At 61.3% G+C, this 57671-nt stretch carries 51 protein-coding genes and 1 pseudogene (1 of these 52 running past the window's edge); 30 read left to right on the top strand and 22 right to left on the bottom strand.

The features are described from left to right. Positions 1-543, top strand: partial view of a carnitinyl-CoA dehydratase gene (locus tag ACFQ3C_RS18230; protein WP_380794939.1) — the 3' portion only. It extends 255 nt beyond the left edge of the window; only the last 543 of its 798 coding nucleotides appear in the window; the start codon falls outside the window, past its left edge; it ends in the stop codon at positions 541-543. A gap of 39 nt (positions 544-582) precedes the next feature. Here ACFQ3C_RS18230 and ACFQ3C_RS18225 read toward each other — a convergent pair whose 3' ends face one another. Next, positions 583-1269 carry a DnaA N-terminal domain-containing protein gene (locus ACFQ3C_RS18225; protein WP_380794936.1) on the bottom strand — a complete coding sequence of 229 codons (687 nt, stop codon included), beginning with the start codon at positions 1267-1269 and terminating at the stop codon, positions 583-585. Between the two features lie 500 nt (positions 1270-1769). Here ACFQ3C_RS18225 and ACFQ3C_RS18220 point away from each other — a divergent pair, with 500 nt between their 5' ends. Both ACFQ3C_RS18220 and ACFQ3C_RS18215 read left to right on the top strand, forming a co-directional pair. Further along, the gene (locus tag ACFQ3C_RS18220; RefSeq protein ID WP_380794934.1) at positions 1770-3074 is read left to right on the top strand and encodes an AAA family ATPase; all 1305 of its coding nucleotides are present in this window, start codon (positions 1770-1772) and stop codon (positions 3072-3074) included. Continuing rightward, complete coding sequence (locus tag ACFQ3C_RS18215) at positions 3071-4177, top strand: ParB/RepB/Spo0J family partition protein (RefSeq protein ID WP_380794932.1); 1107 nt, start codon at positions 3071-3073, stop codon at positions 4175-4177. Before ACFQ3C_RS18220 ends, ACFQ3C_RS18215 begins: the two co-directional genes overlap by 4 nt. Here ACFQ3C_RS18215 and bchO read toward each other — a convergent pair whose 3' ends face one another. The 4 genes from bchO to crtA are packed head-to-tail and all read right to left on the bottom strand — an operon-like array spanning position 4178 to position 8463. Next, positions 4178-5071 carry an alpha/beta fold hydrolase BchO gene (gene bchO / locus ACFQ3C_RS18210; RefSeq protein ID WP_380794929.1) on the bottom strand — a complete coding sequence of 298 codons (894 nt, stop codon included), beginning with the start codon at positions 5069-5071 and terminating at the stop codon, positions 4178-4180. A 4-nt stretch (positions 5072-5075) separates the two neighbouring features. Next, positions 5076-6758 (bottom strand): magnesium chelatase subunit D, encoded by a 1683-nt coding sequence (locus tag ACFQ3C_RS18205; protein WP_380794926.1) that lies wholly within the window; start codon positions 6756-6758, stop codon positions 5076-5078. After that, positions 6755-7759, bottom strand: coding sequence for a magnesium chelatase ATPase subunit I (gene bchI / locus ACFQ3C_RS18200; protein WP_380794923.1), 1005 nt, complete (start codon positions 7757-7759; stop codon positions 6755-6757). The genes ACFQ3C_RS18205 and bchI overlap by 4 nt, the downstream gene beginning before the upstream one ends. Next, positions 7756-8463, bottom strand: a complete 708-nt coding sequence (gene crtA, locus ACFQ3C_RS18195) for a spheroidene monooxygenase (protein ID WP_380794920.1) — start codon at positions 8461-8463, stop codon at positions 7756-7758. Before crtA ends, bchI begins: the two co-directional genes overlap by 4 nt. A 108-nt stretch (positions 8464-8571) precedes the next feature. Here crtA and ACFQ3C_RS18190 point away from each other — a divergent pair, with 108 nt between their 5' ends. Genes ACFQ3C_RS18190 through tspO form a run of 3 tightly spaced genes read left to right on the top strand, consistent with a single transcriptional unit; the run spans position 8572 to position 11641 of the window. Beyond that, a complete protein-coding gene (locus ACFQ3C_RS18190; RefSeq protein WP_380794918.1) occupies positions 8572-10131 on the top strand; it encodes a phytoene desaturase in 1560 nt (519 codons plus the stop codon). Beyond that, positions 10128-11168, top strand: coding sequence for a 15-cis-phytoene synthase (gene crtB / locus ACFQ3C_RS18185; protein WP_380794916.1), 1041 nt, complete (start codon positions 10128-10130; stop codon positions 11166-11168). The genes ACFQ3C_RS18190 and crtB overlap by 4 nt, the downstream gene beginning before the upstream one ends. 5 nt (positions 11169-11173) lie before the next feature. Further along, positions 11174-11641 (top strand): tryptophan-rich sensory protein TspO, encoded by a 468-nt coding sequence (tspO, locus tag ACFQ3C_RS18180; protein ID WP_380794913.1) that lies wholly within the window; start codon positions 11174-11176, stop codon positions 11639-11641. Here tspO and crtC read toward each other — a convergent pair whose 3' ends face one another. Further along, positions 11642-12517: a carotenoid 1,2-hydratase gene (gene crtC, locus ACFQ3C_RS18175; protein WP_380794974.1), complete on the bottom strand. Its 876-nt coding sequence runs from the start codon at positions 12515-12517 to the stop codon at positions 11642-11644. Beyond that, positions 12514-14070 (bottom strand): 1-hydroxycarotenoid 3,4-desaturase CrtD, encoded by a 1557-nt coding sequence (gene crtD / locus ACFQ3C_RS18170; protein ID WP_380794911.1) that lies wholly within the window; start codon positions 14068-14070, stop codon positions 12514-12516. The genes crtC and crtD overlap by 4 nt, the downstream gene beginning before the upstream one ends. Positions 14071-14176: 106 nt before the next feature. On the opposite strand from crtD, the gene ACFQ3C_RS18165 reads away from it, so the two are divergent. The 13 genes from ACFQ3C_RS18165 to dxs all read left to right on the top strand — a co-directional run bounded on the left by ACFQ3C_RS18165 (position 14177) and on the right by dxs (position 27391). Beyond that, positions 14177-15046 carry a polyprenyl synthetase family protein gene (locus ACFQ3C_RS18165; protein WP_380794908.1) on the top strand — a complete coding sequence of 290 codons (870 nt, stop codon included), beginning with the start codon at positions 14177-14179 and terminating at the stop codon, positions 15044-15046. A gap of 4 nt (positions 15047-15050) precedes the next feature. After that, complete coding sequence (locus ACFQ3C_RS18160) at positions 15051-16193, top strand: methyltransferase (protein WP_380794906.1); 1143 nt, start codon at positions 15051-15053, stop codon at positions 16191-16193. 123 nt (positions 16194-16316) lie between these two features. Then, positions 16317-17258 (top strand): chlorophyll synthesis pathway protein BchC, encoded by a 942-nt coding sequence (bchC, locus tag ACFQ3C_RS18155; RefSeq protein ID WP_380794903.1) that lies wholly within the window; start codon positions 16317-16319, stop codon positions 17256-17258. Continuing rightward, entirely contained in the window at positions 17255-18259 is a 1005-nt protein-coding gene (locus ACFQ3C_RS18150; protein ID WP_380794900.1) for a chlorophyllide a reductase iron protein subunit X, read from the top strand. Before bchC ends, ACFQ3C_RS18150 begins: the two co-directional genes overlap by 4 nt. 87 nt (positions 18260-18346) lie before the next feature. Next, on the top strand, positions 18347-19921 hold the full coding sequence (gene bchY, locus ACFQ3C_RS18145; protein ID WP_380794897.1) for a chlorophyllide a reductase subunit Y: 1575 nt from the start codon (positions 18347-18349) through the stop codon (positions 19919-19921). 58 nt (positions 19922-19979) lie between these two features. Next, positions 19980-21470, top strand: a complete 1491-nt coding sequence (gene bchZ, locus ACFQ3C_RS18140) for a chlorophyllide a reductase subunit Z (protein ID WP_380794894.1) — start codon at positions 19980-19982, stop codon at positions 21468-21470. Further along, a complete protein-coding gene (gene pufQ / locus ACFQ3C_RS18135) occupies positions 21467-21688 on the top strand; it encodes a cytochrome PufQ (RefSeq protein ID WP_380794892.1) in 222 nt (73 codons plus the stop codon). The genes bchZ and pufQ overlap by 4 nt, the downstream gene beginning before the upstream one ends. 165 nt (positions 21689-21853) lie before the next feature. Further along, positions 21854-22003, top strand: coding sequence for a light-harvesting antenna LH1, beta subunit (pufB, locus tag ACFQ3C_RS18130; protein ID WP_068289574.1), 150 nt, complete (start codon positions 21854-21856; stop codon positions 22001-22003). A gap of 14 nt (positions 22004-22017) precedes the next feature. Next, positions 22018-22179, top strand: a complete 162-nt coding sequence (gene pufA, locus ACFQ3C_RS18125) for a light-harvesting antenna LH1, alpha subunit (protein ID WP_068289567.1) — start codon at positions 22018-22020, stop codon at positions 22177-22179. A gap of 150 nt (positions 22180-22329) precedes the next feature. Continuing rightward, positions 22330-23169, top strand: coding sequence for a photosynthetic reaction center subunit L (pufL, locus tag ACFQ3C_RS18120; RefSeq protein WP_380794887.1), 840 nt, complete (start codon positions 22330-22332; stop codon positions 23167-23169). Between the two features lie 2 nt (positions 23170-23171). Next, positions 23172-24158: a photosynthetic reaction center subunit M gene (pufM, locus tag ACFQ3C_RS18115; protein ID WP_380794885.1), complete on the top strand. Its 987-nt coding sequence runs from the start codon at positions 23172-23174 to the stop codon at positions 24156-24158. 1 nt (position 24159) lies between these two features. Next, entirely contained in the window at positions 24160-25269 is a 1110-nt protein-coding gene (gene pufC / locus ACFQ3C_RS18110; protein ID WP_380794882.1) for a photosynthetic reaction center cytochrome PufC, read from the top strand. 178 nt (positions 25270-25447) lie between these two features. Then, a complete protein-coding gene (gene dxs / locus ACFQ3C_RS18105; protein WP_380794880.1) occupies positions 25448-27391 on the top strand; it encodes a 1-deoxy-D-xylulose-5-phosphate synthase in 1944 nt (647 codons plus the stop codon). Positions 27392-27433: 42 nt separating this feature from the next. On the opposite strand, the gene ACFQ3C_RS18100 is transcribed toward dxs, so the two are convergent. After that, complete coding sequence (locus ACFQ3C_RS18100) at positions 27434-27877, bottom strand: Lrp/AsnC family transcriptional regulator (RefSeq protein ID WP_380794877.1); 444 nt, start codon at positions 27875-27877, stop codon at positions 27434-27436. Between the two features lie 122 nt (positions 27878-27999). Between ACFQ3C_RS18100 and ACFQ3C_RS18095 the strand changes: the two genes are divergently transcribed. Beyond that, complete coding sequence (locus ACFQ3C_RS18095) at positions 28000-31419, top strand: indolepyruvate ferredoxin oxidoreductase family protein (protein WP_380794874.1); 3420 nt, start codon at positions 28000-28002, stop codon at positions 31417-31419. 2 nt (positions 31420-31421) lie between these two features. Here ACFQ3C_RS18095 and ACFQ3C_RS18090 read toward each other — a convergent pair whose 3' ends face one another. The 8 genes from ACFQ3C_RS18090 to denD form a co-directional block, all read right to left on the bottom strand. Next, the gene (locus tag ACFQ3C_RS18090) at positions 31422-32201 is read right to left on the bottom strand and encodes a hydroxypyruvate isomerase family protein (RefSeq protein WP_380794871.1); all 780 of its coding nucleotides are present in this window, start codon (positions 32199-32201) and stop codon (positions 31422-31424) included. Further along, positions 32201-32845: a 3-oxo-tetronate 4-phosphate decarboxylase gene (otnC, locus tag ACFQ3C_RS18085; RefSeq protein ID WP_380794869.1), complete on the bottom strand. Its 645-nt coding sequence runs from the start codon at positions 32843-32845 to the stop codon at positions 32201-32203. The genes ACFQ3C_RS18090 and otnC overlap by 1 nt, the downstream gene beginning before the upstream one ends. Continuing rightward, positions 32842-34095, bottom strand: coding sequence for a 3-oxo-tetronate kinase (gene otnK, locus ACFQ3C_RS18080; RefSeq protein ID WP_380794867.1), 1254 nt, complete (start codon positions 34093-34095; stop codon positions 32842-32844). Before otnK ends, otnC begins: the two co-directional genes overlap by 4 nt. Next, positions 34095-34982, bottom strand: a complete 888-nt coding sequence (gene ltnD / locus ACFQ3C_RS18075; protein ID WP_380794864.1) for an L-threonate dehydrogenase — start codon at positions 34980-34982, stop codon at positions 34095-34097. Before ltnD ends, otnK begins: the two co-directional genes overlap by 1 nt. Before the next feature lies 1 nt (position 34983). Then, entirely contained in the window at positions 34984-36264 is a 1281-nt protein-coding gene (locus ACFQ3C_RS18070) for a TRAP transporter large permease (RefSeq protein WP_380794861.1), read from the bottom strand. Beyond that, entirely contained in the window at positions 36261-36770 is a 510-nt protein-coding gene (locus ACFQ3C_RS18065) for a TRAP transporter small permease (protein WP_380794858.1), read from the bottom strand. The genes ACFQ3C_RS18070 and ACFQ3C_RS18065 overlap by 4 nt, the downstream gene beginning before the upstream one ends. 72 nt (positions 36771-36842) lie before the next feature. Beyond that, positions 36843-37808 carry a TRAP transporter substrate-binding protein gene (locus ACFQ3C_RS18060; RefSeq protein ID WP_380794855.1) on the bottom strand — a complete coding sequence of 322 codons (966 nt, stop codon included), beginning with the start codon at positions 37806-37808 and terminating at the stop codon, positions 36843-36845. Positions 37809-37846: 38 nt separating this feature from the next. Next, complete coding sequence (gene denD, locus ACFQ3C_RS18055) at positions 37847-38830, bottom strand: D-erythronate dehydrogenase (RefSeq protein WP_380794853.1); 984 nt, start codon at positions 38828-38830, stop codon at positions 37847-37849. Positions 38831-38978: 148 nt separating this feature from the next. Between denD and ACFQ3C_RS18050 the strand changes: the two genes are divergently transcribed. After that, a complete protein-coding gene (locus ACFQ3C_RS18050) occupies positions 38979-39995 on the top strand; it encodes a LacI family DNA-binding transcriptional regulator (protein WP_380794850.1) in 1017 nt (338 codons plus the stop codon). Positions 39996-40052: 57 nt separating this feature from the next. On the opposite strand, the gene idi is transcribed toward ACFQ3C_RS18050, so the two are convergent. From idi to ACFQ3C_RS18020, 6 genes are all read right to left on the bottom strand, one after another. Continuing rightward, complete coding sequence (gene idi, locus ACFQ3C_RS18045; RefSeq protein WP_380794847.1) at positions 40053-40604, bottom strand: isopentenyl-diphosphate Delta-isomerase; 552 nt, start codon at positions 40602-40604, stop codon at positions 40053-40055. Next, positions 40601-41779: a geranylgeranyl diphosphate reductase gene (locus ACFQ3C_RS18040; RefSeq protein ID WP_380794845.1), complete on the bottom strand. Its 1179-nt coding sequence runs from the start codon at positions 41777-41779 to the stop codon at positions 40601-40603. Before ACFQ3C_RS18040 ends, idi begins: the two co-directional genes overlap by 4 nt. Positions 41780-41781: 2 nt before the next feature. Next, complete coding sequence (locus ACFQ3C_RS18035) at positions 41782-43065, bottom strand: BCD family MFS transporter (protein WP_380794842.1); 1284 nt, start codon at positions 43063-43065, stop codon at positions 41782-41784. After that, positions 43062-43970, bottom strand: a complete 909-nt coding sequence (chlG, locus tag ACFQ3C_RS18030; RefSeq protein WP_380794840.1) for a chlorophyll synthase ChlG — start codon at positions 43968-43970, stop codon at positions 43062-43064. Before chlG ends, ACFQ3C_RS18035 begins: the two co-directional genes overlap by 4 nt. A 105-nt stretch (positions 43971-44075) precedes the next feature. Next, the gene (gene ppsR, locus ACFQ3C_RS18025; RefSeq protein ID WP_380794838.1) at positions 44076-45494 is read right to left on the bottom strand and encodes a transcriptional regulator PpsR; all 1419 of its coding nucleotides are present in this window, start codon (positions 45492-45494) and stop codon (positions 44076-44078) included. Next, a complete protein-coding gene (locus tag ACFQ3C_RS18020; RefSeq protein ID WP_380794835.1) occupies positions 45495-46211 on the bottom strand; it encodes a cobalamin B12-binding domain-containing protein in 717 nt (238 codons plus the stop codon). Between the two features lie 402 nt (positions 46212-46613). Here ACFQ3C_RS18020 and bchF point away from each other — a divergent pair, with 402 nt between their 5' ends. The 9 genes and pseudogenes from bchF to ACFQ3C_RS17975 all read left to right on the top strand — a co-directional run. After that, a complete protein-coding gene (bchF, locus tag ACFQ3C_RS18015) occupies positions 46614-47102 on the top strand; it encodes a 2-vinyl bacteriochlorophyllide hydratase (protein WP_380794832.1) in 489 nt (162 codons plus the stop codon). Beyond that, positions 47099-48385 (top strand): ferredoxin:protochlorophyllide reductase (ATP-dependent) subunit N, encoded by a 1287-nt coding sequence (locus ACFQ3C_RS18010; protein WP_380794830.1) that lies wholly within the window; start codon positions 47099-47101, stop codon positions 48383-48385. Before bchF ends, ACFQ3C_RS18010 begins: the two co-directional genes overlap by 4 nt. Next, a complete protein-coding gene (gene bchB / locus ACFQ3C_RS18005; protein WP_380794828.1) occupies positions 48382-49926 on the top strand; it encodes a ferredoxin:protochlorophyllide reductase (ATP-dependent) subunit B in 1545 nt (514 codons plus the stop codon). The genes ACFQ3C_RS18010 and bchB overlap by 4 nt, the downstream gene beginning before the upstream one ends. Continuing rightward, positions 49916-53488: a magnesium chelatase subunit H gene (locus tag ACFQ3C_RS18000; protein ID WP_380794825.1), complete on the top strand. Its 3573-nt coding sequence runs from the start codon at positions 49916-49918 to the stop codon at positions 53486-53488. The genes bchB and ACFQ3C_RS18000 overlap by 11 nt, the downstream gene beginning before the upstream one ends. Before the next feature lie 112 nt (positions 53489-53600). Beyond that, a complete protein-coding gene (bchL, locus tag ACFQ3C_RS17995) occupies positions 53601-54497 on the top strand; it encodes a ferredoxin:protochlorophyllide reductase (ATP-dependent) iron-sulfur ATP-binding protein (RefSeq protein ID WP_380794823.1) in 897 nt (298 codons plus the stop codon). Continuing rightward, on the top strand, positions 54497-55168 hold the full coding sequence (gene bchM, locus ACFQ3C_RS17990) for a magnesium protoporphyrin IX methyltransferase (protein ID WP_380794820.1): 672 nt from the start codon (positions 54497-54499) through the stop codon (positions 55166-55168). The genes bchL and bchM overlap by 1 nt, the downstream gene beginning before the upstream one ends. 41 nt (positions 55169-55209) lie before the next feature. Continuing rightward, entirely contained in the window at positions 55210-56610 is a 1401-nt protein-coding gene (locus ACFQ3C_RS17985; RefSeq protein ID WP_380794971.1) for a PucC family protein, read from the top strand. 29 nt (positions 56611-56639) lie between these two features. Then, a complete protein-coding gene (puhA, locus tag ACFQ3C_RS17980; RefSeq protein WP_380794817.1) occupies positions 56640-57410 on the top strand; it encodes a photosynthetic reaction center subunit H in 771 nt (256 codons plus the stop codon). Positions 57411-57431: 21 nt separating this feature from the next. Beyond that, positions 57432-57671, top strand: a pseudogene (locus ACFQ3C_RS17975) (photosynthetic complex putative assembly protein PuhB); the annotation flags it as partial.

Genomic DNA, 57671 nt, shown 5'->3' with positions numbered 1-57671 from the left:
GTCGGAGGCTTTGGCGGGCTTCAGGAACTGCCCAACCTGAACAAGCCGGTGATCGCCGCGGTCAACGGGATTTGCTGCGGCGGCGGTCTTGAACTCGCACTGAGCTGCGATCTGATTCTTGCGGCTGACACCGCAACCTTTGCCCTGCCCGAGATACGGTCGGGTACTGTAGCCGATGCCGCGTCGATCAAGTTGCCCAAGCGTATCCCCTATCACGTGGCCATGGATCTGCTGCTGACCGGCCGCTGGTTCGACGCCGAGGAAGCCTTGCGCTGGGGGCTGCTCAAGGAAGTCACATCGTCTGATGACCTGTTGTCGAAAGCGTGGGACCTTGCTCGTCTTCTGGAAAGTGGGCCGCCCCTTGTCTATGCGGCGATAAAGGAAGTGGTCCGCGAGGCCGAGGACATGCGGTTCCAGGACGCTCTCAACAGGATCACGAAACGCCAGTTCGTGACCGTGGACAGACTCTATTCAAGCGAGGATCAGCTTGAGGGGGCGCGCGCCTTCGCCGAAAAACGCGCCCCGGTCTGGAAGGGCCGTTGATCTGTTGAAAAACGCGATTTCTGCAGGAACAGAGTCGCTTCAGCAGTCAATCACAACGTCCGAAACCTCGGGATCAACCGCGCGACAGGCTGCAAGGATACGACTGGTCAGATGCGTCTGGACATAGGCTGCATGAAACCGGCTTGGCGCTTTCAGCGTCAGACGCCCGCCTGCCCTGCCCGTCCGTGTCAGCGCGCGCAACCATGATCCATAAAGCGCCGCATCGGCACGATGCAGCATTCCTTGCGCCAGGGCCCATTCGGTTCCGGGCGACATATCTGGCGCGGGCACCTCGGCGCCCCTGAGCGGCAAGGGAATAACGCGATCATCCTGCTCTGGCGTACCCGCCATCCTTTGGGCGAAATCCGGTCCGACCTCATTCCAGACCGGACGGGTATCGGCCTCGATCTGGCTGATATCGAGCCTGTACTCGGTGACATGTCCGCGCGCGCCCTGGCGGCGCACCACAAGCCATCCCATAGCCCGCAACTGAGCCATCTCGCGTTTGACGGTACGCTCATCGACGAACCACATCCGCGCGATCTCGCGTTGGCCCACGGCAAGTTCGTCGCGCTGCCAGTTGTAGCGCGCAGTGATCAGGGTCATCAATCGCAGGATTCGCCGTTGCAGCGCTTTGTCCTGCGACAAGGCATGCACACCCATTGCCGTCAGCACGTCATACTTGCGCACGGCCGCTGATCGGCCGACAGGCTTGATCGAAACCATCGGGAAACCTCGCTCGTGATCCGGCATTGCCGGTGACTGCCTCTGTCAGAATCTGTGTCCCGATCTTGTATTCTTGGGGCTGAGATTAGCCGAACACATCGCTTTTCACCAGCCTTAACTGATTTGCGTCCTGTGATCCGATTCTGTCAAGCGTTGACTGTGCCAGGATCCTCTTTCCATGATCCGAAGGTGAATAAAATGGTATTGTTTGGTATTGGGTGACGCCTTGGCTGTCCCCTAATATCCCGAAAATGTCCCCCAATCTGTGGTGTAGCGCTTTTCGATGTCCCCCTACAGACTGTGGTTTCAACAAGACGACGGGCCAGGATATCGAATCATCGCCGTTTGTGTCCGGCGCCTTTTTCAACTGGCCTGACGCAGCTTTCCGCCCAGTGATGCTTTGACGTGTTTTCCATGATATTCGGTTTTGCCTTTTTGGCAAATCCAGCGTAAATCTGAGTTCGAGAAAAATTAGCGTCCCCGCAGGGACAGGAGCATAAATGTTTACCCATGCCGACCTTGCGCGCCTTCAGGCCCAATCCCTCAAGATGCAGGGTTTCATACGGCAGCAGACCTATTCGCCGCAGCGCGAAAAGACACTGCGCCGCTTTTCCAGCTGGGAAGTGGCGGAGCTGATCTTCAAGGTCAATCAGTCAACGCTGCGTGGCAGGTTGGCCAGCGACCCCTCCCTGCCTCAGGGGTTGGTCGAGGAAGACGGGCGCCAGCGTTGGTACTCTCTCGACGAGATCAACGAGATGCGGCGCAAGCTCAAGGTCAACCGCAAATCGCTCATGCCGCGTCGTCCCATGGGCAAGCGGGCCTTTCGCGCGGCCATTGCCAACTTCAAGGGTGGCGCGGGCAAATCGACGGTTGCGTTGCATTTCGCGCATGCGGCGGCTCTGGATGGTTACCGGGTGCTTTGCGTCGATTTCGATCCGCAGGCTACCCTGTCGCATTCGATGGGCCTGACCGACGTGACCGAGGAATACACCGTCTGGGGCATCATGGCCCGTGACCTTGCCCGTGAAACGGCGCGGATGAATTCGGCGGCACGGGGTGCGGAAAGCGGCGCGACACTGCCCCAACGCCGCCTGCCCGCTTCCATAACCGAGCTTGGGCTGGCCGATCTGCGCGTGACCGATTTCATCAAGCAAACCAACTGGTCGACCATCGATATCGTTCCGAGCTGTGCAAATGCGGCCTTCGTGGAATTCGCAAGCGCGCAGTATCGGCACATGAACCCGGAATGGTCGTTCTTCGCGGCGGTGTCGCGGTTCCTGGATCAATTGCCCGCGGATGCCTATGACCTTGTATTGTTCGACTGCCCGCCCGCCATCGGGTACCAGTCGATGAATGCGGTCTTTGCTGCTGACATGCTCTATATCCCATCCGGTCCGGGTTACTGGGAGTATGACAGCACCACCTCTTTCATCGGGCAGCTTGCCGAGGCGCTGGAGGATCTGTCGCGCTTTGCCGGCCTTGTCCCCGCGGGGACGATGACCTTGCCCAAGGCGTTTTATGATGTGCGGTTTCTGCTGACCCGGTTCGAACCCAACAACGAGTTGCACCGCGCCATGCAGCAGGCGTTCGGGAAGGTTTTCGGCGAACGGCTGTGTTCGAACACGATCGAGATGACGCGCGCGGTCGAGCAATCCGGGCGGTTCCTGTCGTCAATCTATGAAACCGATTATCGTGACATGACCCGGGAAACCTGGCGGCGCGCGCGCGGGTCCTTCGACACCGCTTATGAAGAGTTCAAGGGCAACGTCCTTGCGGCATGGGATCAGATGGAGACTTTGGGATGAGCAAGAAAAGACGCGTCTTCGATATCGAGTTTGACGCCGCCGCCCTGGAGCCGGAGACGGCCGCGCCTGTCCCCGCGGGGACAGAGACCGAGGCGCGGCGCGGCCCCATGGCCACCGCGATCGGCGAGAATGCAGCCGCATTGGCCGATCGGCAAGCGGCGGAGGCCGCAATCCGGGCAGAGAATGACCGCCTGGCGCATGCTTTCGTGGCCTTGAAGAAAAGTGGCCTGATCGTCGATCTGATTCCGCTGGAACAGGTCCGCATGACCAAGCTTACGCGAGATCGGGTGGCAAAGCGCGATCCGGAACTGGACGAGTTGAAAGCCTCGATTCAGGCCGTGGGTCTTTCGAACCCGATCCGCGTCGAAGAGGTGGATGATGGCGTCTATGAACTGGTGCAGGGCTTTCGCCGCCTGTCCGCTTTCAGGGAGCTTCATGCGGAAACCGGGGATCCAGCCTATGCCAGGATACCAGCCGGCCTGATGGCGAGGGGCGCGCGCCTTGCCAAGTTATATCAGCGCATGGTGGACGAGAACCTGATCCGCCGGGATATTTCCTTTGCCGAGATGGCGCAGCTTGCCTGGGCCTACAAACGCGAGGAAACGCAGGAAGAGCTTGATGTAGGCGAGGCCATAGATCTGCTTTATGCGTCTGCGGGTCGGCAGAAACGCAGCTACATCAAGCATTTTGCCCAATTGATGCGCCTTCTGGGGAATGACCTTGCCCATGCCGAGGCGATCCCGCGGGCATTGGGGTTGCAACTGGTAAAAATGATGGAGGAGGATGCGGGCCTTGCCGGCCGTATCCGTGCGGTTCTGGCGAATATGCCGGACCGCGATGCAGATGCAGAATTGGCCCTGTTGCGGGACGTGACGAAACCGGCCAAGCCCGGTGCGGTTCACGAAACTGGCAAGCCCGCGACAAAGCCACCCGCTGCCACAACGGCAAAGACCACGATCAGATTGGCCCGGCCTGACGGGCTGGCGAAATGCGTGGCGTCTGATGGCCGGGTTGAGGTGCAGTTCGCGCGCGATTTCTCGGCGCTTGACCGGCGCAAGCTTGAACAGGCGCTGCGGGCTTTCCTCGATAGTCTCGAGGTGTGATCAGTCTCTGTTCCGCCTCAGAACACCCTCTTTTTGGAGAAGGTCCTTGATCAGGTCGCAGATCATGCCAGGGCTTTCCTCATGGGCCAGGTGTCCCAGTCCCGGCAGCGCGATATGCTGCGCATTGGGCAAGCGTCGGGCGGCCTGTTCTGATGTTTCGACCGGAACGGCCTTGTCGCCGGTTCCCGCGATCAGGATCGTCCTTGCGGCGATTTTGGGAAGGTCTTCCAGAAGGCGGTCCAGCTTCCATTGTGACATCATCAGAAGCGTTGCTTCCACATGTCCACGGTCGCGGATCAGGCGCTCGTAAAGGGCCATACCTTTTTCGTCCAGATCAGAGCCTGTCGAACGTATCAGAGCCTGAATCCGTCCGGGTGCCGCAACGCTTCTGACGAACAGGCTGGCTGTCAGCGGGTTCAGGGCCAGGACTTTTGCGAGCGCGGGAAACAACCATCCCGCCACACCTTTGAAATGCCCAAGTGCTGCGTTCAGGCCGATGACGATCGGGCGTTGTCCCCGTGGGGACAAAAGGGTTTCTGACAGCCGCAGAGCTATGGCGGCCCCCGCTGAATGGCCGATAATGGCATCGGGGTGCCAGCTTTGCGATGTGCACAGGCTGGCGATATCGCTGCTCATATGATCAAGGCCGCAACGCTGGCGCGCGCCCAGCTGTGTGAAACCCTGACCCGGAAGATCCAGCGCAATCACATGCATATCGGTTGCAAGTTCCGGAAGAACGTCCCGCCAACTATGGGTCGCCCCACCGGCCCCGTGGATCAGCAGAACGGTCGGCCCCGCGCCAGTCTCCTGGATATGCCAGCGATGCGGGCGATGCGCCACGCGGCGCGATAGGGCCGCGTTGGGCCATGTCTGCAGATCCCGGTCCCAGTCCATGGGCCTAGCCTTCCAGCGCGGAAGAAATCGCGCCGCTCAGCCGTTTTGCGTCAGCTCGGGGCAAGGGCAGGTAGGGCGCGCCCATTTGGGCCGCAAGCGCGCGCAGCGTGTCTTGAGGGCGGGCCGACATGTCCAGCACAAGACCGGGGATGCCCTGTGCCCGGATAAGTCTTGCCAGCGTTTCGGCATCGGTCGCGGCCCGCAGGCGGTCCGCCGTGCCGTCAAGCGCGATATTGGCCCGCCCATCCGTCAGCATTGCCAGCGTTGGGCTAAGGCCGCGGCTGCGGGCTTGCATGGCCAGTTCGCCGGCAGCCTTGAGCCCTGCTGCCAAAGGCGTACCGCCGCCGCCCGGAAGGCTGGCAAGGCGCCGTTTCGTCTGTACCAGCGAACGGGTCGGCGGCAAAAGTACATCCGCCGCGATACCGCGAAAGGTGATCAAGGCCACATGGTCACGGCGGGCATAGGCTTCGGCCAACAAAAGCTCGACCGCGCCCTTGGCTTCGCCCAGTCGCGACATGGCCGCTGATCCGGATGCGTCGACCACGAATATCAGCAATCGGTCCGATTTTTCCTCATACCGTTTCAGCCTTATATCCGAGGGGCGGATCAGCAACCCTTTCGCCCAGGGGGTCGCCTTGCGTCGCAGCGGTTGCCAGGGTGCTGCGGCCCGCAGCGTGGCGACCAGATCAATCCGTGATGTGCCATCAAGTCGCCCGGCGCGCGAGGGCAGGGGGCGACCGCGTCGGTTGCCCTTGTGCCGTGCGCCAGCCCCGCCTGATCCACTGGCGCCGCGCGTTGTCCCCGCGGGGACAAGCTGATCCAGCAGGTGGGCCGGCAGGACCGCGCGGACGGCATCAATAAGCATTTCGTCAGGAATGCCGTCAGAGGGTTCGTTGTTGTCACCATCCTGCGATTGGTCCTGCGGGGCAGGCGGTTCGGTATCGGGTGGGGGCTGGTCTTCGTCTTCGGGCAGCATCGTTGCGCGTGACGGGTAGATAAGGCGCGCGGCCTGCGCCAGGTCATCGAAAGTGATCCGATCACGTCCGTTCAAGGCCACAAGTGCCCGCGCTGCCCGCAAGGCCAGGAGGGGCGCGCGCAGGCTGTCTATGCCAAACCGCGCCGCAAGCATGACAAGCGCGCTGATGTCCTCTGTCCCCGCAGGGACAGATGCAAGACGCGCCCGCGCCCGTATCAGCGCGTTGGGGTCCATCGCTGCGGCTGTCACATCAGCCAGGCCAAGACTGTCCAGGTCTATATGAAAGGCCAGACGTTCGGTAAGGGCAGGGGGGGCGTGCTCACTGGCTTCGGCACCTTCGTCCAGCATGATCAGGCAATGACCCTTGTCGCTATCCAGAACCTGTGCCAGCTTTGCCGCCAGGTCCGACCCTGCGCGTTCTGCCATGGTCAGAACAAGCATGCTTGGCGATGAAGTAAGCCCTTGATTAAAAACCATTTTTTCACCAGCAAGCGTAGCGGCAAGATCAATGCCGCCAAAAAGCTGTTCGTCCGTGATCGTCGGGTGCAGTCTGGAACGGGGCAAGGACATGCCGTCAAGCATGGTCAGGAACGCCTGTCGTGCTGGCCCGGACCGTGCGCGCAGGCACAGCCCCTTCAACCCGGTGGGATCAATTGCCAGCAGGCGCAGGGCCAGGCAAGCGGCCTCCCATCTGTCGCCCGCCTCGCTCACCCCAGTACGTCCGCGACAGTCCGGGCAACCCGTGTGGCCGATCCAGCCTCATCCAGCGGATCGCGCCGCAGGCGGTGGCTCAGTGCCGAAGGGGCAATGGCGCGCAGATGATCGCGGCGCAGGGTCGCGTCATCCTCGAAAGCCGCCAGTGCCCTTGCGGTACGGAGCAGCGTCAACTCGCCACGCAATCCGTCAGACCCAAGGGCCACGCATAATTCGGCACAATCACGCAGGATAGACTCTGGTGTGGTGATCCTGGGCAAGGCTTCCCGGGCTGCCAGAATGCGGTTGCGGATCTTGGTATCGGCACTACGCCAGCGTTTCATGAAGGCGGCATTGTCTGTCTCGAAGGCATCGCGACGGCGAATGACCTCGATCCGCTCCTCGATATCGGTGGGGGATCGCACCTCGACCGACAGGCCGAAACGATCCAGCAGCTGGGGTCGCAACTCTCCTTCTTCCGGGTTTCCTGACCCGACCAGAACGAACCGGGCGGGATGACGGATCGACAGACCCTCGCGCTCGACCACGTTCTCGCCGGACTGGGCCACATCCAGAAGCAGATCGACGATGTGATCCTCCAGCAGGTTGACCTCGTCTATGTAGAGATATCCCCGGTTGGCCCGCGCCAGCAGACCCGGTTCGAACGCCTTCTCGCCGCGTGTCAGGGCGCGTTCGATATCCAGTGCGCCCACCACCCGATCTTCGGTGGCGCCAAGCGGCAAGTCGATGACTGGCGTCGGTCGCGATGTAACCTTTTTCGACCCTATTTCAGCCCATTCCGGGCAATCCTCGATCCTGGCCGAGTTGACGGGACACCCTTCAACAGCCGTGATCGGGGGCAAAAGCGCCGCAAGGGCACGCACGGCGGTGGACTTGCCGGTGCCCCTGTCGCCAAAGACAAGAACGCCGCCAATCCCCGGGTCGATTGCCGTGAGGATCATCGCCTGTTTCATCGCGGCTTGTCCCACGATGGCCGAAAAGGGAAAGGGTGCTGTCATGCAGGTCTGTCCAGTCTGTTGAGTGGGCTTGTGCCCTGCCAGCTGCCCGTGTCACCCAGGACACGAAAGCGGGCGTAAAGTTCTTCGCGGAACCATTTGCCCTCGCGAACGGCGCGGATCGCCTGTGCGTGCGGGCCATCCTTGCGGGCGAAATCGGCCATGCTTGTATCGTCCGGCCATATCGAGAATGTGATCTGGTGCAGCAGGGGCACCTCACCGATGCCGATCTTGAAGGCCACGTTCCGGTCGGCGCCGATGACCTGGCTGATATCCGGGACCTGGCGCCAGAATTTCAGCGCGACCCAAGGCTTGACGGTTGCGCGGGTCAGGGCCGCCAGCGGGCCGGGGCAGGGGGCCTCCGTGACCGTGAACGGTGCGATGCCAGACCAGACGCCGCGCGCGGATGTGGGGGCCAGGAACACGGTCCAGTCTTCGACTGACCGGCGGCGGTAGCGTTGGAAGATCGATGCCTCAGCTGTCTGGCGGCGGGCCGTGTCTTCGTCAGGCCATGTCGCCAGAATTGCATAGACTGCTGTGTTAGGGACCGGGGTGAACCCCTCGCCCGTGCCAGAGCCGCACAGTTTCCAGAACCCGATGCCCGGCACACGGGGCATCCACAGACGCGCAGCACCCATCATTGCCAGCGCCCAAAGGCGGTCTGTCACGCTGGCATAGCGGAAAAAGCTGAGACTTACGGTCTGCATGGCCCCTCTTTCGTGGCGGGTGTCAAGTTAGTCTGACATGGCCCATGAGAATTGAAAAGATACAACGCAGTAGATTGTAAACTAAACTAGACATGTTACTGTTGACAGATGATGACACGAGTCGATCCCCGTCTTGCAGACGAAGCCGCCCGCGCCCTTGCGCCCCATGCCGTTGTGATCGGTGCCGGACTGGGGGGTCTGGCCTCGGCCATGCGGTTGGGTGCGCGCGGTTATCGAGTCACGGTGATCGACAAGCTGGACATGCCGGGCGGGCGTGGTTCTGCGATCACGAAGAACGGGCACCGCTTCGATCTGGGGCCTACTATCGTCACGGTGCCACAAATATTCAAGGAACTCTGGGCGGCTTGCGGTCGCAACTTCCACGACGAAGTGGACCTGCGCCCGATGGATCCATTCTACGAGATCCGTTGGCCGGACGGATCCACCTTCACGGCCTGCCAGGATACCAACGCGATGCGCGCCGAGGTCGCGCGCCTCTCGCCCGCAGACGTGGCTGGTTACGAGCGTTTCCTGAAGGATAGTGAAAGCCGCTACTGGTTCGGGTTCGAGGACCTGGGGCGGCGGTCCATGCACAAGCTGATTGATCTGCTGAAAGTGCTGCCCACATTTGTCCGGATGCGCGCCGATCGATCAGTTTATGCCCATGCCGCCAAGCGGTTCAAGGACGAGCGGTTGCGGATGGCCTTCTCGTTCCATCCGCTTTTCATCGGGGGTGATCCGTTCAACGTGACTTCGATGTATATCCTGGTCAGCCACCTGGAAAAGGAATTCGGGGTGCATTACGCGATGGGTGGCGTAGCGGCGATTGCCCAAGCCATGGCCCACGTGATCGAGGAACAGCACGGGTTGCTGCGTTACAGATCCGAGGTGGACGAGATCGTCATCGAAGATGGTCGCGCCACGGGTGTCAGGCTGACCGGCGGCGAGCGGATCGATGCGGATATCGTCATCTCGAATGCCGATGCGGGGCATACCCATACCCGGCTTTTACGCCATCATGCGGCAAAGCGCTGGACCGACAGGAAGCTTGCGAAATCGCGTTGGTCGATGGGGCTTTATGTCTGGTATTTCGGCACAAAAGGCACCGCTGCCAAGTGGAAAGATGTCGGTCATCACACCATCCTGAACGCGCCGCGTTACAAGGGGCTGGTTCATGATATCTTCATCAAGGGCAAGCTGGCAGATGACATGAGCCTTTATGTCCATCGCCCCAGCGTGACAGATCCCTCTGTCGCTCCGGAAGGGGATGACACGTTCTATGTCCTCAGCCCGGTGCCGCATCTCGGGCATGACAATCCCGTGGATTGGAAGACCGAGTCCGCAACCTACCGCACCAAGATGATCAAGGTGCTAGAAGATCAGTTGCTGCCAGGCCTTTCCGATCATCTGACCGAAGAGTTGATCTTTACGCCCGAGGACTTCCGCGATCGTTACCTCAGCCCCTATGGGTCGGGCTTCTCGATCGAGCCGCGAATCCTGCAAAGCGCCTGGTTCCGTCCACATAATGTCAGTGAAACGGTCCCCGGATTGTTTCTGGTCGGGGCGGGCACACACCCTGGCGCGGGTCTCCCCGGTGTCGTGTCCAGCGCCGAAGTGCTGGATCAACTGGTTCCCGATCCTGAAACCATACAGGCGGCACGGCGATGATAGATCCCCGCGATATGGCCCATTGCGAGGAAGCGATCCGTCACGGGTCATTGTCCTTTCACGCGGCGTCCCGCCTCTTGCCCGCGAAGGTGCGCGATCCGGCCCTCGCGCTTTATGCGTTCTGCCGGCTGGCGGATGACGCGGTTGATCTTCAACCCGAAAAGGCGCGGGCGGTTTTGTCGCTGCGCGACCGCCTGGATCTGGCCTATCAGGGCCGCCCGCTGGATGCGCCCGCGGACCGGGCCTTTGCCGCGATGGTCGAGGATTTCGAGATGCCGCGCGCGCTGCCGGAAGCCTTGCTGGAAGGTCTGGCCTGGGACGCGATGGGTCGCCGCTATGCGACCCAATCCGAGCTCTATGATTATTGCGCCCGTGTTGCGGCGGCAGTCGGTGCGATGATGTGCGTATTGATGCGCGTCCGCTGCCCGGATGCGCTGGCGCGGGCCTGTGATCTGGGTGTCGCGATGCAGTTGACCAACATCGCCCGTGACGTGGGCGAGGATGCAATGGAGGGGCGGCTCTACCTGCCGACCGACTGGCTGGCCGAAGCCGCTCTGACACCCGCGGCATTTCTGGACAACCCGCGCCCGACCAAGGCAATCCGCCAGATGGTGCGCCGTCTGCTGGTTCAGGCCGACCGGCTTTATGCCCGGTCCGAGGCCGGAGTGGCCGGTCTGCCGCGTGCCGCAAGGCCGGGGATCTTTGCCGCGCGCTTCATCTACGCTGGGATCGGCGCACAAGTCCAAAAGGCCGGATATGATTCCCTGACTACCCGGGCACATACATCCAAACCGCAAAAACTTGCTTGGCTGGGGCTTTCGATGCTGCGCGCCGGGGCAACCATGGCCATGCCGAAATCGGCCCTTCTCTATGCCCAGCCCCTTGACGAGGTACGCTTTCTTGTCGATGCCGCCGCCCGTCGGCCGGCCGTGGCGACAAGCCGTTCGGATGCGTTTATCGGCGCATTGGCACAGCTTGAACAGCATAGCCGCTCGCAAAGGCTGGCCTTGATAACCGGAACGGAAGGGGCTAGCTGATCGGAATGGATTGGCTTTTGTTCCTTGTTTTTCTGGGTGCCTGCCTTGGTGCAGGTATGACCGGCGCGCTGTTTCAGCCCGGTGATTGGTATCGTGCCCTCAATAAACCCAGCTGGACACCGCCCGATTGGGTTTTTCCTGTCACGTGGTTCGTGCTTTACGGGTGCATGGCGGCGGCAGGGGCGCGCGCGGCTGTCATGCCCGACAGCCAATACGCGATGGCTTTCTGGGCTTTGCAGATCGCGCTGAATGGGCTCTGGACGCCTGTGTTCTTCGGCCTCAAGAAAATCCGCCTGGGGTTTGCCGTGATCATGGCCCTCTGCCTTGCGGTCTTCGGGGCGATGATCGCGCTGTGGCAAGTAGACTGGATCGCGGGGCTTCTGTTCGCGCCCTACCTGCTTTGGGTCACGATCGCCGCCTGTCTGAACGCCGCAGTCTGGCGTCTGAACCCGCAGGTCGCGCGCAGCGCCTGATCAATCCGGGAAGGCCCAGTTCGGTCGTCGGGGCACACGTACGGCAAGCATCGGCTTGAGCAGCGGACTGCGGAACCGCCTGAGATCAAGCGCCTCGTGCACGCCCACGGTTTCCGCACCATCCAGTTGCGTCATCACGGCTGATCGGCTGTAAAAAGGCGCATCCAGCATGTTCTTGACCTGACGTGGCTGGTAGCCGGGATCGGCGCGTGTTTCCCGCGCCACGGCCCAGAGGCTGCGCCGCATTTTTGTCTTGGGGGGCAGGGGGATCGTTCTTGCCGATCCGTCCGCGTCAAACTGTATTCCGGCCGCAAGCTCGCTGCCATCAAGGCGCGTCGCGTCGTAGAAACACGTGCTTCCGGATCCTGTCGGGTAGCGTCCCCAGGTCCAATAGGTAAAATCATCCTCCAACGCCCGGGTGCCGAAATTCGCATCGAAATAGCCATGGCCCTGCCATTGCCAGCCTGGGCTGTTCAGTTCGACCTCGATGGTCGAGGTGGGTGCAAAGGGTCGCCACACATGCGCGCCATCCGGGGTCAACGGCAATTCGACCCCGGTGATGGCCGATGGCGTTACCCGGATCTGCCCGCGTACCCGGCTGATGATGGGCGGGCCCGAGACTTCATCAATGTCGATGACCAGCGCCTTGCCATCCCAGCGCATCATGGAAGGCCCGACCTCGAGCCGCGACGCGGTCTGGCGCAGGGCGGATCGCCCCCTGTCGGTCATGGTAAAGCGTCCGCCCGGGCCATAGGTCGCGACGTTGATGCAGCAGTGATTTGCAGGATCCCGCCGTCCGGACCAGCGATACCAAGGCGAAAACACCGATCCGATAAAGCCGATCACCGAAACGGCGCGCTGGCCATCCTCGCTTATGCCGTCGACATACCACCAGGCATAGCCATTGGGCGGGACCTCGATGTTGAAGAAAGGTCTTTCAAGATCGCCTCGGCTGCGTGCCGTGCGGAGAGGGTTGCCATCGGCACCCCCGCCCCCGGATGGGTCCCGCCCCCCGCCAGATAAAGCCCGCGGATCTGCGTCCGCGCCGTCGGGCGCTGGAAGGCCGCCATCATGCCGTGCGGGCTCTGCCCGTAGAGGGATCCGGTCGACGCGGGAAAAAGACGGTCGAAGCCCTGCGGTGTCGTCAGTGTCTCGGGACCCGGTTGGGTATCGAAGGTAAGACCGAAACGGGCGAGAGTCTGGAAAGTCTGCGTCTGACATGCGGGAAAATCCTCGAGGGTCGATGTAGGGCCGTTGACGGGGGGGGCGTTCGCGATGATCTCGAACCGTTCAAGGTCGGGCAGGGGGGCGCCTTGTCCGCGATCTTCGGCGCAGATGTATAGCGTAGGGTCGGCGGGGTGCCGGCCCTGTTCCAGTGCTGCAAATTCCGCGCGTGAGCTGGCGCTGAAGAAGACATTGTGATGGACAAGATCGGGTCCGGACGGCCTGGCCGCGAATGACCACACCCTTGCCGACAGACTGCGTGCGCTGTTGCGCGTCACGGCAGCCACATCACCCGCATCCGGGCCAAGCGCCCCGGTTGCCAATGCGCGCGGATCGCCATTGAATACCACGGTATTTGCCGCGATCCGCTGACCGTTCGCCAGATGTACGGCCTGCACCTGGCCGCCGGCGGCGTCGATGCGCGTTACATGGGCGCCATGGGAAAACACGACACCCCTGGCTTGGGCCAGCGCGGCCAGCGACCTTGCCAGTTGATGCATGCCGCCCTTGACGCACCAGACACCGCCAGCCTCGGCTTGCCAGATCAGCGCAAGGATCGCGGGTGAACGATAGGGTGAGCCGCCGACATAGGTGGCATAGCGCCCGAAAAGCTGCGCCAGACGCGGATCGCTGAACTGTCGGGACAGCATCTCGGCCAGGCTCGATTGCGGCGCCATGGCCGGGATCAGGGCGGGATTGCGCATGACATGGGATGTCAGGGAAGACAGGCTTGGTTCGGCCGCCTGCATCATCGGGGCGTCGAATGCCTTGAACAGCTGCGCCGCGCGGCGGTTGAAGGCATGGAATTCCCGCTCGGATTTAGGACCGGAAAACGCGCGTATCGCGGCGGCGCTGGCCTCGGGGTTGGCATGCAGATCCAGGCTGCTGCCGTCAGGCCACCAATGCCGTGCCAGAATATCTTGTGGAATCAAGGTCACGTGGTCCTCAAGCCGTTCGCCGACAGCCGCCAGCAAATCATCGAACACATGCCGCATTGTCAGAACGGTCGGTCCGGCATCGACCGGACCGGCCTTGGATGGCAGGGTGCGCATCTTGCCGCCTGGCGCGTCGTGACGCTCCAGCACAAGGATTTCCTGCGAGGTTTCGCGCGCGAAACCCGACAACCGCAATGCGGTGGCAATGCCGGCGATGCCCGCGCCGATGACGATGATCCTGTTGGCGGGGCCGTGCGAGTCTTTTGGCATATTTGAAACCTCTCGCAGGATTGTTGACTCGTGCGCGCAAACTGTCCAGTATGATTTACACATTGATGTCGGATTAAACTGACATATAGGCGAAAGGGCCGGTGTGATGAGCTTGTATTCACGAATAGACGCCGCCGTTTGCCGGGCCATTTCGATCGGCAGGGGCGGGATCGCCCCCGCACAACTTTCCGCAGCTCTGGACTATGCTACCACGCCAGGCGGGGCGCGGATCCGGCCCACGATCCTGATGTCCGTTGCGATGGCCTGTGGCGATGACAAGCCCGCCTTGTCGGATGCGGCGGCCGCGGCGCTTGAGCTGATTCACTGCGCCAGTCTTGTCCACGACGACCTGCCCTGTTTCGACGATGCCGACATGCGTCGGGGAAAACCATCGGTGCACCGCGCCTTTTCGCAACCGCTTGCCGTGCTTACCGGTGACAGCCTGATTGTTCTGGCTTTCGAGGTTCTGGCGCGCGAGGCCCGGCATGATCCCATGCGCTGCGCCGAGCTGGTGCTGACGCTGGCGCGCCAGACCGGGATGCCCAATGGTATCTGTGCGGGGCAGGGGTGGGAAAGCGAGGCGCAGATCGATCTGTCAGCCTATCACCAGTCCAAGACGGGCGCGCTGTTCATCGCGGCAACCCAGATGGGCGCCGTTGCTGCGGGGCAGGAGGCTGAGCCATGGTTCGAGCTGGGTGCCCGGATCGGAGAGGCGTTCCAGGTCGCTGATGATTTGCGCGATACGCTTTATGACGCCGAAACGCTGGGCAAGCCCGTCGGTCAGGATGACCTGCATGGGCGGCCCAATGCGGTTGCCGCACTTGGTGTGGACGGAGCAATCCGGCGGCTCAAGGATATTCTGGGTGGTGCGATCGCGTCGATTCCGTCCTGTCCTGGTGAGGCGCAACTGGCCGAGATGGTGCGAAAACAGGCAGAGCGTCTGACCCCCGTTGCCCCGGCGCGCAGCGCGCGGTGATCCCATGAGCGATGCGGCGACAGGCCAGAACGGCTCGCAACCCGCGAGGCCGCGCATCACGGGTTGGTTTCACAGACTGATTGCCCGCCCGTCGTTTCAGACATGGGCCAGCCATTTTCCCCTGACACGCGGCATTGCGCGCCGCGAAGGCGCCGAGATGTTCGATCTGGTGTCGGGGTTCGTGCAGTCCCAGGTGCTGATGGCGATTGTCGAATTGCGAATCCTGCATGACCTGATGGGCGGATCCCGCAGCGCGGCCGGGCTGGCGCGTGACGCCGGCATGATGCCTGATCGCATGGAGATCCTGTTGCAGGCTGCCGCAGCACTTTCGTTGATCCGTCGTCGCAAGGATGGGCGGTTCGTGCTGGCCCGCAAGGGCGCCGCCCTGCTGGGTGTGCCTGGGCTGGAGGCGATGATTCTGCATCACCGCGCCTTTTATCGTGACCTGGAAGATCCGGTCGCGCTTCTGCGCGGAGAGGTGGATACAGAGCTTGCGAATTTCTGGCCCTATGTCTTTGGCGCGCGCGGCCTCGTCGATCCCAAGATCACGCAGACCTATTCCGATCTGATGGCCGACAGCCAGGCGCTTGTGGCGCAGGATACATTGCGCATGGTCGATTTCTCGGATGTGAATTGCCTGATGGATGTGGGCGGCGGCTCGGGCACCTTTGCCCTTGCAGTAGCGCAGGCCTATCCCAAGCCTGACTTGCGGGTCTTCGATCTGCCTGATGTCGTGCCCGGCGCCTTGGCCAGGTTTGAAGCGGCGGGGCAGGGCGGGCGTCTTGCGGTGCATGGCGGATCGTTCCGCAGCGATTCGCTGCCCCAGGGCGCGGATGCGATTTCGTTGATCCGTGTGCTTTACGACCACTCCGATGACACTGTTCGCGGCCTTCTGTCCAAAATATTTGACAGTTTACCGCCCGGTGGAAGGCTGATTGTCTCAGAACCGATGTCCGGAGGAGCCGCGCCTGAGCGGGCGGGCGATGTCTATTTCGCATTCTACACGATGGCGATGCGAACCGGAAAAACGCGATCTTCTGCGGAAATAGCGCGGCTTTGCACGCATGCTGGCTTTGTTGACTGCAAGACGCCACCACCGCTTCGCCCCTTTGTCACCTCTGTTGTCAGCTGCGTGAAGCCGCGATGATTGGTTTGCGCTGAAACTGTCCATTTATGTTGACAGTTTATTCTGTAACATTAAACTGACAGGTATAGGCATGATGCGATCCGAGTCTTTCCCGCCCGGATCCCGCAACGACAGGAGGGGATGATGCAGACACTCGCAGTCCTTCTGAACGGTCCCCGTGACCTGTCGGTGGAAAGCCTTCACCTGACTGATCCCACATCATCCGATCTGGTGATCGAGGTGGCGCATTCCGGGATTTCCACAGGAACGGAAAAGCTGTTCTGGTCCGGCCAGATGCCGCCGTTTCCCGGCATGGGTTACCCGCTGGTGCCAGGCTATGAAGCCGCGGGCGAAGTGGTAGAGGCCGGGGCCGATACAGGTTACCGCGTTGGCGATCATGTGTTCGTGCCCGGTGCCAGCTGCTACCGCGATGCCTTTGGCCTGTTCGGTGGCGCGGCGCGCCGTGTGGTGACATCGGCGGACAGGGTTACACGTATTGATGCCGGTCTTGGGGCTGAAGGCGCTTTGCTGGCACTTGCCGCAACCGCGCGCCATGCGATGGCGGGCCTGGACAAGGCTGTGCCTGACCTGATCGTTGGCCATGGTGTTCTGGGCCGCTTGCTGGCGCGGCTTACGATTGCTGCCGGCGCGCCTGCACCAACAGTGTGGGAGGTCAATGCAGGCCGCCGCACGGGTGCCGATGATTATCAGGTGATTGCGCCGCAGGATGATCCGCGCCGTGATTATCGCACGATCTACGATGCGTCGGGCAATGGTGCGCTGTTGAATGAACTGGTCACCCGTATCTGCAAAGGCGGCGAGATCGTTCTGGCGGGCTTTTATACAGAGCCGCTCAGCTTCGCGTTTCCACCGGCTTTCATGAAAGAGGCGCGGTTTCGTATCGCGGCCGAATGGACGCGCGATGATCTGATCGCCACCCGCGCGCTTGTCGAGAACGGTGCGCTGTCGCTGGCGGGGCTGATCACGCATCAGGCCGCCGCGCAGGATGCGCCCTCTGCCTATCGGACCGCGTTTGACGATCCAGCCTGCCTGAAAATGATTTTGAACTGGAAGGACGCAGCGTGAAAGACGATGTACCGAATCTGAAGGACTTCGACCGCCGCCTGCGTGATGAAGCGCAGCAGGAGCCGACGCTGGAGGTGCCGCAGGGTGAACCCACCAGCAAGACGCAGATCATCGCGATCTATGGAAAGGGCGGGATCGGCAAAAGCTTCACCCTGGCCAACCTGTCCTGCATGATGGCCGAACAGGGAAAGCGCGTGCTGCTGATCGGCTGCGATCCGAAATCCGACACGACCAGCCTGCTGTTCGGTGGCAAGGCCTGCCCGACGATCATCGAGACATCGACCCGCAAGAAACTGGCCGGTGAGGAAGTCGCCATCGGCGATGTCTGCTTCAAACGGAACGGTGTCTTCGCCATGGAACTGGGCGGCCCCGAAGTGGGACGCGGCTGCGGGGGCAGGGGGATCATCCACGGTTTCGAACTGCTGGAGAAGCTGGGCTTTCATGACTGGGACTTCGACTATGTCCTGCTGGATTTCCTGGGTGATGTGGTCTGCGGTGGCTTCGGCCTGCCGATTGCCCGCGACATGGCACAGAAGGTGATCCTTGTTGCTTCAAACGATCTGCAATCGCTTTATGTCGCCAACAACGTCTGCTCGGCCGTGGAATACTTCCGCAAGCTGGGTGGCAATGTCGGCGTCGCGGGCCTGGTCATCAACAAGGACGACCACTCGGGTGAGGCACAGGCCTTTGCCAAGGCGGTGAATATCCCGGTTCTGGCCGCGATCCCGCAGGATGACGATCTTCGCAAGAAATCTGCCAACTATCAGATTGTGGGCACAATGGAATCGCAGTGGGGCCCGCTTTTCGCGCAATTGGCTGAAGCTGTTGCCATAGCCCCGCCGGTGCGACCCAAGCCGCTGGACCAGGATGGTCTGCTGGGGCTGTTCGATGCCAAGGACACGGGCGGCGACTACCAGCTGGTGCCCGCCACCGACATGGACATGCGCGGGTCAAACGCGCAGCCGAAACCCTCTCTGGAAGTGGTTTACGACGATGTTTGACCTTGATCAGCTTTCGACCTGGGACGCGCTTCTCAAGCGTCTGGCCGTTCCCGCGCAACCTAAGAAACAATCCGAACAGAAGTCAGCATGACCGATGAAGTCACATATGACACCGCCGCTCAGGCTGATGTGATCCTCGGAAAGGCTGATCCGGTTGCCGACAGCACGATGGCTGCTGCGCCGCAAGATGGGGCAGGGTGCCATGCGGGTGCGGCCACGATGGAGGCAGCAGCACGTCAGGCCGGACAGTCCGAGATCCTGGATCGTTATGCTGCCGATTATCCGAAAGGTCCGCATGATCAGCCGCAAAGCATGTGCCCCGCTTTCGGGTCCTTGCGTGTGGGTCTTCGGATGCGCCGTGTGGCCACGATCCTGTCGGGCTCGGCCTGCTGCGTCTATGGTCTGACCTTCGTGTCGCATTTCTACGGCGCGCGTCGGTCGGTGGGCTATGTGCCCTTCAATTCTGAATCCCTCGTCACCGGCAAACTGTTCGAGGATATCCGCGACGCAGTGCATGAACTGGCCGACCCGGACCAGTTCGATGCGGTTGTCGTGACCAATCTTTGTGTTCCCACAGCCAGCGGCGTGCCGCTGCGTCTGCTGCCCGAGGAAATCAACGGTGTGCGGATCGTGGGTATTGATGTGCCGGGGTTTGGTATCCCCACCCATGCCGAGGCCAAGGATGTCCTTGCCGGCGCGATGCTGAATTACGCGCGCAAGGAGATCAAGGCCGGTCCTGTCGCCGCCCCTGCGGGTGGCAAGTCGGATCGCCCCACAGTGACCCTGCTGGGCGAGATGTTCCCGGCCGATCCGATGATGATCGGTGCGATGCTGGCCCCTATGGGTCTGGCCACCGGTCCGGTTGTACCCTGCCGCGAGTGGCGCGAGCTTTATGCCGCGCTTGATTGCGGTGCGGTGGCGGCAATCCATCCCTTCTACACGGCCGCCATCCGCGAGTTTCAGGCAGCGGGTCGTCCGGTTGTCGGCTCTGCCCCCGTGGGTCATGACGGCACCGCCCGTTGGCTGGCCGCGATTGGCGAGGCGTTCAACCTGCCCGCCGACAAGGTGGCCGCAGCGCAGAACATGTTCTTGCCAGCGATCAAGGCAGCTCTGGCCGCGGCGCCGATCAACGGCACCATCACCCTCAGCGGATATGAGGGCAGCGAATTGCTGGTTGCCCGCCTGCTGATCGAAAGCGGTGCGAATGTGCCTTATGTCGGCACGGCCTGCCCCAAAACGCCGTGGTCCTCCGAAGATGCGGAATGGCTGCGCGCCAAGGGCGTGACGGTGAAATTCCGTGCATCCCTGGAAGACGATTGCGCCGCGATGGAGGCGATCCGCCCGGATCTGGCGATCGGAACGACTCCGGTTGTGCAGAAGGCCAAGGAGCTGGCAATCCCCGGTCTTTACTTCACCAACCTGATTTCCGCGCGTCCCCTTATGGGTCCTGCCGGTGCAGGGTCTTTGGCCGAGGTGGTGAATGCCGCCATCGCGGGCAAGGACCGGATGGAGCATATGAAGGAATTCTTCGAGGGCGTCGGCACCGGCGATACCGCCGGGATCTGGGAGGGCAGCCCCAACCTGCGCCCCGATTTCCGTGCCCTGCATCAGAAGAAACTCGACAAGGCGGCACGGGCTGCCAAGGCCGAGGAGATGATCTGATGACCATTTTCCTGAATATCCACGGGCTGACGGCCCCCCAGCGTGGGGAGGTCTGGAAATGCTGATCCAGGACCACGACCGCGCGGGCGGATATTGGGGCGCGGTCTATGCCTTCTGCGCCACGAAGGGGTTGCAGGTGGTGATCGACGGCCCCGTCGGCTGCGAGAACCTGCCGGTGACTTCCGTGCTGCATTACACCGACGCATTGCCGCCGCACGAGTTGCCAATCGTGGTGACCGGGCTTGGCGAGGCCGAGATGGGATCGGGCACCGAGGATGCGATGAAACGCGCCTGGGGGACCCTTGATCCCGCACTTCCGGCCGTAGTCGTGACGGGCTCGATCGCCGAGATGATCGGCGGGGGCGTTACGCCGCAGGGAACGAATATCCAGCGGTTCCTGCCGCGCACAATCGACGAGGATCAATGGCAGAGCGCGGACCGCGCGATGACCTGGATCTTCACAGAGTTCGGCATGACAAAGGGTCGTATGCCGCCCGAGAAGAAGCGCGAAGATGGGGCCGCCCCCCGCGTCAATATCCTTGGGCCGATGTATGGTGTGTTCAACATGCCGTCCGACCTGGCAGAGATCCGGCGGCTGGTCGAAGGGATCGGCGCCGAGGTGAACATGGTCATGCCGCTTGGCAGTCATGTGGCCGAGATGCGCAACCTGGTGAATGCGGATGTGAACATCTGCATGTATCGGGAATTCGGTCGCGGCCTGTGCGAATGCCTGGGTAAGCCTTATCTGCAAGCGCCCATAGGCGTGGACAGCACCACGAAATTCCTGCGCAAACTTGGCGAGATGCTGGGGCTGGACCCCGAACCGTTCATCGCGCGAGAAAAGCATTCCACGATCAAGCCGGTCTGGGATCTGTGGCGCAGCGTGACGCAGGACTTCTTTGCCACGGCCAGCTTCGCGGTTGTGGCGAATGAAACCTATGCGCGCGGCATCCGCCATTTCCTTGAGGGCGACCTTGGGTTTCCCTGCGCCTTTGCCGTGGCCCGCGTGGCCGGAACCAAGACGAACAATGTCGAGGTCAAGGCGATGCTGCACCAGAAGCGCCCGCTGATCGTCTTGGGCAGCATCAACGAAAAGATGTATCTGGCAGAGATGAAGGGCGGACATGGACCAAGCCCCGCCTTCATTCCCGCCTCCTTTCCCGGCGCCGCGATCCGGCGTCACACCGGCACGCCGATGATGGGCTATGCCGGAGCCACCTATCTTTTGCAGGAAGTGTGCAACGGGCTGTTCGATGCGCTGTTTCATATCCTGCCGCTGGCCAGTGTCATGGACGCGGCCGAGGCGACCCCCACCACCCTGCGCCGCGACTTCCCCTGGGATGCCGATGCGCAAGCCGCTCTGGACCGTATCGTTTCGCGCCATCCGGTGCTGACGCGGATCTCGGCGGCCAAGACACTGCGGGACGAAGCAGAACGCGCCGCGCTGGCGCAAGGCGCCGAACGCGTCGTGCTGGAAACCGTCCAGGCACTCAACCCCGACCTTGCGCGCCCTGCGCGGGGTCCAGAGGCGAAAGGAGATCTGTCATGACAGATGCAACATCCAATACCCCGATGACCCGCAGCCACAAACCGCCCCGGACCGAGTTCATGGTCTATTTCGGCGTGATCTTCGTGGCGACCCTTCCGCTGGCCACCCTGACCTGGGCGCTGGCGTTGCTGAAGGGCGGGCGCATCCCGGAAAAGGGCCCCATAGCCCGTGCCTGGAGCCAGGCGCGGATCATCACGCCCATGATTTTCTCGGCCTGATCCATGAGGATCGGTCTGCATATCCTGCCTTCGGGCGGCACGGCAGACAGCCGAACACGAGATCTGGCCATTCGGAAGGATGGTCAGAGCCGGAGGGGCGCTTGCACCCCAAAGGACCCGGCCGCGGGGTGCGCGGCGTCACCTTTACATTCCGGAGGAAAGTAAATGGCTGATAAATCTGACCTGTCTTTCACAGGTCTTACGGACGAGCAGGCGCAGGAACTGCACTCGGTCTACATGAGCGGGCTTTGGCTGTTTTCAGCCGTGGCCGTGGTTGCTCACCTGGCCGTGTTCATTTGGCGCCCCTGGTTCTGAGGAAGGATTGAAAAATGGCTAAATTCTACAAGATCTGGCTCATCTTCGATCCGCGCCGTGTGTTTGTTGCACAGGGTGTCTTCCTCTTCCTGCTTGCAGCGATGATTCACCTCGTCCTGCTGAGCACGGAGCACTTCAACTGGTTCGAGCTGGCAGCCCAAAAAGCAGCGATGTGATCCGCTTCCCCATGACGGGGACGGGTGACAACCAGTCAAGTGACATCAAGACAGCTGCGGGCACGTCAGGCGTGGCCTGCCCGCGGCAAACCAAAATCCATCGACGGCTTGCGGTCTGAACAGACGAGCCGCCAAACGCGGAGACAGAAGATGGCGTTGCTCAGCTTCGAGAAAAAGTATCGCGTCCGTGGTGGGACGCTGATCGGCGGCGATCTGTTCGATTTCTGGGTAGGCCCGTTTTACGTGGGCTTCTTTGGAGTGACGACAGCGTTTTTCGCCCTGTTAGGCACCATTCTGATTTTCTGGGGGGCGTCCCAACAGGGCACCTTCAACCCCTGGCTTATCAATATCGCACCGCCCGACCTTTCCTATGGTCTGGGCATGGCTCCCCTCATGGAGGGGGGGCTCTGGCAGATCATCACATTCTGTGCAACCGGCGCCTTCATCAGCTGGGCCCTGCGCGAAGTTGAAATCTGCCGAAAACTGGGGATGGGCTATCATGTGCCCTTCGCCTTCAGCTTTGCCATTCTGGCCTATGTGACACTGGTGATCTTCCGCCCGCTTCTGATGGGCGCCTGGGGACATGGTTTTCCCTACGGGATCTTCAGCCATCTCGATTGGGTCAGCAACACCGGCTATGCCTATCTGCACTTCCATTACAACCCGGCGCATATGCTGGCCGTGACGCTGTTCTTTACCACCACACTGGCGCTGGCCCTGCATGGCGCCCTGGTGTTGAGTGCGGCGAACCCCGAAAAAGGGACAGAGGCACAGGGCCCCGATAATGAAGACACGTTCTTTCGTGACTTCATCGGCTATTCGATCGGCACCCTTGGCATCCACCGCGTAGGCTTCCTGTTGGCGATCAATGCGGTCTTCTTCTCGGCGGTCTGCATCATCATCTCTGGCCCCGTCTGGACCAAAGGCTGGCCCGAATGGTGGAACTGGTGGCTTGAACTGCCGATCTGGCCCTCTCAGGTAGGAATGTAATCATGGCTGAGTATCAGAACATATTCACGCAAGTGCAGGTCCAGGGTCCGATCGAATGGGGCATGGACAACGAAAACAACATGAAGGAAGAGCGGATCGGCAAGCCCTTTTTCAGCCAGTTGGTTGGCTGGATCGGGAATGCGCAGATCGGTCCGGTCTTTCTGGGCTGGACAGGGATGATCAGCCTTGCCACCGGTCTTTTGTGGTTCAACATCGTGGGCCTGAACATGCTGGCGCAAGTCGGCTGGTCGATCCCCGAATTTCTGCGGCAGCTGTTCTGGCTGGCGCTGGAGCCGCCGGGGCCGGAGCATGGTCTGTCGATGCCGCCGCTGAATGACGGAGGCTGGTACATCATCAGCTCGTTCTTCCTGCTGGTGTCGGTGATGACCTGGTGGCTGCGGTCCTACCTGCTGGCGCAGCAGCACAAGATGGGCAAGCATGTGGCCTGGGCCTTTGCCTCGGCGATCTGGCTGTTCCTTGTGCTTGGCCTGTTCCGTCCCGTCCTGATGGGAAGCTGGTCGGAAGCTGTGCCTTATGGCATCTTCCCGCACCTTGACTGGACCACGGCGTTTTCGATCCGCTACGGGAACCTTTATTACAACCCGTTCCACTGTCTTTCGATCGTGTTCCTTTATGGTTCTGTTCTGCTCTTCGCGATGCATGGCGCAACCATCCTGGCCGTGACCCGTTTCGGCGGTGACCGCGAACTGGAACAAATCTACGACCGCGGCACGGCTTCCGAGCGGGCAGCCCTGTTCTGGCGCTGGACCATGGGTTTCAACGCCACGATGGAAGGTATCCACCGCTGGGCCTGGTGGTTCGCCGTGCTGACCCCGATCACGGGTGGCATCGGGATCCTGCTGACCGGCACTGTTGTGGACAACTGGTTCATCTGGGCCCAGGAGCACAACTTCGCGCCCATGTATGACGGCTCTTACGGGTATGCCGACTACGGGTCTTACGAAGCCTTCATCGGACAGGAGAATTGAGATGCTTCCCAAGTGGTTTGATGACTGGAATCGCAAGAATCCGAAAGATATCTATGGTCCCGGCATACTTGTCGGGGCGATAGGAGGGGCGATCTTCGTCGCGGCCTTTCTGGTGTCCTGGGGACAACCCTTTGCCACCGAGAGCATGCAGACCGGCCCAAGGGGAACCGGCATGTCGGTGCCCGAGTTCAAGGCGGATCTGGCGACGCCCGATCCATCCATCGAGGCCATCCTTGCCAATGATCCGATCATCCCGGAAGCGGGAGAGGAACTGGCCGGAAACATCTACAAGAATGTCCAGGTTCTGGGCGGTCTGACGGATGCGAACTTCAACCGGCTGATGGCGGCGATGACGGAATGGGTCGCGCCAGATCAGGGCTGTGCCTATTGTCACGGCGATGGTGATCTGGAGACCTATGGCGAGGACAACCTTTACACAAAGATCGTCGCCCGCCGCATGATCCAGATGACCCAGAACATCAACGAGAACTGGGACGGCCACGTGAATGCCAACAAGCAGGTCGGTGTGACCTGCATGACCTGCCATCGTGGTCAGAACGTGCCCAGCAACATCTGGTTCAAGATTACCCCGGTCAACGAATCCGTGGCTGGCTGGTCTGCCAACCAGAACCGGGCCACCAGTATCAGCCAGTCCACATCGCTGCCTTCGGACGCGCTGGAGAAGTACCTTCTGGAATACGAGCGGATCGGGGTTCACGATCTGGAAAGCCGGGTGAAGAACCAGCCTGGCGATCCGTTGATCCAGCAGACCGAGCGGACCTATTCGCTGATGAACTACTTCTCGAACTCGCTGGGTGTGAATTGCGTGCTCTGTCACAACAGCCGCGCCTTCTATGACCCCGGCCAGGTGACACCGCAGTGGGGCACCGCCTCGCTTGGTATCGCGATGGTGCAGGAGTTGAACAACGACTACCTGGTTCCGCTTCAGGATCAGTATCCCGAGCACCGCCTGGGGCCGATCTATGGCGACGCCCCCAAAGCGGCCTGCAAGACCTGCCATCAAGGCTATCAGCAGCCGCTGCAAGGAACCAATGTGATCGGTGACTGGCCTGAACTGGCCACGACATCGGGCACGCCGGTCTACGAATAAGGGTAGGGCGGACTCCCCTCCGCCCACCCTTAGCCATGTTCGGATCGCGTCGTTCGCGCCACGCCATCCGAACACGGGGCTTCAACACCCCGGTTCCCTTCCTGTTGGCTACAGGACCTGGGCGCCACACCGGGGACACCTGGTGTGGCGCCTTTTGTTTCAAGAGCGGGAGGCTCTGATGACCCAGTCCCATATCCCTACCGAAACGCCCCTTCTGGACAGCGTGGCCGGTCCGTCCGACCTGAAGCGTTTTTCCGATGATGAATTGGCGCGCCTCTCGCAGGAGCTGCGATCCGAGGTGATACGCTCCGTGGCGCAGACGGGCGGGCATCTGGGATCATCCCTTGGCGTGATCGAACTGACCGTGGCGATCCACGCCGTATTCAACACCCCGATGGACAAGCTGATCTGGGATGTGGGCCATCAATGTTATCCGCACAAGATCCTGACCGGACGCCGGCACCGCATGACAAGCCTGCGCCAGAAGGACGGGCTGTCAGGTTTCACCAAACGCAGCGAGTCCGAGTTCGATCCCTTCGGTGCCGCGCACAGTTCCACTTCGATTTCAGCGGCGCTTGGTTTTGCCGTGGGGCGAGACATGGGCCAGCCGACGGGTGACGCGATTGCCGTGATCGGTGATGGCTCGATCAGTGCGGGCATGGCCTATGAGGCGCTGAACAACGCGGGCCATGAAAAGCGGCGGCTGTTCGTGATCCTGAACGATAATGAAATGAGCATTGCACCGCCGGTTGGGGCCATGTCGTCCTATCTGTCGCGGCTTTACGCGAACGAGCCTTTGGCCGCGCTGCGCCAGATGGCCGAAGGTTTCGAGGCGGCGCTGCCCCCCCCGATGCGCGAAGGCGCTAAACGCGCGCGACAACTGGTGACCGGCCAGCCTGCCAGCGGAACCTTGTTCGAGGAATTGGGATTCACCTATATCGGGCCGATCAACGGGCATGACATGGGCCAACTGCTGCCTGTGCTGCGCGCGGCGCGCGCCCGTGCCACCGGGCCGGTGCTGATCCATTGCTGCACTGTCAAAGGCAAGGGCTACGCCCCGGCTGAGTCGTCACGCGACAAGTATCATGGTGTGGCAAAGTTCGATGTGCCATCAGGGGCGCAGGTCAAGTCCAAGCCGAACGCGCCCAGTTATACCGCAGTTTTCGGTCAGGCGCTCTGCGATATTGCCGCGCGCGATCCCAAGGTTGTGGCGGTGACGGCGGCAATGCCGGACGGCACAGGGTTGGACATCATGGCAAAGCGGTTCCCCGCGCGGGTCTTTGATGTGGGGATCGCGGAACAGCATGGCGTGACCTTTGCTGCCGGGATGGCGGCCAGCGGGCTGAAGCCGTTCTGCGCGATCTATTCGACCTTTCTGCAGCGCGGCTACGATCAGGTGGTGCATGATGTCGCCTTGCAAGGCCTGCCGGTGCGCTTTGCCATAGACAGGGCGGGGCTGGTGGGTGCGGATGGGGCGACCCATGCGGGGGCCTTTGATATCGCATACCTTTCCAATTTGCCCGGCTTTACGGTGATGGCCGCCGCGGATGAGGCGGAACTTGTCCATATGGTTGCCACCGCCGCCGCGCATGATACAGGCCCGATCGCTTTCCGCTATCCGCGCGGGTCGGGGACCGGCGTGGTGCTGCCTGAAATTGGCACGGTGCTGGAAATCGGGAAAGGCCGCGTGATCCGCGAGGGCAGCGATATAGCCATCCTCAGCCTTGGGGCACATCTGTCGGAATGCGAGGCCGCTGCCGATCTTCTGGCCGCGGAAGGCGTATCAGTCACATTGGCGGATGCCCGTTTTGCAAAACCGCTGGATCTGGACTTGCTGATGCAACTGGCGCGCAATCACGGCGCGCTGATCACGGTCGAACAGGGTTCGCGGGGCGGCTTTGGTGCCATGGTGCTGCATGAACTTGCCGCAGCCGGTGTCTTTGACAGGGGTCTTGCAGTACGCACCTTGACGCTTCCGGATCGTTTCATCGACCAGGCCAGCCCAGATGAGATGTATCTTGATGCAGGATTGACCCGGCACGATATCGCCACAAGCGCGATGCAGGCGTTGGGGCGTGAACGCAAGGTGCTGGGGTTTCAGAACGCGCCCCGGCGCGCATGATTTAACATAATCATCATTATCGGCGTCATGTTTGATCTGTGATCAGTGCTTGATCGTTCGCAGGATCACGTTGGTCTGCGCGCTGGCAACGGCCGGGATGCGAAACAGAAACCGTTCCAGGAAACCGTTGTAGGCCTCGATATCGGCGCAAACGACATGCAGATGGTAATCCGCCTGTCCGGTCGTTGAATGGCACGCACGCACCTCGGGGCGATTCTGAATTGCCTTGATGAACGCCTCCAGCTGATCAGGATCGTGGCGTGTCAGATGGACATGCACGATGGCGCCAAATCCAAGCCCCTGTTTCGCATCATCCAGAGCAACCGTGTAATGGCGGATGACTCCGCTTTCCTCTAGCGCCTTGACCCTGCGCCAGCATGAGGATGGCGACAGGCCGACCTTGTCGGCCAGTTCCAGGTTCGACATCCGGCTGTCCCCTGCAAGGGCTTGAAGAATCCGCCGATCAACCGCGTCTATCTCTGCCATAATTTTTCACTTTTGATGTCAAACCCAGATCATCCTTTCACAAATCATGGTTTGCGACAACTATTCTGACCAGTAATTTCAGCGGTGCCATGCGATCCTGTCCACGCGAACAGGAGGACGTCATGACCGCTCGGGATAGCCGCTTTACCACTTACCAGCTTGAAGATCGTTATGATCGGCCACAGGGGCGTGTCTATCTGACCGGAACCCAGGCATTGGTCAGGATTATGCTTGATCAGGCGCGACGCGACCGGGAAGCCGGGCGCAACACCGCCGGTTTCGTCTCGGGCTATCGTGGATCTCCGCTTGGCGCGCTGGATATGGAGATGTGGCGCCAGCGTGCACGACTTGAAAAGGCACGGATCGATTTCCTGCCCGCTGTAAACGAAGACCTGGGTGCGACGGCTGTTCTGGGCGCGCAACAGGCAGTCCTTGATCCGGCCTGCGAGGTCGAGGGCGTCTTTTCCATGTGGTATGGCAAAGGTCCGGGTGTGGATCGTTCGGGCGACGCCTTGAAGCATGGGAATGCATATGGATCCTCTGCGATGGGGGGTGTGCTGGTCGTGGCCGGGGATGATCATGGCTGCGTGTCCTCGTCCATGCCGCACCAGTCTGACGTGGCCTTCATGTCGTGGTTCATGCCGACGCTGAACCCGGCCAGTATCGGGGAATATCTTGAGTTCGGGGCCTACGGCATTGCCCTGTCGCGTTTCAGTGGGACCTGGGTCGGCTTCAAGGCGATTTCCGAAACGGTCGAGGCTGGCCAGTCCATTGACCTGCCCAAGGATCGCGTTTTCGTCCAGCCAGCATTTACCGCACCGCCTGGCGGTTTGCATGTGCGCCGCTCGGATATGCCAAGCCCCGAGATCGAGACACGGATCGGGGCAAAGCTTGATGCTGTCGAGGCTTTTGTCGAAGCAAACCCGATCGACCGACGTATTTACGATATCGACAGCGCGCGCTTTGGCATCGTTACCACCGGCAAAGCGCATCTGGACCTGATGGAGGCCCTTCGCCTGCTGGGGCTGGATGAAGCAGCCTGCCGCCGACTTGGTATCGACATCTACAAGGTCGGAATGGTCTGGCCACTGGCACGTCGCGATGCGCTGGCCTTCGTAAAAGGCAAGGAAGAGGTGCTTGTTGTCGAGGAAAAGCGCGGCATCATCGAAAGCCAGTTCAAGGAATATTTCTACGATTGGCCCGGCGACAAGCCGCGCAGGATGGTGGGCAAGCATCGCGCGGCGGGTGACCCGCTGATCCCATGGACCGGGGAATTGACGCCGCTGATGCTTGTGCCGATCGTGGCTGAACGCCTGGCGCGGTTCTTCCCCGATGAGGGCCTGACCGAAAAGGCCCGTGCGTTGACGGCGGCCCCTGCGCCCGTTCTGTCGGTGCCGGGGGCTACGCGCACACCCTATTTTTGTTCGGGTTGCCCACATAATACATCGACCAAACTGCCCGAAGGCAGCATGGCGGCCAGCGGGATCGGTTGTCATGTCATGGCGGGCTGGATGGATCGCAATACCGTAGGATATGCCCAGATGGGGGGCGAAGGCGTGCCATGGGCCGCGGGATCTCGCTTTACCGGGCGTCGGCATATCTTTCAGAACCTTGGCGAGGGGACGTGGTATCACTCGGGGTCTCTTGCCATTCGGCAGGCTGTCGCGGCGCAGGCGAACATCACCTACAAGATCCTCTACAATGACGCAGTTGCGATGACCGGCGGGCAGCCAGTGGATGGTCCGGTCAGCCCCGCGGCCATCGCACAAAGCTGCCGTGCCGAGGGTGTGGCGCGGATCGCGCTTGTCTCGGATCATCCCGAGGCGTTCCGGCATGGGGATTTTCCGGTTGGTACCACCTTCCATGATCGCGCCGACCTTGATCCGGTGCAGCGCGAATTGCGCGAGGTGAAAGGCGTGTCTGTTCTGATCTACGTGCAGATCTGCGCGACCGAAAAACGCCGCCGGCGCAAACGCGGCAAGATGGAAGACCCTGCCCGTCACGTGATGATCAACCCGCTTGTCTGCGAGGGTTGCGGCGATTGTTCCCTTGAGTCCAACTGCCTGAGTGTCGAACCGCGAGAGACGGAACTGGGCCGCAAGCGCAAGATCAACCTGTCCAGCTGTAACAAGGATTTCTCGTGCCTGAACGGGTTCTGTCCCAGTTTCGTGACGATAGAAGGCGGTCAGCGGCGCAAGCCCAAGCCTGTCGGCCTGGACCTTCCCCTGTTGATGGCTGGGCTGCCTGCCCCTGCCCTGCGGGATCTTGTGACGCCCTTCAACCTGCTTGTTGCCGGTGTCGGGGGTACTGGTGTTGTCACGATCGGCGCTCTGATTGCCATGGCTGCCCATCTGGAGGGCAAAGGCGCCAGCGTGCTGGATTTCACCGGCTTCGCGCAGAAATTCGGAACGGTTCTGGGTTATGTGCGAATCGCCGCAAAGCCACAGGACATCCATCAGGTCAGGATCGAGGTGGGTTCGGCCGATGCTGTCATAGGCTGTGATGCAGTGGTCTGTTCGTCGCCCAAGGCATCAGCGCATTATCGCCGTGATACGGGTGTCGTTTTGAACCGGGCCGAAATGCCGACAGGCGATCTGGTGCTGCACCGTGATGCCGATCTGCGGATCGACACGCGCGAGGCGCTGATCCGGGCAACCGTAAGTGACGGGCAGGTATTCGCCTTTGATGCCAATCGCGCCGCGGAACGTCTGATGGGCGACGCCGTCTTTGCCAATATGATGATGCTGGGTGCGGCCTATCAACAGGGTCTTGTTCCGGTCAGTGAGGTTGCGCTGAAACAGGCGATTCTGTTGAACGGGGTGGCAGTTGAAAAGAATGGTTCGGCCTTCGACCTGGGGCGGATCATGGCGGCCCGCCCGGCAGCATTGACGGACCTGTTGAGCGACGCACCCAAGCTGTCCCAGGGGCTTGATGCGTTGATAGCGCATCGGGCGGATTTCCTGACAGCCTATCAGGATGCCGCCTATGCAAAACGTTTCACCGATCGCATCGCGCGCTTTCGTGCCGCGCTGCCAGAGGCCCCGGAGGCGGTCATGACGGAAGCCGCCAGATCCCTGTTCCGGCTGATGGCGTACAAGGATGAATACGAGGTTGCCCGTTTGCATAGCGAAGGCACGTTCGAGGCAGAGATCGCCTCCGCCTTCGAGGGGAATTACACGGTCCGCTATCATCTTGCACCGCCGCTGCTGCCTCTGGGTCGCGATGCGCGCGGGCGACCGAACAAACGCGCCTTCGGGCCCTGGATGCGGCCGGCGTTCAAGATACTGGCGCGGATGAAGGGGCTACGGGGAAAACGGCTGGATCCTTTTGCCCATAGTGCGGATCGCAAGCTGGATCGTCAGTTGCTTGAATGGTTCGAGAGGGTCATGATCCATGTCGAAAAGACTTTTGACGCAACAAATCCCGAAGCCGCGAAGAACCTTCTGAAAGCTCCGCAAGAAATTCGTGGCTACGGCCCCGTTCGTCACAAGGCGGCAGACAAAGTCATGGCCGAGATCGCGGTTCTGATCGACGCCGCCTGAGGTCAGCCCCGCGCCGACATGCGGAAATGTTCCAGCCAGGTCAGACCCTGCACGGTGCCCGACCTGGGCTTGTACTCGGCGCCGACGAAAGCGTCATATCCCAAGCCGCCAAGTTCGCGCATAAGCCAGTGATAATCGATCTCGCCCTGATCGGGTTCGCCGCGGTCGGGGACAGCGGCGATCTGGATATGGCCGATGATGGGCATCAGGTCACGCAGGTGGGTAAACAGGTCACCCTGCATGATCTGCATGTGATAACAGTCAAACATCAGCTTGAGGTTGGGTTTGTCCAGGGCAGCAATGATCCGCGCCGCGTGATCGGTGCCTGACAGGTGATAGCCCGGCACATCGCGGGTATTGATCGGCTCGATCAGGATGGTGATCCCGTGAGGGGCTGCCAGGTCGCAGGCATGGGCCAGGTTGGCGCGAAAGGTCGCGTCCGCGGTGTCGCCGCCATCTGTGCGACCTGCCATGACATGCACGGCCCTCGTACCCGTTGCCACGGCATAGTCCACTGCCTGCGATATGGCGGCCCGGGCTTCATGCTCGCGACCGGCCAGGGCGGCCAGACCAAAATCGCCAGCCGCCTTGTCACCCGGCCATGTGTTCAGCCCCAACATGGTCAGCCCGGTCTCGCGCAGCGACTGCACCACCTCGGTTGCGGGCACATCGTAGGGAAAGTGACACTCAACCGCGTCAAACCCTGCTGCTTTTGCGGCATGGATCGCTTGCGGCAATGGCAGGTCAGTGAAAAGAAAGCCGAGATTTGCGGAATAGCGCATCAGTCCCACTCCAGATCGAATTTACGGACCAGCGCGTCGATCTGATCCTGTGTCAGGGCGCGGGGCGAATGTCCGCGCAGCAGCAGCGCAAGCCTGGCAGTTTCTTCCAGTTCTTCCATCGCGAAAACGGCCGCTTCCAGATCCTTGGAGGCGACCACCGGCCCATGATTGGCCAGCAGCACAGCCGCGCGTTTTCCGCCCAGGCCGCGCAAGGCATCACCCATCGCCGCGTCACCGGGAAGGAAGAAGGGCAAAAGCGCCACCTTGCCCACACGCATCACGGCATAGGGTGTCAAAGGCGGCAGGACGTTGTCGGGATTTGTGTCCGGCAGCATCGACAAGGCAACGGAATGCGTGGAATGCAGATGCACCACTGCGCCCGCACTTTTGCGCGTTTCGTAAAAAGCGGCGTGAAGTGGCATTTCCTTGGTCGGTGCATCGCCGCCGATATGTCTACCCGCCGCGTCAAACCGCGACAGGTTCGCGGGATCAAGGCGTCCCAGGCTGACGCCGGTTGGCGTGACCAGAAGCCCTCCATCCTCGGTTCGAACAGAGATATTGCCGGACGCGCCACCCGTCAGACCGCGATTGAACATGGATGCCGCCCAGAAGCATATATCCTCGCGCAGCTTCGCGTCTGTCATCGGGCTGTGCCTTCCATCATGGCTGCGGCGCGGCTGAAGAAATCAGGGCCACCAAAATTGCCGGATTTGAGGGCGAGCACCAGCTTGTCCGAGGCACGGATCATCGGAACACCAGGGTCGATTTCCGGTCCGATCTCAAACGCGGCCAGGCCAAGCCCTTCGACGATGGCTCCGGATGTTTCGCCTCCGGCACTGATCATCCGTGTGACACCGCCAGCCACAAGGGCGCGGGCAAGATCCGCGAACAAGCCCTCGATCCTGGTGGCAACCGCCGCCTTGCCAAAGCGCGCCTGAGCGTCAATGACAACAGCTGGATCGGCAGAGGTATAGATCAGGGGCACCCCATCTTGCGCCAAAGCCCAATCTGCAAGGGCTTGCGCCGTGATTGCGCCGGACATGACCTGATCTGCGGTGACTTCGCGGGTTGGGTTGGACCTGGCGTGTTCTGCCACCTGACCACGTGTCGCGTTGGAGCAGGACCCCGAAAGGATGGCGGCCTTTCCGTCCTGCCCCATCCATTGGTTCTGCGTCGCGGACAGAAGTCCGCGCGCGCGAAAGTTTCCTGGCAGTCCCATCGCGATACCCGAACCGCCCGTGATCAACGGCAGATCGGCCGCCGCCTGGCCCAATGTGATCAAGTCAGCGTCGGTTATTGCGTCGGCCACCATCAGGCGGTGCCCCGCCTTGTCTTCTTCAAGCATCCGGGCGCGGGTGTGCGTGACGCCTTGCATGACAGCCTGTGCCGGCACAAGGCCCACAGTACCCTTGGTCTGATAGCCAAGCCAGCGGCGGATGTCCGGATCTGTCATCGGGGTCAGCGGATGATCCTGCATCCCGCTTTCATTCAGAAGCCGGTCCGCGACGAAAAGATGCCCCTGGTAGATCGAGCGCCCTGTTGCCGGAAACGCCGGGCAGACCAGGACCTGACGCGCATCCAGAGCATCGGCCAAAGCCTCGGCCACAGGGCCGATATTGCCTTCGCGCGTGGAATCGAAGGTAGAGCAGTATTTGAACAGGAATTGCGTACACCCCTGCGCGCGCAGCCAGTCCAAGGCTTCCAGCGAAAGCCTGACCGCGTCAGCAACGGCAATCGAGCGGGATTTGAGCGCGACAATCCCTGCCTCGACCTCGGCCGCCGCGGGTGCATCAGGCACGCCCACATATTGCGTAACGCGCATCCCGGCCTTGGTCAGCGTGTTTCCCAGATCGGACGAGCCGGTAAAATCATCCCCGATACAGCCCAGTAGCATCACTTGTTCCCTGGCAGTTTGAGTCCAGCGCGCGCCGCCACCAGCTTGGTGATGGCAGCATCATCTTCCTGGCCCAATCCAGCCTCGGCGGCCGCGCGGTATTGTGCCAATGCGGTTTCTGTCAGCGGCAGGGGCAGGTTGGCGCCTGCCGCGATATCGGTGACGATCCCCAGATCCTTGGGCCAGATATTGATCGTCGAACGCGGTGTATAGTCGGCGTCGATTACATGCGGCGCCCGGTTCTCGAACATCCAAGAGGTTCCGGCAGATACGCGGATCACATCCAGCACGCGTGCCAGGTCCAGCCCCTGCGAGGTTGCAAAGCCAAGCGCCTCGCCCATGGCTGCGATATGAACGCCGGCCAGCAGTTGATTGACCGCCTTCATTGCTGATCCGGGCCCCGCCTGATCGCCAAGCCGGTGAACAGTCTGCGCCATCGCTGCAAGTGCTTCTGCTGCACCCTCAAAGGCCGCTGCTGTGCCCGAAGCCATGACGGACAGCTCACCCGAAGCCGCGCGCAGCGACCCCCCCGAGATCGGGGCGTCAAGATAATGCAACCCGCGCGCCTGTGCCTGCGCTTCCATACGCTTTGCGAAATCGGGGGCAACAGTGGCGCAGGACAGGATCGTTCCGCCCGGCTTCAGTTGTTCCGCCCATCCTTCTGGGCCAAACAGCGCGGTTTCCGTCTGGGCCGCGTTCAACACAACGCAGATCAAGGCGTCAGCCGGCGGTGAAGCCTTTGTCAGCGCGTGGCCGCCGGCGTCCTGCAACTTGGCGATCTGTGCAGTGTTCAGGTCGAGGCCGTAAACCTCATGCCCTGCCCGCCGCAGCGATACCGCCATCCCGAGGCCCATAGAGCCTAATCCGATCACATGAAAAAGCGCCATGTCAGTTCCCGAATACAAGTTCCACCGGCCACAGTGTGATGGCAGGCACATAGGTGATGATCATCAGTGCGCCGAAAACGGTCAACACGAACCACAGCAGATGCGGGATGATCTTGTCGACGGACAGCTTGGCGACCGCGCAAGCCGCGAACAGGTTGACCCCCAGCGGCGGTGTGATCATGCCAAGCGCAAGATTGACCACGATGATCAGTCCGAAATGCACCGGATCCACGCCATAGGCGATTGCGATCGGGGTCAGGATCGGTGCCAGGACCAGGATCGCGGCCGAGGTTTCGATGAACATGCCGACAATCAGCAGCAGGATGTTCACCGCCAGCAGGAAGGCGACGCGGCTTTCGAAGACATCCTTGAACCACGCGGCAATCTCGTTCGGCAGGCCCGACCGGGTGATCAGGAATGAAAACAGCGATGCCGCTGCGATGATGATCATGATGGCTGATGTTGCTATGACCGTCTGTTTCAGGATGTCCGGCAGCATGCTGAATTTCAGCTCGCGGTAGATCCCCATGCCGACGATCAACGCGGCGGCCACGGCAGCGGCGCTGGCCTCGGTCGGAGTGAAAATTCCCGAATAGATACCGCCCAGGATCACGAAAGGCACCAGCAGGGCTGGCACGGCATTCAGGCTGGCGCGCGCAAAGCTGGATCGGTCCTCGCCGTCGCGCATCCCGATGCCGCGTATGCGGCAGAGCACAAGGACAAGGATCATCAGCGATGTTGCCACCAGGATACCCGGCCCGATACCGGCAACGAAAAGCTGCCCGATCGAGGTGTCAGTCGACACCCCGTACAGAATGAGCGGGATTGATGGCGGGATAAGAACGCCCAGCTCGGCCGAGCTTGCCTGGATCGAGGCGGCCATCGGTTTGGGATAGCCATGCTTGACCATGGCCGGGATCAGGATCGCCCCGATCGCAAAGGTCGTGGCCACGCTGGACCCCGAGACCGAGGCGAACATCATGCAGGTCAGGACGCAGGAACAAGCCAGCCCCCCCTGGATGCCGCCTACCATCGACTTGGCCAGTTCGACCAGACGATAAGAGATCCCGCCAGCCGACATCAGATTGCCCGCAAGGATGAAAAGCGGAATGGCCATCAAGGGGAAGCTGTCGATCCCGGTGAACATGCGTTGTGCCACCAGCAGCAGCGGCAAGCGCCCCTGCGTTTCGATACCGACGACAGACGCCAGTCCGATCGCGACAGCGATCGGCACGCCCATCAGAAACAGGATGGCCAGCGAAAGCCCCAGAGCGGTATTCATTCTTCAAGCTCCTTGATGGCTTTGTCGCGGGCCCAATCGCCCTGTGCGCCACGGATCATGCACGCCAATGTCGCGATGATGATGAAGACGGACCCGACCGGCAGCGCCGCATAGGCCCAGGCGATGGACACGTCGAGCGCGGCAAGGTTCTGGTTGGCGACCCTTTCGGTCATGGCCCAGCCTTGCCAGAACAAAATCGCGAAAAAGACTGCGGACAGGGCATTTGCGACAATGAAAAGGCTCAGACCAAGACGTGGCGGCAAAGCCTGCTGGATGATCTCGACCGAGATCATGGCACCATGGCGAAAGGCAACCGCAACACCCAGAAACACCGACCAGATCATCGCAGAGCGTGTGATGACCTCGGACCAGGTCGAGGGGCTGGCAAAGACGAAGCGTGTGATCACCTGGTACAAGGCAAGCGATGCCGCGATGATCAGGAAACCGATCGAAAGGCGCAGGGCAAGCCCGGTGGTGAAATCTTCAAATCGCAGGAATGCGCGCATTTTGCCCTCCGCTTCTGTCGGTGCAAAAAACCGGCGCAGTGTTCTGCGCCGGTCCTTGCGTCGTGATACAGTTTACTGGACCGCTTTGATCCGGTCGACCATCTCGGTGCCATACTGATCCGTATATACCGAGTAGGATGCTTCGGCGAGGGCCGCAAAAGGCGCCTTGTCGATGTCGGTGATCACTTCCATCCCGTTTTCGCGCAGCAGTGCAACGCCGGCTTCTTCAAGACGATTCACCTCGGCGCGGGTGGCTGCTGCGGATGCCTTTGCGGCCTCCATGAACCAGCCCTTCTGCTCGTCGGTCAGACCATCGAACAGAACGGGCGATGCCAGCACCACTGCGGGCGAATAGACGTGACCTGTCAGCGAGACGTGCTTCTGGACTTCCCAGAATTTCGAGGCGGTGATCACGGTGACCGGGTTTTCCTGGCCATCCACGACACCCTGTTGAAGCGCGGTGAACAGTTCGGGGAAAGCCATCGGCGTGGGCGCGGCACCCATGCCGCTGAAGGCAGTCATGTGCACCTTGTTTTCCATGGTGCGCAGTTTCAGACCTTCCAGGTCTGCGGGCGTGCGAACCGGACGCTGCGAGTTGGTCACGTGGCGGAAGCCATTCTCGGACCAGGCAAGGCCCACAAGGTTGTTTTCGCCGATCTTGGCCAGCAGTTCCTGACCGATCTCACCGTCCAGCGTCTTGCGGGCATGGTCGTAGTCGCGGAACAGGAACGGCAGGTCGAGGGCGAAGACCTCGGGCACGAAGTTGCCCAGCGGGCCAGTCGAGGTCACAACCAGGTCCAGCGACCCGATCTGCAAGCCTTCGATCATGTCACGCTCGCCGCCCAGCTGGCCAGCGGGGGCCTGCTCGCCCGTAAAGGTGCCGCCGGACAGTTCGGTCAGCGTATCGATGAAAGCCTGTGCGCCGACACCGTAATGCGAGGTCGGCGACAAGGCGTGGCCGACAACGATCTTCTGCTGCGCCTGTGCGCCGGTCGCCAGGACGGCTGCCGCGATAAGGCCAGTGATGAAATGTTTCATGATGCTCCTCCCATGAGCTTAGGTTTCAGGTGGTCAGGTCATTCCGCCGAGATACGGCCCATGTGGGACGTAACAAGGTCGGCAAAATCGGAATCGGGTTCAAACCCCAGCGCAAGGGCGCGCGGTGTCAGGATCTGGCCAGGCCAGCTTGCCACGATCGCCTCGATTGCGGGGTCATGCTCTGGCTTGATGCGCACAGCGACATCAGCGCCCGCAATGCGTGCAAGCGTGTCGATCATTGCGCCAACGGTCACGGTGACACCCGGCAATGTCAGGGTGGTATTCCCACCGATGCTGTCTTGCGACAGCCCGGCTGCATGCAGCGTATAGGCCAGCGCCCGATCCGGTGAGGCCAGATGCAGGCGCAGATCGCGCCCAACAGGCAGGATTGCGTCCTGTCCGGCCAAAGGCTCGCGGATGATCCCGCTGGCAAAACTGCTGGCGGCCTTGTTGGGCGCACCGGGCCGCACGGAAATCGTCGGAAAACGCAAGCTGCGCCCAAGAATGAACCCCTTGCGCGTGGCATCCCGCACCAGCAGTTCGCCCATCAGTTTCTGTGTGCCATAGGACGAACGCGGTGCGGGCAGCGTATCTTCTGTCAGCGTATCGTTGGCCGCACAGGAAAAGACCGCGACAGATGACGAAAACAGAAAAACCGGCGGCTTGGGCATCCTGCGACAGGCATTGATCAGGTCGATGGTCGATTGAAGATTGACCGCCATGCCCAGGTCGAAATCAGCCTCGGCCTGCCCGGATACCACGGCGGCAAGGTGGATCACCAGATCGGGTGCATCCGCGGCAATCCGGTCAAGGACATCGGGTGACGACAGCATCCCCGGCAGCGCGTGCACACGACGATGGCCCGCAGCCAAGGCGTTTAGCGGCGCTTCGGCAATGTCGGTCACAAGGATCGCCGAGATACGCCTTTCGGTCCCGTTCAACACAAGCGCATCGCGCGCAGCAAGCGCGTTCACAACCATCTGGCCGATGAAACCGGCCGCCCCCGTAACCAGAATTCTCAAGGTAAATTCTCCTCTGCGGGCAAGCTGTCATTGAATGACAGCGCTGTCAATCAGTGACATCATTCATTGCGAATCAACTATTCAGACCGGATGCTGCCGGGGCTGTCCAAGGGCGGCATCATGGCGCCCACTCAGGAAACTACTTCGTGTGAACAAAGAAAAATCACCCAGAAAACCTACACTGTTCGAGGTCGCCGCACATGCGGGCGTCAGCGAGATTACCGCATCTCGGGCGTTGCGCGGCAGCAATGTGGTGACCCCTGAAACCCTCCAGAAGGTGCAGGAGGCCGCGACCTCGCTGGGCTATCTGCGCAACCGACTTGCAGGCGCTCTGGCTGGCGGGCCTTCGAATCAGGTTGGCGTCATTCTTCCATCCCTGTCCAATATCGTTTTCCCCGATGTGCTGAAGGGACTGGAGGACCGGCTGGAACACGCGGGATTTCACCCGGTCCTGGGAATATCGAACTATGATCCGGAGCAGGAGGAACAGCTGATCCGCAACCTTCTGTCCTGGCGGCCCGCCGGTCTGGTGATCGCCCCAAGCGGCATGACTGAAAACAGTCGCACCATGCTTGCGGGGGCGGACCTTCCGGTGGTCGAAATCATGGATATCGATACAGATCCGATCGATATGGCCGTGGGCATGTCGCATCGGGGCGCGGGGCTGGCCATGGCGCGTCATCTGATCGCGCGTGGTTACCGACGCTTTGCCTATGTGGGCCATGATATCGCCCGCGACAACCGCGCTACTGCCCGACTTGACGGTTTCACGGCTGGCCTGAACGAGGCCGGGCTGAAAATGGTCGGCTGTGTGACCCTGGTCGAACCCTCTTCGGTCGCGCTGGGTCGGCGGGGCCTGAACATGTTGCTTGGCAGCGATTGCGCCAGACCGGATCTTGTCTATTTCTCGAATGACGACATGGCCGTGGGCGGGGTCTTTCATTGCATGGCGGTCGGCATCAGTCTGCCCGATCAGCTTGCCATCGCCGGTTTCAACGGTCTGGATATCGGCCAAAGCCTGCCGACCCCGTTGACCACGACAGCCTCGCACCGGGCACGGATCGGCGAGACAGCGGCAGCCTGCGTCCTGAAGCGGCTGTCCGGTGAAGAAACGCCACGTATGACAGATGTAGGATTCACCCTGATCGCGGGCGGAACCAGCTAAGCCTTGCGCGACGGAGTCGAAAACGCGGGCGTGCGGGAAGGCGCTGGCTTTTAGGTCCTATCCTTGCGAAAGGCTGGCAAGATAGACCATGTCAGGCCCGAAAATACGGTCGCTATGTTCCGCCAGATAGATTTTCATCCAGGGCGTGAACCGTTCCGGACGGCGGGCAACCTCGGCGACCAGATCCTGATAGTTGATCCAGCGGACCTCCATCACCTCATCCGGGTGGGGTGTCACCTTCAGCCCTGTGTCGGCGCGAGCCAGGTATATATCCACGACCTCGTGCTCGGTCATGCCGCGCCCGACGTCGGCGCGGTACTCGACCTGATCGCGATGTTCAGGGTGCAGACCTGTAATCCCCAGTTCCTCGCGCAGGCGGCGCACGGCGCAAACCTCTGGCGCCTCGTCCCAGTCGGGATGCGTACAGCAGGTATTCGCCCAAAGCCCGGGCGTGTGATATTTGCCCATGGCGCGGCGCTGGATCAGGACATCCATGCCCCGTATCACGAACACCGATACAGCCTTATGGCGCAGGCCACGCTGATGCACCTCAAGCTTGTCGACCGCCGTCAGCGCGCCATCGACCCAGGCTGGTATCATGATGCTCATACGCGGCTCGCCGGGATCAGGCGGGTCAGATGGGCCAGGTTCTTCAGCCCGATCTTCAGATGCGCCATCGGACGCGCCCGCACCAGTTTCTTGTTCATATAAGCCTCGAAGGTCAGCCGCTGCACATCGATGTCATGGCAGAGGGAAACGAACCTCTCCCGCCTTTCATCGGACCGATAATAGGCATTCTGCATCGAGGCAAGAACCCGGAACACCATCTTGTGTTCCTTCATGAAGAGTTGCCGCGCCAGTTTCAGATCGCGCACCCGCCCGGATGCCAGGCAGGCGGCCGCCGCAGTAGCCGCAACGCGACCCCCGACCATCGCATAGTAGATCCCTTCGCCCGAGGACGGTGCCACGACACCCGCCGCATCCCCTGCAAGCACTACATCGCGACCATTGTCCCAACGATCGAGGGGCTTGAGCGGGATCGGCGCACCCTCGCGGCGGATTGTCCTGCAATCGGTCAGCCCCGCCGCAGCCCGCAGATCGGCAGTTGCCTGTTTCAGATCGACACTGTCAACTTCGGTGCCCATGCCGACGCTGGCGGATTTGCCATGCGGAAAGACCCAGCCATAGAAATCAGGCGAAATCGCCCCGTCATAGATCACGTCACAGCGTTCCGGGTCATAGACGGCGGTTTTCGCGGGCGCTTCGATGATCTCGTGATAGGCCAGAACATACGGTATCTTGTCGCCACCCGGCACTTCAGTCCGCCCGACCCTGGAGCGAGCGCCATCGGCACCGATCACCAGTTTCGTGGCCAGGCGCTTTTCCTCGCCCGAGGTCTTGTCGCGGTAGATGACATGCGTTCCGGCATCGTCCCTTTCGATCCGCAGATAGGTGCCGGTCAGCCGGGTTGCCCCGGCCTGCGCTGCGCGCACACGCAAGAACTCGTCGAAATGTTCACGGTCCACCATGCCGACGAAACCATTCTCGATCGGGATATCGACCGCGCGCCCTGTGGGCGAGATCATCCGGGCCGTGGTGATCCTGGCCACGATCTGCTCATCGGGAATGTCGAAATCCGCGATCAGCCGGGGCGGAATGGCGCCCCCGCAAGGCTTGATCCGCCCTTCCCTGTCCAGCATGGCGACCCGGATACCCGAGCGCGCAAGATCTTCGGCAGCAGTGGCACCGGACGGGCCTGCGCCCACAACAACGACATCAAACATGATCATTCCCCCGGAACCAGTTGAGCGCCGCCTCGGCGGCTTTCCATTATACGTGTGGCCATGAAGGCCGCGGCCAGAAACAACGCAGCCTCGGCCAGAAACACCGCGCCGAAGGCCGGCGCGTCCTGCCCAAGAAGCGCCCGCAGCACATCGACTGCGGCAGCGCCAAGCAATCCGCCAAATCCTGCGGCAATGGCCTGTGCCGCGCCCCAAAGGCCCATGCGCGTGCCCTCGCGCGCGCCGCGGCCCTCGCCGGCCAGGGCCATCATCGACCCGATGGCGGCGACAGCAAACATCCCGTTGAAGAACCCAAGTGCCACGACGGCAGGCATCAAAGGTGCGCCGGGGCCCAGCGGGCCAAGCAAGGTCAACACGCCAAGGCTGGCCGCAGACCCCAGGCAGCCTGCCACGACCCAGGCCCGCAAACTGCCCAGCCGCAGGCCGGTTGCCGCGATCCCCACGATCAGCATGCCGACGAAGACACCCCCGTTCTGCGCGCCCGACAGGGATGTGGACTGACCCGGTGTAAAGGCAAAGACCAGCCCCGCATAAGGTTCAAGGATCAGTTCCTGCATGAAATAGGCGGTCATCGACAAGAACACGAACAGCGTGAACATGCGCGCCTTGGGCTCTGCCCAGACCTCGCGCAGCCCCACCATGAAGGGCATGCGATCAGGTTCGGGCTGGGCATCGACACCGCGTTCGACCTGCCAGATCGCCAGCGTGGTCAGGATAACGGCGCCCAGGGTCACGATCCCCACGATCCGCATCAACAGCGCATGGCTGTAAGGGTCAAGATTGGCACCCACCACGCTCGCGGTCACCGCGATCCCGAAAATCATCATCAGCCAGGTGATCGTGGCCGCTGCGGCGCGGCGACGCGGGGCCGTGGCCGTGGCCAGCAAGGCAAGCAAAGAAGTGCCAGAAGCCCCTGCCCCCAGCCCGATCATGGCATAGGCAAGGATTGAAAGCGTCAGCCCCGCAGCGAAACTGCTTTCGAGAACGGGAATGGACAGCGCAGCGATGAAAGCCCCTGATGACAGGATTGCCATGCCGCCGATGATCCAGCGTGTACGCTTGCCCGACGTGTCCGAGCGATAGCCCCAATTCGGGCGCGTGATCTGGATACCGTAGTGCAGCGCCACCAGAAAGCCGGGCAGCAACGCGGGCAGCGCCAGTTCGACAACCATCAAGCGGTTCAAGGTCGAGGTGGTCAGAACGACAACCGCGCCCAGGCACATCTGCACCAACCCAAGTCGAATGATCGAGAGCCAGGACAGCGTCATGGCAGCACCTCCAGCGTCCGGATGGCGAAGGCGGCGATCATCATGCCGCCCACGTAAAGCGTGACCCCCGTACCGTTGTACCAGGGGGCGCGGCCTTTCGGGTCTGTCAGAAGCACGCGCATCGCCCAGATCTGCGCGGCCAGCACGGCAGCGATGGCGGCTGCGTGAAGCGGGCGATCCCATGCCAGCAGCAGGACAATCACACCCAGCTGCGGCAGGCCCATGACCCAGCAGGCCAGACGCGCGGCCCGCGCGGGTCCCATGGTCACCGGCAGGGAATTCACCCCCATCTGGCGGTCGCCTTCAAGGGCCTTGAAATCGTTCAGCGTCATGATTCCGTGTGCGCCTATACCGTAGATCAAGGCCACGATCACCACGGGCCATGACGGTGCTCCGGCGCTCAGAACAGCGGCGCCCGTGAACCAGGGCAGGGATTCATAGGACAAACCCACAAGACCCGGCCCCCAGATGCCGGAACGCTTCATGCGGATGGGTTCGGCGGAATAAGCCCAAGCGGCCAGAACACCGACCACGGTCGCCCCAAAGCCCCAAGGCCCCAGTTGCCAGCCCACCAGCAAGGACAGGACTGTCATTGTCAGGGCGATCCACAGACCCCAACGCCCCGGTATGCGACCGGACGGGATCGGACGATCTGGTTCGTTGATCGCATCCACATGGCGGTCACACCAGTCATTCGCCGCCTGTGACATGCCGCAAACGATAGGCCCGGCCAGCACCACACCCAGCAGGATCATTCCCCAGTGACCTGCAGGCGCGACACCAGAGGAAATGACGCCGCACAGATAAGCCCACATCGGCGGAAACCATGTGATAGGCTTGATCAGCCGCAACATTGCTGCCGGTTCAGGAAGGGTGCGAATATGTAAGGCTTGGTTTACACTCATGTGTAAACTATGACATTACATTTCGAGTCGACGCAAGGAAAACAGCAGCGCCGGATCAATCTGAAACGTCAGGATATACAGGGGCAGAGCAGGCGCCACAGCGCCCTAGTCGTCGCCGTCCTTGCTGAGCAAACCATACTTGCGCAACTTGACGTAAAGACTTTGCCGGGACAGTCCCAACATCTCAGCCGCAGCTACACGGTTGTTCCGTGTCAGTGTCACGGCTGTTTCGATGCACATCTTTTCGACGACATCCGTGGTTTCCGCCACGATTTCCTTCAGCGTGGCCGAACCAACCAGCTCCATGACGCTGTGTTGCGAACCGTCGTCAACGGTTGTGACCGGCTTGCGGACGGCGTCAACACGGCTGACATCGCGCAGCACAAAGGCGATCGCGGGGCTGCTGCGATCGTTCAACCAGGTTGTCGCCACCTCGATGGCAACCTTGGCGCCGTAATCATTCACCAATTGGGTGGCATACATACGCATATTGCCGGACCGCTGCGCGTTATCGATCAGCACGTTCAGGTCAATCTGGCCACGCGCCAGGAAATCACCCAGACTGCGCCCCTTGACGTCCGACATATGCGCCGCGTCGGCCATATTCAGAAAACTGTCATTGGCAGCAGCAATCACGCCTTTGGAGTCGGTGAAAACAACCGCATCCGCCCCGTTCTGATAGAGCGTGGACAGGTTCTGCATAAGCTGGTCATCGACCACACGCACATCTTCGCCGGGATCAAGCCGGCAGATCAGCACCCGCTCGCCCCCGGCCCGGAATACTGTCGGCGTGATCGTCACGCGTTTGCGGCTGCGTCTTGTCTGCGCCTCAAGATCGGACATGGATTCCGAAATGGCCAGATTGACGAGGGATTCCACAAATTCCCCGCTCCGCTTGTCCTTGAACTCCTGCGCGAATGTCGCGCCGGTCAGATCGTCGCGCGAGGCCCCCAGAAGGCTTGCCGCGGGATCATTGATGTCTTTGATGCGCCCGGTGCCGACCGAGACAAAGGCGATGGCGTCACGCGTCGTGGCCAGCAGCAAACGGTAACGCGAGTCGAACTCGCGGCGCGCTTCATAGCCGCGTTCAAGCGCCATTTGCGCCTGCACCAGGTGTTGTTGCGTCTCGGCGATAAGACGCAGGTCACGACCCAGCATCAATATCTGGCCATCGGTACCGATCCGATGAAAGGTGTAACGAATGGGGAATTCCCAGACTGCGTTGTCGGAGTGGTTCAACTCGATCGGGCGCAGGATCTCGTCTGTATCAACGAAACGCTTCACGGCCGCTTCGAACTTCGGCACGCTTTCCAGGGTCAGGAATTGCTGGATCCTGCGCCCTTCCCAATGATCAAGGTTTCCATATGATGTGTCATTCGCGTTGATGAGAACCGATTGCACGATGCAATCACGTGAGATCACCAGAGCAATATCCGACGCCGCAGCGACAATGCTACGCAGAAATTCCGGCTCGATCAGCGGGACAGAACCGCTGGACCAGAAGTGGGATCCACCCTTCGTCATCTATTCCGCCACAAGCTTTTTGCGAACAGATCCGGAGTCACGAAGCCTGAGGGCCATTTGCAAATCATTCGTGGCAAGGTCGACGCCAACCCTTTCTTGAACATCGCTGAATTGGTTTAGAACCGTACCTCCCAGGATCAGGGGGGGAACATTACGCAGTGACATTCGCGTGTGTCTAACGAATTGAGCAACATTTTCAAGAGTCTGGGCGCTCGCACAGGAAAACATGATCAGATCGTACCAATCATGCTTCAATGCACGGCGAAATTCCTGGGCCGTTGCCCCCAGGATCATGCGCACCGAATGACCTTCAAGGCGCAAGTTGGCGGCAATGGTGACACATCCCAAAGTGTGCAGGTCATTCTCGCAAATCACCAGCAAGATGCCCAACTGATCGCAGGAGGATCCGCCCACCCCCCGTTCGGACCAGTCCGAGGACAACACACGCACCATGTCCTGCAACCGCGCGCTGGCGGTTGTCACCTGGGCGAAGCTCATTTCGCTCTGGTTCCAGCGGCAGCCCAGATGGCGCGCGGCTTCGGGGATGTAGCAGTTGATGATGTCCTTGTCCGACAGATGCGCCGCACGCAGCATCGACAGCGCGCCTTCGGTGTCAAAGTTTCCGGGGGCGGCAATCGCTGTCAGCAGCCGATCAATGATTGCGTCACACAGCAAGGCCCGCTCGGCCATGCTGCGCTCACGCAGAACCGAGATCACCCGATTTGCCAGATCACCGACCTGGAAAATACCTCGGATCGCAGGGGGCTGCGTGTCACCGGGCTGCCTATGGCTGGGTCTTCTTGACATATGCGCTCCGCGACAGGCCTCGGAGGGTTTCGCTTTCCGGCGCGTCGCGCTGAATGTAAGCCTCCGACTCTCGTCATTGTCGAGTTTTGGCGCCCAAATGTCAAAGATAATAGACAGTTTAGGCGACTTTATCGTTAAGCCAAAAACTACCTATACGCTAAGACACTAATAATAGTGCATAAAATTGCAATTCCCACCACCCGTCTAGCAAAAATTACACATCCAGACTTACAGCGCTGTTGTGTAAGTTTTAGTTGACACTTTTGACCGGACACCGCTACGCTTTATTGGAGGCCGCGAAGGGAGTCGGGAATGTCGCATAGCCTAACAGGCAAATCGGTCCGTACCGGCCTCTATACCGAGGCTGAACGGCAGCGTCGCGACTCCACCGCATGGACCTTGGTTCAGGGGGTCCTGGCCCCGTTTCAATTCCTGGTTTTCCTGATCTCGCTGGGCCTTGTTCTGCGCTACCTTGCGACAGGCGCCGGATACGAGGCGGCCACCCTGTCGATCGTCGCCAAAACCGGCATCCTTTACCTGATCATGGTGACCGGGGCGATCTGGGAAAAGGTTGTCTTCGGCCAGTATCTTTTTGCACCCGCCTTCTTCTGGGAGGACGTGTTCAGCTTTGCGGTCATCGGACTACATTCTGCATATATAATAGCACTTTACACCGATGCCCTTGATCCGAACGGGCTCATGCTCCTGGCTCTTGCGGCCTATGCCGCCTATGTGATCAACGCGGTTCAGTTCCTTCTGAAACTGCGCGCTGCGCGGCTTCAATCCGAGGGGCGCGCATGACCGTCAACAGCCCCCTTCCCAAGACCACAGGATGCCGCGAAACGCCAGTCCTCAAGCAGCGCGGACAGCGCGAGGTTTTCTGCGGATTGACCGGCATCATCTGGCTGCACCGCAAGATGCAGGATGCCTTCTTCCTTGTCATCGGATCGCGGACCTGCGCGCATCTTCTGCAAAGCGCGGCAGGCGTCATGATCTTTGCCGAACCACGGTTCGGAACCGCGATTCTCGAAGAGACGGATCTGGCCGGAATGGCCGATGCACAAGACGAGCTTGACAGCGTTGTCGCGCAGCTTCTGTCTCGTCGACCTGACATAAAGCAGCTTTTCCTTGTCGGCTCCTGCCCGTCGGAAGTGATCAAGCTTGATCTGGCACGGGCCGCAGAACGCATGACCCAGACATATGCCCCGCATGTGCGCGTTCTGAATTTCTCGGGTTCGGGAATCGAAACCACGTTCACGCAGGGCGAAGATGCCTGCCTTGCGTCGATGGTGCCCGTGCTGCCCGTGTCAACATCACGAGAGTTGATGCTGGTTGGCGCGCTGCCCGATGTGGTTGAACAACAGGCCATCAGCCTGCTGACCCAGATGGGCATTGGCCCGATCCGGGTATTGCCCGCGCCCCGCGCCGCCGATCAGTTTGGCGTTGGGGAAAACACCGTCTTTGCACTGACGCAGCCTTTTCTGGGCGACACGCATGCTGCATTGGAACGGCGCGGCGCCCGTCACATCGCGGCGCCTTTCCCCTTTGGCGAGGAAGGCACGACCGCATGGCTGGCCGCCATTGCCCAGGAATTTGGTGTCGCACAGGACGTTTTCGACCGCGTCACCGCCGCACCACGTGACCGCGCCCGCCGAGCCGTCGCGCAGGCGTCCGAAAGCCTGCGAGGCAAGACAGTATTCTTCTTCCCCGACAGCCAGCTTGAGATTCCGCTGGCGCGCTTCCTGACACGTGAATGCGGCATGACCGCCATCGAAGTCGGTGCGCCCTATATCCATCAGAACATCGTCGGCCCCGACCTTGACCTGCTTGTGCAAGGCCCCGTCCTGAGCGAGGGGCAGGATGTCGACCTGCAACTTGATCGCTGCCGCGCCGCGCGCCCTGATCTGACAGTTTGCGGGCTTGGCCTGGCCAACCCTCTGGAAGCCGAGGGCATGACCACCAAGTGGGCAATCGAACTGGTTTTCACACCTGTGCATTTCTACGAACAAGCCGGCGATCTTGCAGGGCTCTTCTCGCGCCCGCTGCGCCGTCGCGGCCTTCTCAAGCTGGAGGCCGCCGAATGAAGCTGACTGTCTGGACATATGAAGGTCCGCCCCATGTGGGCGCGATGCGCGTCGCGACTGCCATGAAGGGGCTGCATTACGTGTTGCATGCACCGCAGGGCGATACCTATGCGGACCTGCTGTTCACGATGATCGAACGGCGCAACCACCGTCCGCCCGTGACCTACACCACCTTTCAGGCCCGCGATCTCGGGTCCGACACGGCGCAACTTTTCCAGGATGCCTGCCGCGATGCCTATGAGCGTTTTCAACCCGAAGCCATCATCGTCGGCGCCTCCTGCACGGCAGAGCTGATCCAGGACGATCCCGGCGGCATGGCCGAAACCATGGGTCTGCCGGTCCCGGTGATCGCACTTGAGCTGCCCAGCTATCAGCGCAAGGAAAACTTCGGGGCGGATGAAACCTTTTTCCAGATCGTGCGGCATCTGGCCCGGCCCGTGGCCAAGACCGACCGCATCACTTGCAACCTGATCGGCGCGACAGCACTCGGATATCGTCATCGCGACGATATCGAGGAACTGACGGGCCTTCTGTCCGATATGGGCGTTGACATAAATGTCTGCGCGCCGATGGGGGCTACCCCTTCCGATATCGCGCGTCTGGGCGCGGCACATTTCAACGTGCTGATGTATCCTGAAACCGGCGAAAGCGCGTGCCGCTGGATGGAGCGCGACCTGGGCCTGCCTTTCACGAAAACCGTGCCCATTGGTGTCGGCGCAACCCGTGATTTCATCGCCGAAGTCTCTGCGCTGACCGGATTGTCGCCCAAGATCGATGAAAGCCGTCTGCGCCTGCCCTGGTACTCTGCCTCGGTGGACAGCACCTACCTGACAGGCAAGCGCGTCTTCCTGTTCGGCGATGGCACCCATGTGAAAGCTGCCGCAAGGATCGCGCGCGATGAAATGGGGTTCGAGGTGGTGGGCCTGGGGTGCTACAACCGGGAAATGGCCCGGGATGTCCGCGCCCTTGCCAAGGATTTCGGCCTGACCGCCCTGATCACCGAGGATTATCTAGAAGTTGAGGCCGCGATCGAGGCGCTCGCCCCCGAGATGATCCTTGGCACCCAGATGGAGCGGCATATCGGCAAGCGTCTGGGCATCCCCTGCGCGGTTATTTCCGCACCTGTCCATGTGCAGGATTTCCCTGCCCGCTATAGCCCGCAGATGGGCTTTGAAGGCGCGAATGTGATCTTTGACACATGGGTGCATCCGCTGGTCATGGGGCTTGAGGAACACCTGCTGCACATGTTCCGCGAAGATTTCGAATTCCATGATGCCGCAGGCGCCAGCCATCACGGCGGCAAGGCGATGCCCGCGCCAGACGCGGCCGAAGTCATTGTCGTGGCGGCGAACAGTGACGCCCCTGCCACGCAAAGCGGCGAGGTCATCTGGCTGACCGATGCCGAACGGGAATTGAAGAAGATACCCTTCTTCGTCCGCGGAAAAGCCCGGCGCAACACCGAAACCTTCGCCCAGCAGAAGGGCCTGCACGAAATCAGCGTTGATACGCTTTACGAGGCAAAGGCCCATTATGCGCGATGACCGGATAACAAACGCGCCCTTGCCCGGCTACAGGTTCGTGATCCTCACGCTGGACAGCCATGCGGCGGGTCCTGCCGAGCGGGCAATGGAAAAGCTGGCGCAAGACTACCCTGGCCTGTCGCTCAGCATTCATGCCGCCGCGGAATGGGGTGAAACACCCGGTGCCTTTGAGGCCGCCGAAGACGCAGTGGCGAATGGCGATATCGTCGTTGCCAACCTCCTGTTTCTTGAGGAACATGTCGCGCGTATCCTGCCCGCGCTTGAACGGCGCCGCGACCATTGTGACGCGATGATCGGCGTCATCGCGGACGCCGCCATCGTCAAGCTGACGCGGATGGGTTCGCTGGACATGATGAAGCCGGCATCGGGCACCATGCAGCTGATGAAGAAGCTGCGCGGATCGTCGAAGCCTTCAAGCTCCTCCGGGGCGGAAAAGATGGCGATGTTGCGCCGCCTGCCCAAAGTGCTGCGGTTCATTCCCGGTACAAGCCAGGATCTGCGCGCCTGGTTCCTGACCATGCAATACTGGCTGGGCGGAAGCGATGAAAACGTGGAAGCAATGCTGCGCTTCCTTCTCAACCGTTATGCCAGGGAATCGGGCTGGAAAGCTGCACCCAAGGCGGCAGCGCCGATCGAATATCCAGACTGCGGCCTTTACCACCCGGACCTGCCGGGGCGCATCACAACTGACGCGGCATTGCTGCCGACGCCAGCCGGCGCCAGCTTTACCGTTGGTCTGCTGCTGATGCGGTCCTACGTGTTGTCGGCGGATACCGCCCATTACGATGCCGTCATCCGGGCCTTTGAGGCACGTGGCATGCGCGTGATTGCATCCTTTGCGGGAGGGCTGGATGGGCGCCCTGCGATTGACGGGTTTTTCCGCGACACCAAGGGCGCGAAGATCGACGCGATGGTATCGCTTACCGGGTTCTCGCTTGTGGGCGGGCCGGCCTATAACGACAATGAATCCGCGATCAAGGTTCTGAAAGAACTGGATATTCCCTATATCGCGGCGCACCCGCTGGAATTCCAGACCCTGGGACAATGGGCGATGAGCCCGCAAGGCCTGGGCCCGATCGAGACAACGATGCTGATCGCGCTGCCCGAGCTTGATGGCGCGACCAACCCCACCATCTTTGCGGGTCGCCACGGACTGGATGGATGCCAGGGCTGCAATCACATGTGCACCAGCCAATCGCGCAACAAGGCGATGGCCCCCTGCCCGGAGCGGATCGACAGCCTGGCAGAGAAAACACTTAGGCTGGCACGACTGCGCCAGAAGCGGAACGCCGACAAGAAAGTGGGCATCGTCCTGTTCGGCTTTCCGCCCAACGCGGGCGCGGTCGGCACGGCGGCCTATCTGAGCGTGTTTGAAAGCCTGTTCAACACCCTGCTTCAGATGAAAGAAGACGGGTATGACCTTGAGGTTCCCGACAGCGTCGATGCGCTTCGCGAAGCCGTGCTGGAGGGCAATGCCCGTCAATACGGGCAACAGGCAAATGTCGCCGACAAGGTCAGCGCCGACACCATCGTGCGCACCACCCCCCCGCTCAAGATGATCGAAGCGGTCTGGGGTCCGGCGCCCGGCAAGATCCAGTCGGACGGACAGGGTGTGTTCGTGCTTGGCAAGCATTTCGGCAATGTCTTTGTCGGGGTGCAGCCCACCTTCGGCTATGAGGGCGATCCGATGCGCCTTCTGTTTGAAAAAGGCTTTGCACCGACCCATGCCTTCACCGCCTTCTACCTGTGGCTGAAGAATACACTCGAGGCGGATGTGATCCTGCATTTCGGAATGCACGGGGCGCTGGAATTCATGCCGGGCAAACAGGCAGGGCTGGGCGCGCGCGACTGGCCCGACCGCCTGATCGGCGAGATGCCAAATGTCTATCTCTACGCGTCGAACAACCCGTCCGAGGCCAGCCTTGCCAAGCGCCGGTCAGGCGCGGTCACGATCACGCATCTGACACCGCCGCTGGCAGTGTCCGGCCTTTACAAAGGGTTGCTTGAACTCAAGGACAGCCTGACCCGCTGGCGCACGTCCGAACCGGACTCGCATGAACGCGATGAGCTGCGTGACCTGATTGCAGAACAGGCCGCCGCCGTGGATATGCCCGGCGCCGACCCCGAGACGCTCTGGCTCAAGCTGCTTGAAACACAAGATGCGCTGATCCCGGACGGGCTGCACGTTCTGGGCAAGGGATTCAGTGATGCGGCACGCGCCGAATACCTGAGCCTGATGGATGGTGCGGATGCCGAAACCCTGGCGCGGGTGGATCATCTGCTGCAACAGCAAACCGAAATTCCGGCCCTGATGCGGGCCCTGTCGGGCAGATTCATCGAACCGGTGCCGGGCGGCGATCTTATCCGTTCAAGCGACGTGCTGCCGACGGGGCGCAATATCCATGCCTTCGATCCGTTCCGCATGCCGACGGAATATGCCTGCCGCGATGGCGCAAAGCAGGCACAATTGCTGCTGGATACCCATCCAACCGTGCCACGCACGATTGCCCTGGTGCTTTGGGGATCGGACAACATCAAATCAGATGGCGGCCCGATCGGACAGGCGCTTGCGCTGATGGGGTGCAAACCCCGCTTCGACAGTTTTGGCCGCATCTCGGGTGCCGACCTTGTCCCGCTGCCCGAACTGGGTCGGCCCCGGATCGACGTGATCATGACACTGTCAGGTATTTTCCGCGACCTGCTACCCCTGCAAACCCGCCTGCTGGCCGAGGCCGCGCTGAAATGTGCCAAGGCCGAAGAGCCTGCCGAACTGAATTTCATCCGGGCCCATGCCCTGGCGTATATGAAGACATCCGGGTGCAGCATCGAAGAGGCGTCTCTGCGCGTCTTCTCGAACGCCGAAGGGGCCTATGGCTCGAACGTCAACGCGCTGGTGGACAGCTCTGCCTTCGGTGACGAGGATGAACTTGCGGATGCCTACGAAGCCCGCAAGAGCTTTGCCTATGGTGTTGATGGAAAGGCTTCGGCCAATACGGCCTTGCTGCAATCAAGACTGTCCGAAGTGGATTTGGCCTACCAGAACCTTGAATCGGTCGAACTGGGTGTGACCACGGTCGACCACTATTTCGACACGCTGGGCGGGATCGCACGCGCCGTGAAACGGGCCAAGGGATCGGATGCTGCCGTCTATATCGGCGACCAGACCCGGGGCGGCGCAAAGGTGCGCACGCTCAAGGAACAGGTTGCTCTTGAAACCCGCTCGCGCCAGCTCAACCCCAAGTTTTTCGAAGGGCTTCTGAAGCATGGCTCGGAAGGTGTGCGGCAGATCGAGGCTGCGGTGACCAATACCATGGGCTGGTCGGCAACCACCGGACAGGTCGACCCATGGGTCTATCAGCGGATTTCCGAGACATTCGTTCTGGACGAGACCATGCGCAAGCGGCTGGCCGATCTGAACCCGGTCGCCTCCAGCCGGATGGCCAATCGCCTGCTGGAAGCAAGCGACCGCGCTTATTGGACCCCCGATGCCGCCACACTGGCCGCGCTTCAGGCGGCCGCCGATCAACTGGAAGACCGGATGGAAGGGGTGGCCGCAGAATGACCGGAGCACCGACCATCGCATCACGTTCGCAGTGGGGGCCAGCCCCCACACCCCCGGGATATTTCCGGCAAGAAGATACAGGGCGCATTGCCCGGTTTGAAAGGAGGCTCTCATGAGCCCACGCGATGAAATCCCCAACCTGCGCGGCCTTGATGGCGAAGGATCCGTGCAAGTGCATCAGGATTCAGAGACCAAGATCGAAGGCGCAAAGGTGTTTTCGGTCTATGGCAAGGGGGGGATCGGGAAATCGACGACCTCAAGCAACTTGTCAGCCGCTTTTTCCAAGCTGGGAAAGCGGGTGCTGCAGATCGGTTGCGACCCGAAGCATGACAGCACCTTTACCCTGACGGGCAGCCTTGTGCCCACGGTGATCGACATCCTCAAGGACGTGGATTTCCATTCCGAAGAACTGCGCCCCGAAGACTTCGTCTTCGAGGGTTACAATGGCGTCAAATGCGTCGAGGCGGGCGGCCCGCCCGCGGGAACGGGTTGCGGCGGCTATGTCGTGGGACAGACCGTCAAGCTGCTGAAACAGCATCACCTGCTGGAAGACACCGATGTGGTCATCTTCGATGTGCTGGGTGATGTGGTCTGCGGTGGTTTCGCAGCCCCCCTGCAACATGCGGACCTGGCCCTGATCGTGACGGCCAATGATTTCGATAGCATTTACGCGATGAACCGGATCATTGCAGCCGTGCAGGCCAAGTCGAACAACTACAAGGTCCGGCTGGCAGGTTGCGTGGCCAATCGCAGCAAGGACACCGACGAGGTGGATCGCTACTGCCGCACAGTCGGCTTCAACCGCATCGGCCACATGCCGGATGTCGATGCGCTGCGCCGGTCGCGGCTGAAGAAGAAGACCCTGTTCGAGATGCCGGATGACGAGGATATCGTGCAGTGCCGGGCCGAATACATGCGGCTTGCGGAGGCGCTGTACAATTCGACCGAGACGCTGGCCCCGGCCCCCCTGCCCGACCGCGAGATTTTCGAACTGCTTGGATTCGATTGATGAGCTATGACAGCACCCTGAACCGCGTCGAAACCTATTTCGACAAGACCGCGACCCGGACCTGGGAGCGGCTGACCTCGGATGCGCCGGTTTCGCGGATCCGGGAAACCGTGCGGCGCGGGCGCGATGGGATGCGAGCCAGAATGCTGGCGCAATTGCCGACGGACCTGCGCGGTGCGCGGGTTCTGGATGCTGGGTGCGGTGCCGGGCAAATGACGGCGGAACTGGCCGCGCGCGGGGCCGATGTGTTGGCCGTGGACATCTCGCCTGCACTGGTCGAGATCGCCCGCAAGCGTCTGCCGGACGATCTGCCCGGACGGGTCACTTTCGCGTCTGGCGATATGCTTTCTGACGAGCTTGGTCACTTCGACCATGTGATGGCCATGGACAGCCTGATCTACTATGGCGATGAAGATATCCGTAACGCTCTGATAAAGCTTGGTCATCGCACATCGTGTTCGATCGTCTTCACGGTTGCACCGCGCACCACCTTGCTGATGGGCATGTGGTATGCGGGTAAACTGTTCCCACGCTCGGACCGCTCTCCCGTCATGATCCCCCATTCGCCGGCATCCCTGGCCCATGGCCTGCGCGGGTCCGGCCGGATCCGCGACCATGGGCGCGTCACCTCTGGTTTCTACATCTCGCAAGCGCTGGAGTTCACATCGTGACACGCAAGGTGCCCCAGTTCCTGACCCGTATCACCACGAGCATGCTGCCCTTCGCGGACGCAGCCAGTGTCGAGCTGCCGATGGGGCAATTGTTGCGCCTGTCGCTGTTCCAGGTATCGGTCGGCATGGCTTCGGTCATGTTGCTGGGCACGCTGAACCGGGTGATGATCGTCGAGTTGAACCTGGCCGCAATGATCGTCGCGTTCATGATCGCGCTTCCGGTTCTGATTGCGCCGTTTCGCGCGCTGCTGGGGTTCCGGTCGGATACCCATCGCAGCGCCATCGGCTGGAAGCGCATTCCTTATCTGTGGTTCGGATCTCTCTGGCAGTTCGGTGGGCTGGCCGTGATGCCCTTCGCCCTTTTGGTACTGGGTGGTGATGTTGTCCATGCCATCCCGTTTGCTGGCGAAGTTCTGGCGGCGCTGGCCTTCCTGATGACGGGCCTCGGCCTGCACATGACGCAAACTGCCGGGCTTGCCTTGGCAAGCGACCGCGCCACCGATGAGACGCGGCACCGCGTGGTGGCGCTGCTATATGTGATGTTCCTGCTGGGAATGGGCGCATCCGCCCTGATCATCGGCTTCCTCTTGCAGGATTTCACCAGCCTGAAGTTGATCCGCGTCGTACAAGGCGCCGCCGTGATCGGCATCGTACTTAACGTCATTGCCCTGTGGAAACAGGAACATGTACGTCCGATGAGCCGCGAAGAGCGCGAGGCGCCGCGTCCGAAGTTTTCTGATGCCTGGGCCGACCTGATGGCAGGCGGCACAGCAGGCCGACTGCTGGCGGTGGTCTTTCTGGGCACGATGGCCTTCAACATGCAGGATGTTCTGCTGGAGCCATATGGCGGCGAGATCCTTGGCCTGTCGGTTGCCGCGACAACCACCCTGACCGCGCTTTGGTCCATCGGGGCCTTGATGGGTTTCGCGCTGGCGGCCCGCATGCTGAGCCGCCGCGCCAATCCCTATCGCATGGCCGCCACCGGCATTCTTGCCGGGATCATCGCCTTTTCCACCGTGATCTTCGCGGCGCCGATGAACTCTCCCACGATCTTTTTCGCAGGCGCCGCCATGATCGGCTTTGGCGGAGGGTTGTTCGCGATCTCGACATTGATGGCCGCAATGACCATGCCCGCCCAGGGCCTGGCAGGGCGCGGACTGGCCCTTGGTGCATGGGGCGCGGCACAGGCGACGGCGGCAGGATCATCCATCGCCATTGGTGGAACCCTGCGCGACTGGGTCAATCACCTGGCCCTGCAAGGGCAGTTGGGCGAGGCGCTCAACAGCAATGCAACGGGTTACTCCGTCGTTTATCACACTGAAATAGCTATTCTTTTTATTACCCTGGTTGCTCTGGGCCCGCTGGTGCGGACCGTCACCTCCAGGTTCGACCAACCCGACCATGGGCCGACCGGCATCGGCCTGGCCGACTTTCCAACCTGATCCAAGGCTCCCCTAAGGAGGACACGACCATGACAGAGACTTTCTTCGGCGAATTCGATCTGGCCAGCCTGACGCTCTGGCTATTCTACGGTTTCTTCGCCCTGCTCATCATTTACATCCAGCGTGAAAACATGCGCGAAGGCTACCCGCTTGAGGACGATGACGGCAACGTTTCGGCCAACCAGGGCCTGTTTCCGGTACCGGATGACAAGACCTTCAAGCTGTCCCATGGACGCGGTGACGTGACCGTTCCCAGCGGCCAGAACCCCGAGCGCAGTGATATCGCGGTACGCAAGACGGCGGCCGGCAACGGCTTTCCCTTCGAGCCGACCGGCGATCCGATGATCGACGGTGTTGGCCCTGCCTCCTGGGCGCCGCGTCGCGATGTCCCGGAACTGGACGGCAAGGGTCATCCCAAGATCATCCCGATGGCCGCGACCGAGCATTTCCATGTCTCGGCCGGGCGCGATCCGCGCGGCCTGCCGGTGCAGGCGGGCGATCTGGAGATCGTGGGCAGCATCGTCGACATGTGGATCGACGAGCCGGAGCAACTTGTGCGCTATCTCGAGATCAAGCTGGACCCGGAATGGGGCGAAGGAACCCGGCTGGTTCCGATGACCCTGTGCCGGATCAAGTCCGACCGGGTCAAGATCCACTCGATCTTCGGAAAGCACTTCAACACCGTGCCCAAGACCGCATCACAGCGGCAGGTCACCTTGCTCGAGGAAGACAAGATCTCGGCCTACTACGCAGGCGGCAAGCTCTATGCCAGCCAAGACCGGCTTGAGCCGCAACTCTGATACACGAAAAGGGGGTCCATCATGTCCCATGACGATTTTGACCAAGAACCGGTAAAAGGTCTGCCGGAACTTCCGCCCGAGGGCGAAGTGATCCTCTGGCAGGGTCGTCCCGACTGGTGGGCCCTCACCCGTGAAGCGCTGAACATCTACTGGGTGATCGGGTATTTCCTGTTCCTGTTCGCATGGCGCTTCGTGATACTGAGCGATCAGGTCACCCTCACGCAGGCCATCAGCGGATCGACACCTTTTCTGGTGCTGGGG

Origin of the sequence: Seohaeicola saemankumensis (assembly GCF_042678485.1) — a bacterium.
GTDB lineage: Bacteria > Pseudomonadota > Alphaproteobacteria > Rhodobacterales > Rhodobacteraceae > Seohaeicola > Seohaeicola saemankumensis.
The sequence above is the reverse complement of the archived record's forward strand: the minus strand, read 5'-3'. Positions and strand labels throughout refer to the sequence as shown.

Coding starts and splice junctions, on each gene's coding strand:
- ACFQ3C_RS18100 (WP_380794877.1), bottom strand. CDS start 27,877: ATGGCAGAGATAGACGCGGTTGATCGGCGGATTCTTCAAGCCCTTGCA.
- pufL (WP_380794887.1), top strand. CDS start 22,330: ATGGCGTTGCTCAGCTTCGAGAAAAAGTATCGCGTCCGTGGTGGGACG.
- idi (WP_380794847.1), bottom strand. CDS start 40,604: ATGAGCATCATGATACCAGCCTGGGTCGATGGCGCGCTGACGGCGGTC.
- pufB (WP_068289574.1), top strand. CDS start 21,854: ATGGCTGATAAATCTGACCTGTCTTTCACAGGTCTTACGGACGAGCAG.
- ACFQ3C_RS17985 (WP_380794971.1), top strand. CDS start 55,210: ATGCTGCCCTTCGCGGACGCAGCCAGTGTCGAGCTGCCGATGGGGCAA.
- crtD (WP_380794911.1), bottom strand. CDS start 14,070: ATGCCAAAAGACTCGCACGGCCCCGCCAACAGGATCATCGTCATCGGC.
- bchL (WP_380794823.1), top strand. CDS start 53,601: ATGAGCCCACGCGATGAAATCCCCAACCTGCGCGGCCTTGATGGCGAA.
- ltnD (WP_380794864.1), bottom strand. CDS start 34,982: ATGGCGCTTTTTCATGTGATCGGATTAGGCTCTATGGGCCTCGGGATG.
- bchM (WP_380794820.1), top strand. CDS start 54,497: ATGAGCTATGACAGCACCCTGAACCGCGTCGAAACCTATTTCGACAAG.
- puhA (WP_380794817.1), top strand. CDS start 56,640: ATGACAGAGACTTTCTTCGGCGAATTCGATCTGGCCAGCCTGACGCTC.
- bchC (WP_380794903.1), top strand. CDS start 16,317: ATGCAGACACTCGCAGTCCTTCTGAACGGTCCCCGTGACCTGTCGGTG.
- ACFQ3C_RS18160 (WP_380794906.1), top strand. CDS start 15,051: ATGAGCGATGCGGCGACAGGCCAGAACGGCTCGCAACCCGCGAGGCCG.
- ACFQ3C_RS18070 (WP_380794861.1), bottom strand. CDS start 36,264: ATGAATACCGCTCTGGGGCTTTCGCTGGCCATCCTGTTTCTGATGGGC.
- ACFQ3C_RS18040 (WP_380794845.1), bottom strand. CDS start 41,779: ATGTTTGATGTCGTTGTTGTGGGCGCAGGCCCGTCCGGTGCCACTGCT.
- ACFQ3C_RS18065 (WP_380794858.1), bottom strand. CDS start 36,770: ATGCGCGCATTCCTGCGATTTGAAGATTTCACCACCGGGCTTGCCCTG.
- ACFQ3C_RS18010 (WP_380794830.1), top strand. CDS start 47,099: ATGACCGTCAACAGCCCCCTTCCCAAGACCACAGGATGCCGCGAAACG.
- ACFQ3C_RS18095 (WP_380794874.1), top strand. CDS start 28,000: ATGACCGCTCGGGATAGCCGCTTTACCACTTACCAGCTTGAAGATCGT.
- chlG (WP_380794840.1), bottom strand. CDS start 43,970: ATGAGTGTAAACCAAGCCTTACATATTCGCACCCTTCCTGAACCGGCA.
- ACFQ3C_RS18215 (WP_380794932.1), top strand. CDS start 3,071: ATGAGCAAGAAAAGACGCGTCTTCGATATCGAGTTTGACGCCGCCGCC.
- ACFQ3C_RS18190 (WP_380794918.1), top strand. CDS start 8,572: ATGATGACACGAGTCGATCCCCGTCTTGCAGACGAAGCCGCCCGCGCC.
- pufA (WP_068289567.1), top strand. CDS start 22,018: ATGGCTAAATTCTACAAGATCTGGCTCATCTTCGATCCGCGCCGTGTG.
- ACFQ3C_RS18220 (WP_380794934.1), top strand. CDS start 1,770: ATGTTTACCCATGCCGACCTTGCGCGCCTTCAGGCCCAATCCCTCAAG.
- otnK (WP_380794867.1), bottom strand. CDS start 34,095: ATGCTACTGGGCTGTATCGGGGATGATTTTACCGGCTCGTCCGATCTG.
- pufC (WP_380794882.1), top strand. CDS start 24,160: ATGCTTCCCAAGTGGTTTGATGACTGGAATCGCAAGAATCCGAAAGAT.
- bchY (WP_380794897.1), top strand. CDS start 18,347: ATGACCGATGAAGTCACATATGACACCGCCGCTCAGGCTGATGTGATC.
- ACFQ3C_RS18035 (WP_380794842.1), bottom strand. CDS start 43,065: ATGACGCTGTCCTGGCTCTCGATCATTCGACTTGGGTTGGTGCAGATG.
- dxs (WP_380794880.1), top strand. CDS start 25,448: ATGACCCAGTCCCATATCCCTACCGAAACGCCCCTTCTGGACAGCGTG.
- pufM (WP_380794885.1), top strand. CDS start 23,172: ATGGCTGAGTATCAGAACATATTCACGCAAGTGCAGGTCCAGGGTCCG.
- bchZ (WP_380794894.1), top strand. CDS start 19,980: ATGCTGATCCAGGACCACGACCGCGCGGGCGGATATTGGGGCGCGGTC.
- ACFQ3C_RS18225 (WP_380794936.1), bottom strand. CDS start 1,269: ATGGTTTCGATCAAGCCTGTCGGCCGATCAGCGGCCGTGCGCAAGTAT.
- otnC (WP_380794869.1), bottom strand. CDS start 32,845: ATGACAGACGCGAAGCTGCGCGAGGATATATGCTTCTGGGCGGCATCC.
- bchB (WP_380794828.1), top strand. CDS start 48,382: ATGAAGCTGACTGTCTGGACATATGAAGGTCCGCCCCATGTGGGCGCG.
- ACFQ3C_RS18000 (WP_380794825.1), top strand. CDS start 49,916: ATGCGCGATGACCGGATAACAAACGCGCCCTTGCCCGGCTACAGGTTC.
- bchO (WP_380794929.1), bottom strand. CDS start 5,071: ATGGACTGGGACCGGGATCTGCAGACATGGCCCAACGCGGCCCTATCG.
- ACFQ3C_RS18090 (WP_380794871.1), bottom strand. CDS start 32,201: ATGCGCTATTCCGCAAATCTCGGCTTTCTTTTCACTGACCTGCCATTG.
- ACFQ3C_RS18165 (WP_380794908.1), top strand. CDS start 14,177: ATGAGCTTGTATTCACGAATAGACGCCGCCGTTTGCCGGGCCATTTCG.
- tspO (WP_380794913.1), top strand. CDS start 11,174: ATGGATTGGCTTTTGTTCCTTGTTTTTCTGGGTGCCTGCCTTGGTGCA.
- ACFQ3C_RS18060 (WP_380794855.1), bottom strand. CDS start 37,808: ATGAAACATTTCATCACTGGCCTTATCGCGGCAGCCGTCCTGGCGACC.
- bchI (WP_380794923.1), bottom strand. CDS start 7,759: ATGACAGCACCCTTTCCCTTTTCGGCCATCGTGGGACAAGCCGCGATG.
- crtA (WP_380794920.1), bottom strand. CDS start 8,463: ATGCAGACCGTAAGTCTCAGCTTTTTCCGCTATGCCAGCGTGACAGAC.
- bchF (WP_380794832.1), top strand. CDS start 46,614: ATGTCGCATAGCCTAACAGGCAAATCGGTCCGTACCGGCCTCTATACC.
- crtB (WP_380794916.1), top strand. CDS start 10,128: ATGATAGATCCCCGCGATATGGCCCATTGCGAGGAAGCGATCCGTCAC.
- pufQ (WP_380794892.1), top strand. CDS start 21,467: ATGACAGATGCAACATCCAATACCCCGATGACCCGCAGCCACAAACCG.
- ppsR (WP_380794838.1), bottom strand. CDS start 45,494: ATGACGAAGGGTGGATCCCACTTCTGGTCCAGCGGTTCTGTCCCGCTG.